This window comes from Flavobacterium hydatis, assembly GCF_000737695.1.
Classification (GTDB): domain Bacteria; phylum Bacteroidota; class Bacteroidia; order Flavobacteriales; family Flavobacteriaceae; genus Flavobacterium; species Flavobacterium hydatis.
The window spans coordinates 57,672-114,664 of the sequence record NZ_JPRM01000007.1; the positions used below are offsets into that span (position 1 = coordinate 57,672).

Below are 56,993 nucleotides of genomic sequence, written 5' to 3' on the forward strand. Positions count from 1 at the left end.
TCTTATTGGGGATTACAATAGATTATTCTATTCATATCCTAACGCATTACAAGCATAATAGCGATGTAAAAACATTGTACAAAGACATCACAATGCCAGTAATCATGAGCAGTTCTACAACTGCCGTTGCTTTTTTATGTTTACTTTTTGTAAAATCAGATGCCTTAAACGACTTAGGAATTTTTGCTGCAGTAATCGTAATGGCTTCTGCATTTTTCTCACTTCTTATTGTTCCTCATTTGTATAAACCGAAAGAGAACAATTTTGAACACAAGAAAAATGTGATTGATAAATTGGCTCATTTTTCATTTCATAACAATAAATTATTAATTGGTTTTTGCGTTCTTATTACAATCGTTTGCTGTTTTACTTATAACAATGTTGGATTCAACAACGATTTATCACAACTCAATTTTGTGCCAAAAGAAATCAAAGCTGCCGAAAAAGATTTAGAAGAAAGTACGACAAGTCTAACTTCTAAAACTATTTATCTGGCATCCTACGGAAATAGTATGGAAGAAGTTTTGCAAAAAAATAGCCAACTTTTTGATACACTCTCAAAAGAAAAACAAGAAAACAAAATACTAAATTATAGTTCTGTAGGAGGAATTATGCTTTCGCAAAAAGAGCAAAAGCAAAAAATAGACAAATGGAATTCGTTTTGGGATGCCAATAAAAAACAATTTTTAAAATCTCAATTAATCAACGAAGGTGCCAAACTTGGATTTAAACCCACAACATACACTGCATTTTTTGACCATCTTGATGCTAGCTTCAATCCTATAACCTATCAGGATTATTTAAAGATAAGTGCCTTACAATTACAAGAATTTATTAGTGAAAAAAATGGCTTTTTTACCATCTCGACATTAGTAAAAGTCGCGCCAGAGCAACGTGATGCCTTTGTAAAATCGGCTTCGGCCAAAGATGGTTTACTGGCAATTGACCGTCAGCAAATGAATGAAACTTTCTTTAGTACATTAAATACCGATTTTAATTCTCTGGTAAATTATTCGTTTGTTGCCGTAATTCTTATACTGTTCTTCTTTTTCCGAAGAGTCGAATTGGTAATCATAAGTTGTATCCCGATTGCCTTAACCGGAATTGTAACCGCTGGTATCATGGGTATTTTTAACATCCAACTGAATATTTTCAGCATGATTGTATGTACTTTGATATTTGGACATGGTGTCGACTTTAGTATTTTCATGACAAGTGCCTTACAGAAAGAATATACAACCGGAAAGAATGAAATTGCGATATACAGAACATCAATTATACTTGCCGTAATAACAACAATTCTAGGAATTGGCGCATTGATATTTGCCAAACATCCCGCATTACAATCTATTTCGTCGATTTCATTAATTGGAGTTTTTGCAGCGCTAATCATTACGTTTATCTTCTACCCGATTTTATTCAAGCTATTCTTGTCCAATCGTCCTAAAAACGGAAAAGCACCATTCCAGCTACGTTCCTTTATACATGGTGTATTATCATTTTTATACTATGGTCTTGGTGGAGTTTTAATGTCCGTTTTTTGCTTGACATTTATGAAAATTCTTCCGCTAAAAGAAGAGACAAAAATAAAAGGATTCCGATATCTGATTTCTAAATTCATGAAATCTGTTTTATATACAAATCCATTTGTAAGCAAAAAAGTAATTAATGTTCATAACGAGAACTTCAAGAAACCAGCTGTAATTATTGCCAATCATTCTTCGTTTCTAGATATTCTTGCAGTTGGAATGCTAAGCCCAAAAATCATTTATCTGGTAAGCGACTGGGTATATAACTCTCCTATTTTTGGTGCTACGGTAAGAAAAGCAGGTTTTTATCCTGTATCAGAAGGTCTTGAAGGAGGACTTGAACATTTACGCCAAAAAATAGACGAAGGATATTCCTTAATGGTTTTTCCAGAAGGAACAAGATCAGAGAGCAATCAAGTAAAACGATTCCATAAAGGAGCATTTTATCTTGCAGAACATTTTAATCTGGATATTATTCCTATCCTAATTCATGGTACTTCAGAGGCATTACCAAAAGGAGATTTCATTATATATGATAGTGCAATAACTGTTTCTATTCTTGACCGAATTACTCCAGAGAATCTTTCATTCGGGAAAAATTACACCGAAAGAACAAAGAAAATAAGTGCCTTCTTTAAAGCTGAATTCCATAAAACCCGAGAGCAACTTGAAGGCCCAGATTATTTCAAAAAAATGATTATCAATAGTTTTGATTATAAAGAATCAGAAATAATAAATAGCGTAAAAAAGAATCTAAACACCAATCTAGAAACCTATTATCTATTAAATAAATACATTAAGGCTAAAGCCAAAATCTTGCATTTAAACAATGATTATGGTCAACTCGATTTGTTATTAACGCTACAAGAACCACAACGAAAAGTTGATTCTTATACTACCGATGAAGAAAAGCATGAGGTTGCACAAACCAATTATATAGTTAAGAAAAGAAACATACAGTATCTGGAAAATCTGGACATAGCATTGCAAAAACAATATGATGTTGTTTTGGTTTCCGACGAAAATTACAACTCAATTATTGAAGAGATTATTCCGGCAACATCTTGCTTTATTTTAATAAATAGCGCTAGTTTAAAGGGCACATTGCTTAATTTTGGTTATACTTGTACAAATGAAGAAGACAAAATTATAGTCTTAAAGAAAGAATAGCATGAAAGAACGTTATGATGTTGTTATCGTAGGAAGCGGTTTAGGCGGTCTTGTTTCGGCTATTATTCTTGCCAAAGAAGGATACAGCGTTTGTGTGCTTGAAAAAAACAATCAGTTTGGCGGAAACCTTCAAACTTTTGTAAGAGATAAAACTATTTTTGACACAGGAATTCACTACATCGGAGGACTGAGCGAAGGACAAAATTTGTATAAATATTTCAAATATCTGGGCATCATGGATAATTTGAAATTAAAAAAATTGGATGAAGATGCTTTCGATATTATCTCTTTTGAGGATGAAAACAAAGAATATCCACATGCACAAGGATATGAAAACTTCGTTGCCCAGTTATTAAAACACTTTCCAGAAGAAAAAGAAGCAATAGAGAATTATTGTAAAAAAATAAAAGATACCTGCGATTCATTTCCATTATACAACTTACGTTGGGAAGGAAAATATGATAGCGAAATCTTGACCTTAAATGCCAAACAAACCATCGATGAGATAACCGAAAATAAACAATTAAGAGCCGTACTTGCTGGTTCTAATTTTTTATATGCTGGTATCGAAGACAAATCGCCTTTTTATGTACATGCATTATCTGTAAACTCATACATTCAGAGTTCTTGGCGATGTATAAATGGTGGAAGTCAGATTACAAAACAACTCATCAAACAGTTAAAAAAATACGGAGGAGAAGTTTATAAATACAAAGAAGTTATTCGCTTTAATGTTGAAGACAACAATGTTACCAACGTTAAAATAAAAGATGGAACCGAAGTTTCGGCAACATACTTTATCTCTAACATAGAACCAAAAACCACTTTAAAAATGGTTGGCGAAGAAAATTTTAGAAAATCATTTTATAGCCGAATCCAAAGTCTCGAAGGTGTAATCTCTGCATTTAGTTTATACTTGGTTTTTAAACCAAATACATTTAAATACATTAATCATAACTACTATCATTTTAAAAATAGTAATGATGTTTGGACAGCACATGAATATGACGAAAACTCTTGGCCAAAAGCATATATGGCATCTATGAATGCATCTAAGAAAGAGGAAGAATGGGCCGATGGTATGACTTTTATTACCTACATGAAATTCGACGATTTATTGCCTTGGGCAGATACCTTTAATACCACTGCCGAAAAAAATGATCGTGGCGAAAGTTATGATGAATTTAAATCCCGAAAAGCAACTCGATTTTTAAACGAGATCGAGATAAAATTTCCCGGAATAAAAGATTGTATTCAATCAATGCACACTTCTACTCCACTTTCTTATCGAGATTACATAGGTGGTCATAATGGTAATATGTATGGTTACATTAAAGATTCTAATAATCCTATGAAGTCATTTATTGCTTCTAAAACCAAACTAAATAACTTATATCTAACAGGACAAAGTATTAATATGCATGGCGTTTTGGGCGTAACTATTGGCGCCGTTGTTACTTGCTCAGAAATAGTTGGGAAAGAATATCTAGTAACCAAAATCAATCAAGCCTCTGAATAATTTTGATTATGAAAAAGCGAATTCTGATTGTATTCTTAATCGGTTTTTTGTTGGTGTTTCTATCCTGTGGCACTTCAAAATCAATGCATCATCAGCCCAATATCGCAGATTATGATACTATTTTACCTATCGTAAAAAAACAATCCGACTCAGTCTTTTCATCAAAAAACAACTTCTTCCTAAAAAACAAACAAGGTCTTTGGGAACTTTATGTAGAAGGCGATGCATATCAAATTGGTATTAACTCTGGCGCATTAACCGACTCCCTTTTAAAGAAACAAGAAAACATATTTTTCTCTAAAATTAAAGATCTAATACCTTCTAAGTTTAAGCAAAATATGCTTAGAAACTTCTTAAAATGGTACAACAGAAAATTATACCTCAATGTTCCCGAAGAGTATCAAACCGAAATTTACGGTGTTTCTCAATACACATCACATGATTATGATGCCATTGCATCACAATATTTACGCAATTTATATTTGCATGCAGCACATGATATTGGTCACGCTTTACAAGATTTAGCATTGGTAGGCTGCTCCTCCTTTGCCGCTTGGGGAGAAAAGTCTGAAGATGGTAATTTAATTCTTGGTCGCAATTTTGATTTTTATGTAAATGACGCTTTCGCGAAAGACAAAATAGTAGCCTTTATAAAACCAAAAACAGGCCATCCGTTTATGATGGTAACCTGGCCAGGAATGATTGGAGCCGTTTCAGGAATGAATCAGGAAGGACTTACAGTTACAATCAATGCTGGGAAATCAAAAATTCCATTAATTGCCAAAACGCCAATTTCTATTCTTACCCGTCAAATATTACAATACGCAACCAATATTGATGAAGCGATTTCGATTGCAAAAAAGACAACCGTTTTTGTTTCTGAGTCAATAATGGTAGGAAGTGCCAACGACAACAAAGCCGTTTTAATAGAAGTTTCTCCACACAAATTTGGAGTTTACGAAGTTCCAAACAATAATCAGCTTATTTGTTCCAATCATTTCCAGAGCGACGCTTTAAAGAATGACAAACGAAATGAAAACCAAATCCTAAACAGTCATTCAAAATATCGGTACGACAGAATGTTAGAACTGTTTGAAGAAACACCAAAAGTAAACCCAAAAAAAGCATCTGAGATACTTAGAAACAAAGATGGTCTAGAAAATATTAAACTAGGTTACGGCAACGAAAAGTCGTTAAATCAATTAATGGCGCATCATGGCATAATTTTTAAACCCGAAGAAAGACTGGTTTGGGTTTCTGCCAATCCTTATCAACTGGGAGAATTTGTTTGCTATGACTTGAATAAAATATTTAAAAACCGAGAGCAAACAGATACAATTGTATCTTTGTCTGAAAGTGAATTGAATATTGCCAAGGATTCTTTTTTGGCTACAGCCGAATTTAAAAATTACCAAAAATTCAGAATTGAAGATCATAAAATAGATTCTTATTTAAAAAACAAGAATATAATTTCATCTGAATTTATTCAGGAATATCAATCCTTAAATCCTGATTACTGGATAGTTTTTTATAAAGTGGGATTGTATTTTTATCAGAATAAAGAATATGCTTTAGCACAAGATTACTTTGAAAAAGCATTGACAAAAGAAATTACAACTCTTCCTGAAAAACAGAAAGTTGAAAAATATATTACGAAAATCAAAAGAAAGTTAAGATGATTCCAGAAATAGAAAAAGGTTCTTTAGAAGAGATTAAAATTTTTCAAGAGCAAAAATTAGTTGAACTCTTGTCTTACATAAGTCAGAATTCACCTTATTACAAAGACCTTTTCGAGAAAAAAAACATTGATATTTCTACTATCAAAACACTGGAAGATCTTCAGCTTTTACCTGTTACCTCCAAAGAAGATCTTCAGAACAATAATGATGATTTCCTTTGTGTACCCGTTACTAAAATCATAGATTTCGCAACCACTTCGGGAACTTTAGGCGACCCAGTCACTTTTGGTTTAACCGATGCCGATTTAGATAGATTGGCATATAACGAAGCTATTTCTTTTGATTGTGCCGGAATTAAAGAAGGTGATATTGTACAACTTATGACTACAATTGATCGCAAATTTATGGCTGGATTGGCTTACTTTTTGGGATTGCGAAAATTAAAAGTCGGCGTAATTCGTGTTGGAGCAGGAATACCCGAATTGCAATGGGATTCTATCTTAAAATACAATCCTTCCTATCTAATTACCGTTCCTTCCTTTTTGCTAAAACTAATAGAATATGCCGAAAGTCATAATATCGATTATAATAATTCGAGCATAAAAGGCGCAATTTGTATTGGAGAATCGCTGAGAAATCAAGATTTTTCAATGAATATTTTATCTAAAAAAATAACTGACAAATGGAATATCAAGCTGTTCTCGACTTATGCCTCAACCGAAATGAGCACCGCTTTTACCGAATGTGAACATGGAAATGGAGGACATCATCATCCTGAATTAATCATTGTAGAAGTTCTAGATGAAGATAATAATCGGGTAAAAAATGGCGAAGCTGGCGAACTTACTTTTACCACTTTAGGAATTGAAGCCATGCCGTTACTACGTTTTAAAACTGGCGATATTGTTCAGTTACACGATACTCCTTGTGCCTGCGGAAGAAATACCTTGCGTGTTGGTCCCGTTATTGGGCGAAAAAAGCAAATGATAAAATATAAAGGTACAACACTTTATCCGCCAGCGATGAACGATGTTTTAAGTGATTTTGATGCTATCGAAAATCACATCATCGAGATATTTACCAATGATCTTGGAACAGATGAAATCCTGATTAAGATTGCTGCAAAGAATCAATCGGATGAATTATTACAGGCAATTAAAGACCACTTTAGAGCCAAATTAAGAGTAACTCCAAAAATAGAATTTACTTCAAAAGAAATATTAAATCCTTTGGTTTTTAATCCAATGAGTCGCAAGCCGATTCGTTTCTTTGATAATAGAGTTTCTTAGGTTAAGGCACTAAGGTTCTGAGGGACAAAGGTTCAAAGGTTTCCCTGTAGAGGCGCACCGCAGTGCGTCTAAAAGTTACAAAAGTTCAACGGTTTTCCTGTAGAGGCACACCTTAGTGCATCTAAAGTTGCAAAAGTTCAATGGTTTCACTGTAGAGACGCACCGTAGTGCGTCTAAAAGTTACAAAAGTTCAACAGTTTCCCTGTAGAGGCGCACCGCAGTGCGTCTAAAAGTTACAAAAGTTCAACGGTTTAAAAAAATAGGGTAACATACTTTACAATTTAGGCTTCTTTTTAAACCATATAAGTTATGTAAGTTCATTTAAGCGTATAGTTCTATGAACTTACATAACTTAAATGGTTTGCTTTTTTATACTGCACTTTTAAACTTTCCCTAAGACACACTGCGGTGCGTCTGTACATAAAACCTTTGTCCCTCTGAACCTTCTTTAAACCTTTGAACCTTCCCTTCTTTGAGCCTTTGCACCTTAATTACTGTCAATTAAACTAAAAGTTGTAATTTTGCAAAAAATAATGAAGATGGTCAAGATTGGCAACATAGAATTACCTGAATTTCCTTTACTACTCGCACCTATGGAAGATGTGAGTGATCCACCGTTCCGTAGATTGTGTAAAGCACATGGAGCCGATTTAATGTATTCGGAATTTATTTCTTCAGAAGGATTAATTCGTGACGCAATTAAAAGCAGAATGAAGTTGGATATTTTTGATTACGAACGTCCTGTTGGAATTCAGATTTTTGGTGGTGATGAAGAAGCGATGGCAATGTCATCAAAAATTGTTACGACCGTAAATCCTGATTTAATTGATATTAATTTTGGTTGTCCTGTAAAAAAAGTAGTTTGCAAAGGTGCTGGTGCAGGAGTTCTTAAAGATGTTGATTTAATGGTACGTTTAACCAAAGCTGTTATTGATAGTACTAATTTGCCTGTTACAGTAAAAACTCGTTTGGGTTGGGATGATAACTCGATAAACATCGATGAAGTTGCAGAACGCTTACAAGATATTGGTGTACAAGCATTAACGATTCATGCAAGAACCCGTGCTCAAATGTACAAAGGCCATTCAGACTGGTCGCATATTGCACGTGTAAAAAACAATCCAAGAATTACGATGCCTATCTTCGGAAATGGCGATATCGATAGTCCTGAAAAAGCATTGAAATTTAAAAATGAATACGGTATCGACGGTATTATGATTGGTCGTGCTGCTATTGGTTATCCTTGGATTTTTAACGAAATAAAGCACTTTTTTGAAACTGGCGAGCATTTACCTGCTCCAACTGTTGGTGATCGTGTAGAAGCCGCAAGAAATCATCTTACGTGGTCGATGGAATGGAAAGGGGAACGCTTAGGAATTGTAGAAATGCGTCGCCATTATACCAATTACTTCAAAGGAATCCACTCGTTTAAAGAATACAAACAAAAACTAGTTACAATCGATGATCCACAAGGATTATTTAATGTAATGAACGAAATCCAGGAAGTATATGCTGGATATGAATTTGTTTAAATTATAGCTTAATCTTTGTCAAAGTTTTGAACTTCGACAAAGATGTTTCTTCTTAAAAAATAAAAGACGGTCTTTTGTTATTAGTAATGTTTCCAATCTTTGTCGAGCTACTAGCTGAGATTCTTCGTGGCTATTGGACATAATCTTGTCTCTTCTTCTACGAAAAAATCACACAAAATTCTAAACAAAAAAGACCTTCAAATTTGAAGGCCTTTCTATTATAATAAAATCTCTTTAACTTTTTTTAGTTCTTGGTTATAGACTAAGATAGGTATTCTTGTTGCTCCAAAATAATGAGCAACATTTATTCTATGTTTACCATCTGTTGGAAATAACGGTCTTTCGCTATTTATTTCGTTAATCGTTATTGTTGGTGGAATTAATTTTTCATTATTTTCCCAGTGATTTATAATTTCACTAATCTTCTCTCCTAAAAGAGATGTATTATATAATTCTTTTTCAATGAACATTTCACTATTACCAACATCGATTTTAGTAAAAAGCATTTCTATATCAATGTTTTGCAATATCGTAAAACCAACTCCACAAAAAATTTCAGGCACGTCATTAGATTGTTTTTTTAAATCTATATCTTTATTTTCTGTATGCCAAAGAGGAATTACCGCTTTATGCGTTGATAATTCAAATGCTTGAAAAATTTCTTCATGTTTCTTATCTTTTTCGGTTTTTTTTCCAATTCTATTAAATCTATCTTCTATTTCTTCTAATGATAATTCCATTATTTAATTCTTCTAGTGATTATAAAAAAACAAGATCATATTATTTATGTTAATCATTAATATATCTTAAAATAAATTAATCTTTAAAAGATTATAACGAGCTCCATTCGCAATATTTTATTAGCAATTTATACCTGAGTACGTTTCCATTTTCCTTTTTTGTAAAGTACTATACTTGCCAACGTTATCGCCGTTTCAGCAACCGGAATTGCGATAAAAACTCCTGTTGGTCCCATTTTAAAATGTTTGGCTAATACATACGCTAACGGAATCTGGAACAACCAAAACCCAAAGAAATTTACCAATGTAGGTGTCCAAGTATCTCCCGCACCATTAAAGGTATTTATTAATACCATCCCTATTCCATAGAAGATATATCCAGAACTCATAATCTGTAATGCTTCTACCGCTATACTTTGTATAAGGGTATCATTTGTAAAGAATGAAACTATATATTTTGCAAAAAAGAATGTGATAAGCATAATTGTAGCCATAAAAATGACATTGTATTTTGCTGTCGTGAAAACTGATTTTTCTGCACGTTCTATTTGTTTCGCACCTAAATTTTGTCCAACCAAAGTTGCTGCAGCATTACTCAATCCCCAAGCCGGAAGAATAAAAAACATCATAATACGCAATGCCGTTTGGTATCCTGCAGAACCATGATCCCCGCCAGTTGTGGCAACAAGTTGAGCAAGAAAAATCCAACTACAAGATGCAATAACAAATTGTAATACTCCTGGCGCTGCAATTTTTACTAATGCTTTGATTTGTTCAAAATCTGGAATAAAATAAGACGATATAATCTTTAAAACTCCTCTTCCGTTAAACAAATGATACAATTGATATAATACACCAATGCTTCGCCCAGAAGTTGTTGCTATTGCAGCTCCAACTAATCCAAAAGCAGGAATTGGCCCAAGTCCATTAATTAAAATAGGACATAAAATGATATTACAAATATTAGCAATCCAAAGGCTTTTCATGGCAATAGCAGCATTTCCTGCTCCACGAAAAATTCCGTTGATAAGAAATAAAAGCATCACACATAAACTTCCGCCTATCATGATTTGAGTAAATTTATAACCGTATTCTGCCGCTTCTGCCGATGCACCCATAAGCAAGAGGATATCTTTGGCATAAATAAAACCAAAAATACTAATCACACTATTAATTGCAAAAGCAATAATAATGGCTTGCATTCCTGCTTTTGCAGCAGCAACAGGATCTTTTTCGCCTATACGACGAGCAACAACTGCTGTTGCAGCCATACTAATCCCGATTGCAATTGAATAAACAATCGTAATTACCGACTCTGTAAGTCCAACAGCTTGTATTGCAAAACTACTATGCTCTAAGTGGCCTACGAAATATAAATCGACCAATGCAAAAATCGATTCCATAAGCATTTCCAATACCATTGGAATAGCAAGAAGTATTACGGCTTTTTTTATACTGCCTGAAGTGTAATCAAAAGATTCGTCTCCTTTGATAGCTTGTTTTATTGTTGAGAAAATTCGAGAAAATAAACTTTTCTGTATTGTTGTTTCTGTCATGATAATTAAGGATAAATGATGATATTGTCCTGAACCATTTGTTTATTGGCTGGACTTAAAAATTTTGAAGGAATCCTAATTATTCTTAAAAATAAAATAGGATTAGGCAGAAACTATCATAGCGTAAAGTTTTTTGAGACGATAAATATAAGTAATATTTTTAATTTTAGAATAAAAATTCTAATCTAGCAATTTTTCGCTAACACGCTTACTTGCTATAAATGAAGCTATAAATCCAAGAGAGAAAATAGTTCCTAAAACAATAAATACATTTTCGAGAGTAAAAACAACAGGAAATGCGAGCGTTGAAGTAATCATGATAAGTTCAAATCGTTGTTGTAATAGGACTAAAATAATTCCTAAAACAAGACCGATTAATCCTCCAAACACACTAAGTAAAGTTCCTTGTAGCAAAAATATTTTTCGTAAATCTTTGATTTCTGTTCCTAGATTAAAAAGTGTTTTCAGGTTTCCTTTTTTATCCAGAATCATCATAATCAATGCTCCGATTAAATTAAAAAGAGCAACTATAATCACCAAAGTAAAAATTAAATATACCGCAATATTTTCGGTATTAAGCATTTTGTACAAAGACGCATTAAGTTGAGCTCTGTTTTTTGTAGTGACTTTATTGTTGAAAATCTTTTGCAATTGCGAATCGATATTAGATTCGTTTGCATTCGGTTTTAACTTAAACTCAATTCCAGAAATCTGATTCGGTTTATACTCTAATAACTCCTGAACCAAACCTAAATCAGCAAAGACATATTTAGAATCTAAATCCTCGCTTATCGAATATATTCCAACAGGTAAAACATCTGTTTTACTAAAAGCTTCTTCTGGGTTTTCGATAGCTCCTTTTCCTGGTTTTGGAGCAAATACTTGTAGTGGATTTTCAAAATCCAATATTCCCATCGAAAAGTTTTTGGAGATTCCATACCCCACAACAACCTGATACGTATCGGGTTTTAGCCATTGCCCGTTAAAGAGTTTTTTTCGGATATCGTTTACAACAGGATAATTACGATCAACACCTTTTAAGTAAGTTACTTGTTGTTTTCCGTTAAAAATAAACAAAACCCGTTCTTCGATTATTTTGGTGTACGAAGCAATTCCTTCAATTTTTTTTATCTGAGATTCCTGATTTGGAGTAACCAAAAATGATTTCCCATAGGTACTTTCAATTTTTAAATCAGGATCTATCTCATTTGTAAAAGAAAGACTAAATACTTTTAATCCGCTAAAAACGGATAAAACCACAAACAAAGCCATTGTACCAACAATAATTCCAAGGCTGGCAATACGATTTATGATATTGATAGCATTGTTTTTACTTTTGCTAAAAATATACCGTTTGGCTATGTAAAGGGGAAAGTTCAAACTATGATTTTCTTCTTTTTTCTAAAAGATCACGATTTTCTATTGGGTTATCTCTATTTGCTAATGCATTATCTATTTTCTCAATATAATCTAATGAGTCATCTATAAAGAAAACTAAGTTTGGCACTTTGCGTAATTGTAAACGTACACGTTGTGATAAGTCATGCTTAATCAAAGTTGAATTTGACTTAATTGCTTCCAATGTTTCTTTGGCTTTATCCTGAGGAAAAATACTTAAATATACTGTTGCCACAGATAAATCTGTAGTTACGCTAACTTTGGATACTGAAATTATCAAATTGTTAATTCCGTTTTTTCTCACTTCACCTTGCAAAATATCAACCAAATCCTTTTGGATGACACCGCCTATTTTTTTCTGTCTATTTGTTTCCATGGTGCAAAAATACTATTTTTAAATTTCAATCGATACAATTTCAAATGAACAATAAGAGGATTTTTGCATTCTTATCTTCATTAGTGCAAATTTCGATACTCTTTTTTAATAAAATCCTTAAATCGGAATAATTATTCCTCTTTGATTTCATTTCTCTAATGTGATAAAAATCATGTTTTTTATCAGAAATATTCTACACCTTTAATAGAAATATAACAACACATCTATTATGAAAAAGAGAGAACCAATCAGTCATATAATGACTAAAACTGTAGTAACTGCAAATGAAAATGATGGCTTAAGAAAGGTGGTCGAAAAACTAAAACAAAACACAATTCGACACATCCCAATCGTTCGGGGTAAAGAAGTGATTGGTATTATAAGTCGTTCGGATATAAACCGTTTAACATTTGGAGCTTTATTTGAAGGACAAGGAGGTGCCGATGAAGCGATTCTGGATATGCTTACCATCCCTCAAGTTATGACATCAAAACCTATGACAGTATCATCAGATACAATTATAAGAGATTTGGCAGAGATTTTTGTAAAAGAAGAATTCCATGCTTTACCTGTAGTCGATAATGGCGAACTTAAAGGTATTGTTACAACGACTGATGTTGTAAGATATTTTTTAGAACAATACGATTAAATAAAAATACAACCATAAAAAAACGGGACATAAGTCCCGTTTTTTATTACATATTATACAACCAACTTTGCGGATTGTTATATGTTGTGTTTTGTAGTATTAAGAACTTAATGGTTGTTTTACCAGTTTCTCCACTTGTTCTAATCTTACCTATGCTTTGTTTAATACTTACTTTATCTCCTTTACTTACAGATACTGAACTTAAGTTTTGATATACTGTAAAGTAATCTCCGTGCTGAATCATTACCGCCTTGTTTATTGGTGATAATACCATAACGCTAGATACAACTCCTTCAAAAACTGCTCTTGCGTTTGAGCCTGCTTCTGTCGTGATTTCGACACCACTATTATGAATTACCAATGTATTATAAATTGGATGTGGCTGATCGCCATAACCCAATGATACAAATCCTTTTTCAACTGGCCAAGGTAGTTTACCTCTGTTAGCTTTAAAGTCGGCAGCAAGTAATTTGGCTTCGGCTGTTAATGCAATTTTTGTGTCAGATACAGCGGCAACAGATTTTGTTCCTGTTTCTTTTTCTTTTTCTGCAGCAGCTTTACGGTTAGCAGCAGCAATAGCTTCACGAATTAAACGATCAATTTGTCTGTCAATTCTTTTCGATTCTTGTTGTTTACTTTTTGTATCAGCAATAATCTTATTTTTATCTTTCTTAATCGAGTTAACCAGTTTTTGTTGTTCTTTCTTCTCTTGTTCTAATGCAACTTTTTCCTTTTCATTTTCAGCAATGATTTTTTTCTTTACCTGTCTTTGTCCGTCTAATTTTGAATTATAATCAGCTAACTGAAGTGATTTTGACTGAATTTCTTCTCCCTGATTTTTTCTAAAATTAGTATATTGTTTCATATACTGTGCACGTTTATATGCTTGTAAGAAACTCTCTGAAGATAATAAGAACATCGCTCTACTTTGTTCTGAGCGGCTTTTATACGATTTAAGAATCATCTTAGCATAATCTGCTTTCAGAATCTCTAACTCTTTCTTAAGCTTATTAATTTTTGTTTGATTAATATACATATCATTACTCAAAAGCTTGGTTTGCTTTTCGGTAGTATTGATTAGTTTTTCTTTAAGTTTTATTTTATTAGACTGAACAATAAAAACATTCACCGCAGATTTTTCTTTCTTCTTTACAGACTGCAACATTTTTTCGTTGTCTCTAATTTCTTGTTGAATTTGAGCTTTACGTTGTTCCAGTTTTTCTTGTTGCGAGTCTTGCGCCCACATAAACGAAGTGGTGCAAATAAGAATTAGGCTTAGGAGAAATTTTGGCATCTTTAAAATATATTTTTGCAAACTTACTTAATTATAATTTTTTTATATCCATTTGGGACACTATAAGGAAAAGAAAGTTCTTCATTAAATGTAATTGTATTGTAATTTAAATTGATTTCTGTTTTCCCTTTTGGCTGAATTGCTTCTATAGCAACACTTGTTGGAAGTATTCCTTGGTCAAAAGTTCTATTATCTGCGTATGCAATTTGCATCATGATATTTTTTGACGTTTGCGAAATTTGCTCTTTTTCTAACAAAAATTTATCTGCTTCAAAAAAGAATGATTTTTTAATATCCGCTTCTTTAGCTTCATCCAATCGGTACAATCTATCAATTAACGTTTCGGTGTATTTTCCTTTTTTCAAATCGTCGATAGCTTCACCTATCAAAAGGTTTTGAACTTTATTAAAATCTAAATCTGTCCCCAACCATTTACTCAAACTACTAAAATCTCCATCGTAATAAGTACTACTTATTTTTTCGTAATAGCTTACAGAGTTTGGTGTAATCAAAGCTTTTGCCATTGTAATTCCAAGAAAACGAATACTAACCAAAATCTGTTCGTCCTTTTTTATCTTTATCTCAGCAGTAACATTCTGACTTTGTTTATCATCCGAATATTTTGCACTTGCTTTAATATATAAAGTCGAAAACTGTAATTTATTATTATAATGCCCGTCGATAATTTTATTAGCAGAAATAGGATTTACTTCTTCTTTGTTGGTATTATTTCCTTGTACTGCACCCGATTTCGATTTGCACGAAACGATAAAAACGAGTAACAATAACATTAGATATTTCTTCATCAGAATTTATTTGTTTTGAACTTTTATCTAATAAAATAAAGGTTCTTATTTTTTTTGTCTTAATAATTGATTTGCCTTCGCAAAATACGCTTCTTTTTTCTTCAAATCCCCTAAACCATTATAAGCTTCTCCTAACTGAATGTTAAAATTTGCTTCTAAAGTTAGATCATCTACAACATAATCAAGACCCATTTCTAAAACGTCTTTTGCTTTCTTAAATTGTTGTAACTGATTATTAGCCAGTCCTGAATAAAAATAAAACTGCGGTTGTGTTGGAAATGTTTCTATCATTACTTGCGAACGTTTTCCCATTGGCTCGTATTGTTTCGTTTCTGTATATGCTTGAAGCAAAAGTAAATTTGTTTCTATATCTACTTGCGAAGCCGAAATTACCGACAACTCATAATATTTAGCTGCTTGACTAAATTGGTTTTTGCTATGGTAAAACTTCCCTATTTCTTTTGCAACATCTACATCGGGATCATTCTTAAAATACGCAATTGCTTTATCTAAATCTGGCGTAAATTGCGGATTCTTACTTACAAAAAGCAAAAACTCATTTAGAATTCGATGTTTAATTTTAGAGTCTATTTTAGAATTTCCTAAAACTACATTCATCGCCTGAATTGCTTTTTCAGGTTGGTTCTGATCCAAATATGTTTTAAAAGAACTTACCTGCGCCCATTCCGATGTTGGAATTGCTTTTTCTAATTGTTGCGTAATTTCCAATACTTTATCAGCATCATTGTTTTTTGCATACAAAGAAATCAAAGCTATATAATTAGACTCTTCTTTTGGGTTTTTCTTAATCAGATCAACAAGACTTTCTATTTCGGCATTTTGATATTTTCCTTGTGACAAAATCTGTGCCTTATATAATTCTCTTTCGCTAGACTTTCCAAACTTGTCATTCATTTCATTAATCAATGCAAGCGCTTTGTCCCACTGATTTGTAATCATGTACAAAGAAATCAGATCATCTTTGTATTCCTCATCAAAAGGAATAATCTTCTGAATCGTTTCTATCGCCAAAGGATAATTTTTGGTTTGATAAGAAACATCATAAATCCCCAACCAAAACCATTTATTTTTCGGATTTAGTTCTGTCGCTTTTTCAAATGAGCTTTGAGCATTTCTATAATCTTTTAAAGACAAATAGTTTTTACCTAATTCAAAATAAACAGTCGCATCATTAGGTTGCAATTTCTCACATTTTTGTAAAGCTGTTATTGCTTTATCATAATTCTCGATTCCTTTTTGCAACAACGATTCATAAAAAGAGTCCTGAAATTCATTAGTAGCCATAGCGATATCTTCTGGCTCGGTTTGAGCCATTAATGAAGCCTGATTGCCAAGCAAAGCCATAAATACAAGTACTAAAACTCTTTTTTTCATTTTTATATTATTGATGTTTAAAGTAAAAACGAACCCTAATAAACTTCTTGTTTATTCTAAAACCGAATAGTCACCAATACTAATATTAGTAAACTTACCATCATAAACAACGTGATTTCCTATCATTGCATTGTCTAAATTAGCGTTTTTTATTTGAGTATAGGTTTGTACCAAACTGTTTTTTATAGAACTATCAATAACCTGACATCCTTTTCCTAAAGATACATTAGGTCCTACTGTAGCATTTTTCAATATTACATTTTCTCCAATATAACATGGCGGGATAATAGTCGAGTTTTCTAATTTTACATCATAATCTACTAGATGCTCTCCATCATTATGCAAGAATCCTAACATTCTAGAATTCGTTTCAACAGTAACATCTTTGTTACCACAGTCCATCCATTCATCAACGCTACCAGTTTTAAAAACTTTCCCGTTAGCCATCATTGCTTTAATTCCGTCATTAATCTGATACTCTCCACCGTTCTGAATATTGTTATCCAAAACTATTTGAAGTTCATTTTTAAGAACTTCAACTTCTTTAAAATAATATATTCCGATAACAGCTAGGTCGCTAACAAATTCTTTTGGTTTTTCGACCAACTCAATTATCTCATTATTAGCATTTAACTTAACTACTCCAAATGCTTCTGGTTGCTCAACTTGTTTTACCCAAATCACAGCATCTGCTTCTGGATCTAATTCAAAATCGGCTCTGATCAAAGTATCTGCATAAGCAATTACCGCTGGTCCCGATAAAGATTCTTTAGCGCACATAATAGCGTGTCCTGTTCCTAAAGGTAAATCCTGACGATAGATTGATGCTTTTGCACCTAAACTTCCTGCCAATTCTTCTAAACTTGCAACTAAGTCATCTCCAAAAAAAGCTGGATCTCCTAATATAAATGCTACCTCTTCGATAGGCTCTTTTAATATTTTAGCAATATCTTCTACTAAACGATGTACGATTGATTTTCCTGCAACCGGAATTAATGGTTTAGGTATAGTTAATGTATGCGGTCTAAGTCTAGATCCTCGACCTGCCATTGGAACGATTATTTTCATGTTCTTGTTATTTCAAAATTGAATATTCCTAATTGAATATTCAAACTTATTATTTTATTTATTTTTACTTCTTGAGGTTTCCAAACTTTTAACAAATATGGAAATTAACTCATCATTTTCTTTTATTGCAACCGTCAAATCTAATTCTTCTTTCGAATACAACTCAGCCCTCAAAATAATTTTAAGGCATGAATGAGTTTCTCGAAGCTCTTTTAACACAACCGACATTTTATGAATAAAATCATTTCTAGATTCTGCACTTTGAGCTTCACTATAATTTAATGATGGCGAAGTTCCTGAACGCACAATCTGTCCCGATAAATGATTTCCAGCCTTTGTTGCTTTTAAATTATCTGTTATTTTTATAATTTGTACTGCAAAATCAATTAACCTTTCATGTAAATCAAATTTTTTCACAACTTTTAAGTTTTAAAGTTGAAATTTTGAATTTCCAACTTGGAATTTTGAATTTTGAAATTCTGGACAACTAAAAACTGCAACTGATAACTACTTCACCCCTGTACTACCAAATCCTCCTTCGCCTCTTGATGTTTCCGAAAGTTCGTTAACTTCTACCCATTCAGCTCTTTCATGTTTGGCAACAATAAGTTGTGCTATTCTTTCTCCGTTTTCGATTACAAAAGCTTCACTAGATAAATTTACTAAAATCACTCCAATCTCTCCTCTATAATCCGCATCTACAGTTCCTGGAGAATTTAAAACTGTTATTCCTTTTTTAGCAGCCAATCCACTTCTTGGTCGCACTTGTGCTTCGTAACCAATTGGTAATTCTATAAAAAGTCCCGTTTTAACTATTGTTCTTTCTAAAGGTTTTAATGTTATTGGTTCTGATAAATTAGCACGCAAATCCATTCCTGCCGAAGCTATTGTTTCGTAGTTAGGTAAATCGTGTTGTGATTTGTTGATAATATTAATCGTCATTTTTATATTTTTAAAACTAAATGTAAATTTTGAATATGTTATTATTTGCCAAGCATTCCTTTTATTGTATCCTTTTCGTTATGGTAAACGAAATAAATAAACAGAAGGAACAATGGAATTCCGACAAAGTAATTTTCTCTGAATCCATAAAAAGAAATAACTGAGAATACAATTGAAATTCCTAGATAGGCTCCAATTTTCTTCATGTCATAAGGTATAGGATAATACTTGTTTCCTAAAACATACGAAATAAGCATCATACTTCCGTATGCCGAAATTGTGGCAATTGCAGATCCGTAGTAACTATACTTTGGAATCAAAATATAATTCAGTACTAATGTTAGTATTGCTCCAACTATAGATATGTAAGCTCCAATTTTTGTTTTATCAGTTAGTTTATACCATACCGACAAATTATTATAGATTCCTAAGAAAAAATTCGCAAGGATAATTAACGGAACCACTTTCATGGCTTCCCAATATGATTTGTTTTCTAACAGAAGTAATTTTAAAATATCTGCAAAAACAATTACTCCTAACAAAATCAATGACCCAAGAATCACAAAATATTTTGTAATTACGGCATACGTTTGTGGTGCATTTGCATTTTTAGCATGGCTAAAAAAGAAAGGTTCAATTCCTAATCTAAATGCTGTAGCAAATAAAACCATAAATAAACCTAGTTTGTAACAAGCGGAATATGCCCCAACTTCTGACTTTGCAATGTTTTCTGGCAGTAAATAACCTAGTAAGATTTTGTCAAAATGCTCATTGACAGCAAACGCTAATCCGGCCACCAAAATTGGTAAACCATATTTCATCATCTTTCTCCAAAGTACAGGATCGAATTTTCGCCCAAGCGAAAGATAATTAGGAGATAACACTATAAAAGTAGCCAAACTTGCTAAAAGGTTAGCAATGAAAATATAAGCAATTTGGAAATTTTCTACATATAAATTATCCCAAACAGAATTTGGGTTGTCTGCTGCAAGTTTAGGTAAGTATATCAAAAAGAAGATATTCAGAACAAGATTTACTATTACATTTCCAATTTTTATTGCTGCATAAACCATTGGTCGCTGATTGGCACGAAGTTTAGAAAAAGGCACTAAAACCAATGCATCTAAAACTAAAATCCAAACGGAATAGGTAACAAACTGTACGTCGACTTCGGCAAGAGTTGCAAGTGTGTTTCTAAAAATTAATGCTGCGAAAAGAAAAATAATCGATGACCAAAAAATAGAAATTGTAGAAGTAGCAATTACGTTCTTCTTATCGGGTTCGGAATTATAAAACCTAAAAAAAGCAGTTTCCATCCCATAAGAAAGTACTACATTAAAGAAAACCATCCATGATAATACAATAGAAACCTCACCATACTCTGCTGTTGGTAAAATTCCGGTGTATAATCGTACTAATAAAAAACTCAGCATTCGTGGCAATACTGTCGCAAGCCCATAAATAGCTGTCTGTTTAAAAAGATTTTTATATAATCCCAAAATATTTGTGGTAATAAAATTTATAAAACAAAAATAACCAATTCTTTGGTTTAATATCGTTTTTGTTGATTCATTAAGGAAATGTTATGCTTTTTTATATTATGTCAACTTATTTTCATCTAGGATTTTCACAAAATGAAATCCTTTTGGGCCATATCCTTGATTGTAATAAAAACGATGCGCCGCAAAATTAGAAGTAAATGCATCCAAAACAATATTGGAACATCCTAAATCAAGCGCTTTTTTCTCAATATAATCAGTCAATATTTTTCCGATTCCTTTAGAACGTTGATCTGGATGCACTACAAAATTATCTATCTCAAGATATTTTCCTGACCATAGTTTTGTAGATGACCAACAACCTGTAATTCCTAAACAAACTTCGTTTTCAAAAACAGCAACTTGAGTATAATTATGAGGAACCATTTCGGATAGGTATAATTCATATTTCTCCAAACCTAAGTTGGGATATAAATACTGCATGGTAGCAATTTGAGCAACCATTTCTTCAATAGTAGTAAGTTCTTTGACTATAAATTGCATGATGATATAAAAATAGAAGTCAAAATTAATCAAAAAAACTGATTGTAACTGTAATGAAGCTAGATCTCACCCAAAAAATAAAATTGGTCATTCTATCTTTCACTTCCTGATTTGTAATTTTTTTTACAGTTTTTATTTACAAAATATTTTAAGATTATGATAAATAGCCCTATATTTAAACTTTTAGTATCTTAAAATATATAAATAATGAAAAACGAAAATAATCTAACAAACATCGATACTTATGCTAAAATAGTCTTATCAGCTGTTATATTATGGGCATTTGTATATTTTGCTGGTTATGTAGTAGGACAAACCTATCATAACATCACACCTTAACAACTCTTAAAACTACTAACTAATTAAACTATAAAACATGAAAAAGTACATAAATCAAATCGCTCTTTATGCTAAAGAAGAAACCAACAATTTCATAGTATGGCTTTTATGGATATCATTTATCTTAACTTATTTGGGTTTTGAATTCGGTAGATTTACGTATGCATTTATGAATAGGTAATTTATATTATTCATGAAATCATCTAAATAACTGCAACTTGATTACAGAAAGAACAAATAGCTTATGCTGTACAACTAAAAAATTAATATCATGAAATCAATTACTCACTATGCTTTTATATTAATTGTAATGCTGTTCAATCTTATTACTATAAAATATGCTGATTCAGAATTACTTAATACTATATTGCTTTTAAGTATATTCAATACTATGACTTTTCCTATATTGTATTTATTTATTGCAATCGAAACTATTGTATCGAAACCAAGTGAAAAATATAATGCTTTTTATGTTAGTAATTCAAGAACCAATAAAAAAACGACGCAAGTAATAAATGAACTTTTCTACATATTAAAACAGCCAACTACAATTATATTATTTTCTTTTCCTTTTCTATTTTTATTAAGTCCTGGAGTTAACATATCTATTGCTGTTTGTATCAATATCGTTTTTATTTTTTTTGCTCTTTTAAATTTATTGATAATCTCAATTTTAACAAAATCCTTTTATGAAAAGAACTTTTACGTCCTTATTTGCATACTAGACATTTTACTTACAACTACTACAGCAACGGTGGCTTTTACAAATAAGAATATATTCAACATTACATTATCACTAATTGGTTTATCTTTTTTAAGTATACTTTTAATGGTTTATTTCATAAAAAGAAACTTTACAAAGATTTCATCAAGAGTACAAACTAATTAATCATGATTCAGTATAAGGGAAATATCACATAATTACTATGAACAAAAATCACTTTTTTATCCTTATTACTATTCTAAGTATTATCCTTTTACTATATAATATATTTATAGTTAAAAATGTATATTATCTAATTACACCAATACTAGTTTTAATAGCAGTAGGTCTTATTTATTTCAATAATCGAAATAAAAAAAACAACTAATAATTCTTGAACATATTCTTATTTCTAGAACTTTTTAGTACAGGGGTAAACAAATAATACAATGATAAAAAAAAGAGTATTTACAAAAAAACATTAAGTAGATTCAATACTTAAGGCTATTTTATAAAAGCAAAAAAATGGACAACGCTCACAGATTTCTTATACTATTAATTATAATAATAGGTATTGCGCATCAATACCAGAAAAACAAAAAAATCAAAAAATAGTAGTTGCCATTCATAACAAAAATTTTACTGTCTTAAAAATCCATATCTAATATCCTATCCTAGCTTGTTTTATAGGCAAAGAAATCGAAGCCAATATAGCTAAGAGCTAAAAATTATAGCCCATCGTTATACTCATGCTTTATTATTATGGATTACAGCTATTATATTTTTTTAACTTAATTATTTTAAAATGTCTAAAACCAGAAAAATACTTCTTGTTACATCTTTTATTATGCTTATTGCGCATATCGTTAGATATTTCTTGTATAACGAAGATATTATTCAAGCTTCTTTCGGAATTATCACAATGATTTTTATTATCATGTCAGTTATTATGAATAAAAAAACAGAAAAAAGAAAAGCCTCCTAAAAGCATTTAAAAAATTTTACAACATAACTAAAAAGAAGGTTTTTCACCAATTCTATTCCATACTTTTATAAACTCACTTGCATATATGATGATTTCATTTTAGAACATGATAAAAATATTAAAGTATTTAATTGTAATACGATTTAGGAAGATCTTACCAAAGGATGATTATCTGGCCATTGGTTTGCTCTTACTATTTTATGCAGTCATCATTTACTTTTTAAATCAAGTGTTCCAAAAGTACAGTTACTACTTTTTAATAACAACTTTGGAACTGGCATTTTACCACCAAAACAGAAAAGACATAGAATTATTAAAAGTTAATAAAAACTATCGCCTTTTATTATTCTTAGAATATCTCATTTATAGCTCTCCTTTTATATTCATTTATATTATAAACTATCGATGGGACATCGTTATAATTCATTTTGTAATACTTTATTTCCTGATTCTATTAAGCAAAATAGGAGTCAAGATTATCAAATACCCTTTCAGGTTATTTGATCCTTTCTGGCATATTTGCTTTAGGAAAAACAAGCTCGTTCTTTTTATTCCTTTGGTTATCTTCCTAAACGTAATGGGGAACATGCATCATAACGACAATCTAAATCTAGCAAGCTTATTTATCGTCGCTTTTATTGGTTGTTTACCTTCCTTCAAAAGAGAAAATGTAATTCATATAAAAATGAGTTTCTTCGATTCCAGGAAATACCTTTTAAAACAAATACAAGTAGGCTTATACAATACCTTAATGTTGAGTACTGTTTTAATTTTATGTTTATTGATATTTAAGAAATGGGATTTATTACTATTTGTTCCACTGATTTTTTTACTTCCGATAATTAGTATCTTATTTAAATACTCCTTTTTCTCAAATGAATTATTACAACAGCTATTTTTGGCATTATTTATTATAAATATTCAGATTGGCTTACCATTTTTAATCTTACCTTATTTGTATTATAAATCTATAAAAACAATAAACAATTTGAAATATGTTACAGATTAATATCTTAAAGAAAGCATTTGGAGGTAAAACTGTTTTGCAAGATATAGATCTTTCTATTTCAGCAAATGGAATTTATGGAGTCGTTGGCAAAAATGGAGAAGGAAAAACAACATTTTTTAAAATCATTACATCACTTATAGATTATCAGGGCACAATATCCTTTCATGATTCACCCATAAAACATAACGAAATAGCATTTTTACCTACAGAAGTACCTGTTTATGATGAGCTTACTGCAACCGAGTTTTCAGATTTTTATAAAGAATTACTAAATCTAAAAACGATAAATAATACTAAACTGTTTGATGTTCCTCAAGACAAACTCATCAAGACCTTTTCGACAGGAATGAAGAAAAAAGCATATATGAATGCCGTATTCCAAAAAGAATATCCAATTTATATTTTTGATGAACCTTTTAATGGTCTTGATTTAGAATCTAATTATTTGTTGATGAATTACATTAGAGAATTATCAAAAGATAGTATTGTTTTTATCTCTTCACATATCCTGGAAATTTTATACAAAGATTGTGACAAAATTTTTCTGGTGAAGAATACTGCAATTCGAGAATTTGAAAAGCAACAGTTCATAAAAATCGAAGAAGAGCTTTTCTTGAAATAGAATAAGTTTGTTTCTCTAAAATATCAAAATTAGCAACAAAAAAAGAGCCGACAATTACTTGTCGGCTCTTCTTATATATTATAAATTTTTCTTATCCTTTCTATGCTCTTTGCATTTTGAAGATCTGAAAAATTAAAATTTTTTCTTATCCTTTTAAAGCTTCCGCTCCACCAACGATCTCTAAGATTTCGTTTGTAATAGCAGCTTGACGTGCTTTATTGTAAGTTAATTTCAATTGATTTCTTAACTCAGTTGCGTTATCAGTTGCTTTGTGCATTGCAGTCATACGCGCACCATGCTCAGAAGCAAATGAATCACGAATACCTTTGTATAATTGTGTTTTTAATGATTTTGGAATCAAAGTTAACACGATTTCTTCTTTTGAAGGTTCAAAGATATAATCTCCTGTCGAAACTGGTACGTCTGATTTAATTGGAGCTAGAGGCAAAAACTGTTCTGTTTGAACAATTTGAGTCGCAGCATTTTTAAATTGATTATAAATCAATTCAATTTTATCATACTTTCCAGTTAAGAATTGTTGAGTTAAAATTTCAGCAATTTCAGCTACATTATCAAAAGTTAAGTCATCAAAAACTGAACTTTTATTGTCTATTACTGAATGTGTTTTGCTTAAAACATCATTTCCTTTTTTACCTATAGCAAAAATGTCAACTTGTTTTCCGGCATAAAATTCAGAACGTACTTTTGCTTCCTTTATTACATTGGTATTAAATGCACCACATAAACCTCTATTAGAAGTTATTGCAACAAGTAATACTTTTTTTACTTCACGTTGTGTAGTAAAATCTCCTCCTACATCACCATCAAGTGTTGCAGAAAGGTTTTGTAATAATTCCGTTAATTTCTCGGCATAAGGACGCATCGCTGTGATTGCATCTTGTGCTTTCTTAAGCTTTGCAGCAGAAACCATTTTCATCGCCGATGTAATCTGCATCGTAGATGAAACGGAAGTAATTCTATTACGGATTTCCTTTAAATTTGCCATCTTTTCTAATTAGAAAATTTGAAAATCAGTTAATTAGATAATTAAAAAAATACATAGACTCTTTTAATTATCTAATTGTCCAATTATCTTATTAGTTATATTTTGCTGAAATTTCTTTTGCTACTTTTTCAATAACATCTGTAATGTTATCGTCTAGTTTACCTGCTTTAAGTGCATTAAGAGTATCTTTATGCTTGCTGTTAAGGTATGCTAAGAAATCTGCTTCAAATTCTTTTACTTTATTTACAGGAACGTTTCTTAATAAGTTTTTAGAACCTGCGTAGATAATAGCTACTTGGTTTTCAACTGTATAAGGATCATTTAAACCTTGTTTCAAGATTTCAACGTTTCTTTTTCCTTTTTCAATTACGTTTAAAGTAACAGCATCTAAGTCAGAACCAAATTTAGCAAACGCTTCCAATTCACGGAATTGAGCTTGGTCTAATTTTAAAGTACCTGATACTTTTTTCATTGATTTAATTTGTGCATTACCTCCAACACGAGATACAGAGATACCTACGTTAATCGCAGGACGAACTCCAGAGTTGAACAAATCTCCATCAAGGAAAATCTGACCATCTGTAATCGAAATTACGTTTGTTGGGATATATGCAGAAACGTCACCAGCCTGAGTCTCGATAATTGGTAAAGCAGTTAATGAACCACCACCTTTTACGATAGACTTAATAGAATCTGGTAAATCGTTCATGTTTTTAGCAATTCCATTATCTGCAATTACTTTACAAGCACGCTCTAATAAACGAGAGTGTAAGTAGAAAACGTCCCCAGGGTAAGCCTCACGTCCCGGTGGTCTTCTTAATAAAAGAGAAACCTCACGGTAAGCAACAGCTTGTTTAGATAAATCATCATACACAATAAGTGCTGGACGACCTGAATCTCTAAAATATTCTCCAATTGCTGCACCTGCGAAAGGAGCATAAACTTGCATTGGAGCTGGATCAGAAGCATTTGCAGCAACAATAACTGTATAAGCCATTGCACCTTTTTCTTCTAACATTTTAGCAATTCCTGCTACAGTTGAAGCTTTTTGCCCAATTGCAACATATATACAGAATACAGGTTTTCCTGCATCGTAAAATTCTTTTTGATTTAAGATTGTATCGATACAAACAGTAGATTTACCTGTTTGACGGTCACCAATAACAAGCTCACGTTGTCCACGACCTACTGGGATCATAGCATCAACAGCTTTAATACCTGTTTGCAATGGCTCAGTTACTGGCTGACGGAAGATAACTCCAGGAGCTTTTCTTTCTAAAGGCATTTCATATAATGTTCCACCGATTGGTCCTTTTCCATCAATTGGAAAACCAAGTGTGTTCACTACACGTCCTACCATTTGCTCACCTACTTTAAGAGAAGCAATACGTTGTGTTCTTTTTGCTGTTGATCCTTCTTTGATTCCTGTAGATGGTCCTAAAAGTACCACACCAACATTATCTTCTTCAAGGTTCAATACAATAGCTTCAAGTCCGTTTTCAAATTCAACTAACTCACCATATTGTACATTAGATAGCCCGTAAATACGAGCAATACCATCTCCAACTTGAAGTACCGTTCCTACTTCCTCTAGCGTAGCACCAGATTCAAAACCTTCTACTTGCTTTCTTAATATTGCTGAAATTTCAGCAGGTTTGATTTCCGCCATCTTAAATTTATAATTTAGACACTTTTATGTGTAATAAAACTAATTACTTAACTCTCTTTTTAATACTTGTAATCTGTTTGCAACAGATGCATTATATTGCTTATCGCCTATTCTTAAAATAAATCCTCCAATAATTGAAGCATCTACATTATTTTCTATTGTAATTTTTTTATCTGATAATGTTGCAATTTTAGCTAATACTTTAGCTTCTAAAGCAGCATCCATAGGAATAGCTGTTGTTACTTGCGCAATTTCAACACCATTACTTTCATCAAATAATTTATTATATTCTAGAGCAATTGCTTCTAGAATTTCGAATCTTTTGTTTTCAAACAATAAATGAAATAACCCTTTAGTTACACCATTTATACTTGCAAAAACTTCTAAAAGGGCACTCTCCTTAACTTCAACTTTTATAGTTGGGCTTTCGATAAAGGTACTCAATTCTGCATTTGTGTCAATTGTTGAAGCAATTGATTTCATGTCGTTATTGACAGCTTCGGCAACACCTTTAGAATTTGCTAAGTCTAGAATTGCTTTTGCATAACGAATTGCTGCTCTTGTACTTGCCATAATATTAGTTTAGCTTTACGTCATCTAACATTTTCTCAACTAATTTAGTTTGAGATTCTTTGCTAGATAATTCCTCTTTCAATAATTTTTCAGCAATGCTTAATGATAAAGTTGAAACTTGTGATTTCAATTCAGCCATAGCTGCATTTTTTTCATTTTCGATAGCTGCTTTAGCTTGAGCGATCAATTTTTGACCTTGCTCTTGAGCTTCATTTTTAGATTCAGCTATGATTTGCTCTTTCATTTCACGAGCTTCTTTTAACATTGCATCACGTTCTGCACGAGCTTCTTTTAAGATACGCTCATTATCTGCAGTTAAATTTTGCATTTCTCTACGAGCTGCTTCAGCTGATGCTAAAGCCTCATTGATAGATTCTTCACGGCTTTTTACAGCTCCTAAAATAGGTTTCCAAGCATATTTTGCCATTAGAACGAAGAAAACAATAAAGATAATTGTTGTCCAAAAAATTAAACTTTCTGGTGAAGTTAATTGCATAACAGTATATATTTAAAAATTGTTTGTCTTTTTTAAAAAAACTTCCTGGAGCCAACCGCTACAGGAAGTTTTAGATTTTAATTATTTTGCGATTAACGCAACAACAACTGCGAAAAGTGCAACACCTTCAATAAGTGCAGCAGCAATAATCATAGCAGTCTGAATTTTTCCAGCAGCTTCTGGTTGACGAGCGATAGCGTCCATTGCAGATCCACCAATTTTTCCAATACCAAGACCTGCACCAATTACAGCTAATCCAGCTCCGATTCCAGCTAATACCATAATAATAAATTTATATAGTTAATAATTAATAAAACTCTAATTAATGATGATCGTGCTCTTCAACAGCCTGACCAATAAATAATGCTGAAAGCAATGTAAATACATACGCTTGCAAAGCAGCAACCAACATTTCTAATACGCTCATGAACAATACGAATGCTCCAGCAACTGGCCCGATAGCAATACTTTTGAAAATGAAGATCAAAGAAACTAAACTCAAGATAATAATGTGTCCAGCAGTGATGTTTGCGAATAAACGAATCATCAATGCAAATGGCTTAGTAAGCATTCCTATAATTTCTACAGGAATCATAATTGGAGCCAACCACACAGGAACTCCTGGTGTATTAAAAATATGTCCCCAGTAATTTTTGTTTCCGCTTAAAGTTGTAACTACGAAAGTAATAAATGCCATTACAAATGTAAAATAGATATTACCTGTTAAGTTTGAACTAAATGGGAAGAAAGGAATTAATCCGATTAAGTTGTTAATCCAGATAAAGAAGAAAATTGTTAAAAGGTATGGCATATATTTTCCAGCCTTTTTTGCACCAATATTTGGAACAGCAATCTCATCTCTAACGTACGTAACTAGTGGCTCTAAAAATCCAGCTAATCCTTTTGGCGCATTTGGGTTTTTCTTATAAGATCTTGCTACTGCAAAAAATAAGAAAAACAAAACAATTGCAGACATTAACATAGAGAAAACATTCTTAGTGATAGAAAAATCTAAAGGTCTTGCATCAAAAGCAAAAGCACCATTATCTCTTTCTTCATTTGTCATTTGTTCAAATTTGTCTGCATAAAAAACAACTTCTTTATAACGAACTAATTTTTGTCCATTGATATCTACAACATGTTCTCCTGTATTATCATGATGAAATTCTTTTGAAGAAAAAATTTCCAATCCATTATTTGTCCATAAAATAACTGGAAGACTCAAAGAAATAGGATGACCATCCCAATCAGCGATATGAAAATCATGCGAATCTCCAATGTGTGAATTAATTAATTCACTTGCATTGAATTCTTTTTCTATTTCGTGACCAACACTTTCTTTGTGACCGCTTGCTTCTACTGTCTCAACAACGTTTTCGTGTTTAACGGAAGCGCTATCAACAGAAGTAGATGCGTAATTTATCGACGAAGAAAAGGCTAATAAAGTAACTAATAAGTACTGAACTGGTTTATTTGAAAATATCATTATTAAATCTTTATCTAATTTTAGGTTCCAAAAATTTTTTGCAAAGGTACATTTTAAATTGAAAATTGAAAATTTATAGATGTAATTTTTAAAATTACATTTTTATTTATCAATTCATCTAATAATGAAGTGGTTAACTTTTATTTATTAGGCGAACTGTAGAATATGTTTCAAAAATCAAAAATAAAAAATAAGGTATAAAAAACGCACCCAAGTCAATTATTGGGTCTTTAACATGTGCTTTTATTAGCGGGATTAAGAAAATGATGGCTAACATCATTCTAAAAAAACTTGCTCCAAGAAAAGCAAAACCTGTATAAGTTGAGAAATTTTTATTGACAAAAATTAAAAACAGGTAGACTAAAAATGTAGCTAAAATATTAAAAATATAAATACTCCACACGGAGTAAAAAAAAACTAATTTTTCTGAAAGTGATTGCATGACAAAATATTGCGTGACAAACAATACAATCGTAAAGGGAATAAAATACTTAAGAAAATCAACAATTCTATTCATTATTTATTTAAATTTTTAACTTGTCGTATGACGTTATAAAGTGCTAAGAAAACCGAAAACAAAGATAAAACGATTGTCCATAAAGAACCACCGTTTGAATATTTTTCATCTAACCAAATACCCAGATAAGAAAATAAAAATATAATTACTCCCATCTGTATAGGAATGTTAATAAGTCCTATCCATTTATTATTTGGTTGGTTATCATTTTTTGGTTCCTTGTCCGTCATTTATTTCAGTTTTAAAATCTGTTGCCATTATACATGTCGCACTAAAATCAGCACCAGGTTCTACCGATAATTTTCCTATAGTTACTTCACCTGTAATTTTGGCTGTTGCTTTTACGTTTAAAAGTTCAGCAACTTTAATTTTTCCTGTAAATTCTCCCTCGATATCAGCATTTTGACAAATGATATCTCCTTTAACTTTGCTTGCTGGTCCTATTACAATTTTTCCTTTTGATGTAAAATTCCCTATTAATTCACCATCTAATCTAAAATCGGCTAGCGATGTAATATCTCCTGTTATTATAGTTCCTTCGACTATTCTATTTGTTTTTCCTAAGTGCTCTGTGCTAAATTTTGGTGCTTTATTAAACATGATTACGGGGTTTTAGGCGCTAAATAAGCTTCTAAATTTTTATTAATTTGTACTATACTATAATTATCACTTGATATTATTACTGCAGGATATTCTATCAAGTTATATTTTTTATTTTCTTTTAAAACTTTGGCAACATCATTTGCATAAACTTCCGATTTTATACCGTGAATGGTAACAAATCCTGAATCTAAATCGTATTTATCGAAAGAAAAAGTTAGTTTCTGGAAGTTTTCATCTACTAAGAATTTTTTAATAACTTCCTCTATTTTTTTCCTTGCTTTCTCATCCTGAATACCAATTTTATACAAAATTTTCCAATTTTTTGTATCTGTTGTGGTAAATACACGCTTCTCTAAAAACGGAATTTGATTTGTTAAAATATCCTGTGCTTTTTTTCCTTCTTCGCTATTTGGATAATTATCGACTACGTTTTCTATCGCTTTTTTATAAGCAACCAATCCTTTTGCTTTTCCTAAAGTATTTGCTTTTAATAACTCATATTTCGATACAATTTCATCACCTGAATATTGATTAATCAAATTATCAATGTTACTTAGGACTTCTCCATATTTCTCTTCCTGAAATAATTTATACCATTTCTGGTATTCTTTATCAGGCGCTTTACTTGCTGACTCTTCATCTAAGCCGTTGTTATTTATGATTTGTGCATAGCGTGAATTTGGATAACGTGCAGAAATATCATTTTTAACCGCCGCAGCTTTTGCTGGATTTGTTATCTCATAAATTTTGTACAGATTATACATCGATGGTAAAATCAATTTTTCTTCAGGATTATTCTGTAACAATTGCTCTAACTTATTGCTAGCCAATTCATACTCTTTAAATTTCTCTTTATAGATAATCCCTAATTGATAGTATGAAAAATCGCGTTCCTTAACAATACTATCTATTGCAGGTTTGTTTTTTAGAAGTTGTTTTTCGTAAAAATCTGTAGTATACTTTTCGACTATCGCTTCAGTTTTAATAGAATCATTTGCAACTACATCTGTTGATTTATCATCATCTGTAGTCATATTTGGTTTGTTAGATGGTAATCTCCAATTACTATTTAAAACTCTGTTTCCCCATAATTTTTTAAACTGTAATTTTCCGTAAGCTACTGTAGATGGGTTGTAGAAATAAAAATTACTAGCAACTTCATTTCCTGTTGGTGGTGTAGGAACTCCACTTTTTTCAGGGGTTCCTGGTACAGCGCCTGTTGGAGTTACTGTTTCCAGACCTCCTCCTCCCGTGTTTAGCGCAATATTAGCCAATTTCTGTTTTTGTTTTTCTGCAAGAATTCGTTTAGCTTCGTCTTCCTTTTTTATTTTGGCAATATAATCTCTAAAATATTTTACTCTGGCTGAATCCGAAAGTCCAACTACTGTTATAATACTATCATTACGTTTTGCAATACCTTCGTATTTTATTACGTCATCCAAATTTTTTCGTGTTTTTTGGATATAAACAAACTCTCTTGTTTTAGGATCCATTTTTACCAAAGTACTATCATAATACTTCGCCGCCATTGTATAACTGGCTTTCTTAAAGAACATATTCCCAATGTTTCGATAAGTTGATGCTACTAAATAAGGATCTTGAGATTTTCTTTTTAATGAAGAATTATAAAATTCTAATGCCGATTTTTCATTTTTTCGTTTATCATAGAAAACTCCCATTTCATAATAAATCACATCCAGAAATGGTCTATTTTCTCTATCGGCGATTAATTTATTATATGTTTTGATAAAAACAGTACTATCTCCGGTTTGATAATCGAACAACTGAGCTTTTTTTGCGTAAGCATGTATTACATACTTTCGCTCTGCTCTTCTGTTCATATCAATTACCGATTGATAAAAATAAAGCGCACTATCTCTCTTTTTTGTTTCCTGATATAATTGCCCTAAAATAAAACGGTATCTAGATCTTTCAGGATTTCTTTTTGTAAATTCTTCGGCAATTTTAAGTTTTGTAATTGCGCTGTCTTTTTCTTCTAAATTAATAAAAGCTTCTGCTAATAAAGCATTTGCATCGGCATATACTTGTTTTTTTAATTTAACTCCTTTTATTAATTTATAAATGTTTTTTATAACCAACTCATCATTACCTAAGCGCATATTGGTTTTCTCTCGCCAGATTCTCGCTGTATTAATATTGCTACTTGTTGGGTATTTGTATAAAATATAATTAAAAGCATCTAAGGCTGGTAAAAATCTCTGATCATAATAACGAGCCTGACCAAGCATTAGGTATGCTTCATCTATCTGGCTATTTTTTTCCCGACCTCCAATATTCATCGAATGTTTTTGAATAGCCTTGGTAGCTTTTGTCTCAGCAAGTTCAAAATCAGCATTTTTAGCTTTTGCTTCATCTGAATTCCCTTCATCGATTTGCATTCTTTCTATAGGCAATAATTTCCAGAAATTATCTTTATAATTGGCCTCTATAGCTTTCATGCCTTTATCAAAACCTACTTGTCCGTTGTATAATATATTATACTTTGTACTCAAAGCATGAGAATTTCTTGCTAAAAATGTATCTCTTTTGGTAGAACAAGCTATCAAAAGAGAAAAAAATAAGAGCAGAAATATGTATTTAAGTCGATTGTTTTTCAATGGGAAACATTTTTAACATTTAACATCTAAAAAAGTTTTTTAGTATAATAACTGGTAAAAATACGCTTCTTTTTGAGATATTTATATTTAAATGGCAAAAAACGATTCCAGTTCTTGAAGTGTTTCTCTAGAAGTTTGAATATCTTTCACAATTTCACCTTTATTTAAGGCAACAATTCGGTCGCAAACTTCAACAGTATGCTGTAAATCGTGACTCGAAACTAAAATTGTAACATTCGGATTATCAGCTAGTTCTTTTATTGTTTTTTTTAATCTACTTACAGTTGTTGGGTCTAAATTAGCAAATGGTTCGTCTAAAATAATCACTTCTGGATTGCCAATAAGTGTAGATATAATTCCTACTTTTTTTTGATTTCCTTTGGACAAATCTCGCAGATATTTTTTGTTTTTAAGAATTTCTCCATTAAAAAATTCCTCATGCTTGAGTAATAATGCATCAATGTCTGCTTTATTTTGTCCTCGTAAATCTCCTACAAAATAAAAATACTCTTCGGGAGTTAAATATCCTATCAAAAAGCTTTCATCTAAAAAAGATCCTGTAAAAGTTTTCCAGGTTTCTTCATTATTTACCTGGATAGAATTTGTTGTAATATTTCCTGTAGATGGATGAATTAAATCTAGTAGCAAACTAAAAAAAGTAGTTTTGCCTGCTCCATTATTTCCTACCAATCCGAAACTTTGCCCTTTTGGGATTTCAAGATTATCTATTTTTAAAACTGTTGTTCCGTTATATATTTTTGAAAGTTTATTTACTTGTATCATAGTGTAATTTTAGATTGTTGATTTTAGATTACATCAATTGAAGTTAATTATCTAATTGACACATTTTCCTAATTAATGAATTAATTCTTTTGTTTATAAGCACTTATAGTAGAATATTTTTCGATTTTATATCTTTTTTCGATTAGTAAAAAGACTTTATCCTTAAAAGCAAAACCTATTATTCCTGCTAAAGCAACTAATGCTAACCCAATATTTGGGTTTCCAAACCAAAGACCAATCCAATATAATCCTAATGGCAACAGCATTTTAGGTAATGTAAGAAGCATTGTGTTTACATTGAAAGCTTTTTTATCTCCAAATGCTCCACTTGTAGTTGTTAAATCGATTGGTGTTTTTGTAAATGCTCCTCCCAGAAGTACTAAATGTGAATTAACACCAATATTATAAATAGCTCCAACAACAATTGTGAGATACACTTTCCATCCAAAATAAAGGTAAAATGAAGCAATAATCGTCGATATAATAGTTGCAATAACTATTAACCACCATTTAGAAGTGATATAGCCTTTATAAGGTATGTTTTGGGTCATCATAAGTTGATAATACGAACTGTCCCAACTTGGTACGAATTGTCCGAAAGTAAAAAGGAATCCTCCTGATACAAAAATACCTGCTAAAATTTGCATTACTGGCGGCTGGTGCGTACTTGCATTAAAAAAAAGTAATCCATAAAGCAAAAAGATAAAGCTCATAATAATTGTCATTCTAGACCTTTTATTTCTCCTTATAAGTTTAATATCGTTTTTAAGAAATGTACCTAAAGTCCCAAATTGATTAAGCCAAGTTAGATTTTCGGTGGTAGCAATATCATGTTTAGTCGAAAGTCCTGCATCGAGATATAAATTTTCTTTAAAATAATTAAAGGTCATGTAATAAAGCCCTGCCAAAATTAAAATCGGGATAAGAAAAAGCCCTTTTATACTATAAAAACCATCAAAAAGAAAAACTGTATAATTTGTAATATCAAAAAAACCATAATATTGTAATCCTCCTAAAACAACAATTACGCCTAGGAAAATAGCAAACAATTTATCAATGTTACTTAATAAAATATTCAAGAAGTTATTAATATAAATTAATGCTATTATGGTTAAATGCCAAAATATTACGCCCAAAATATCATATCCTTCTATTAATAATACTATCGTAAAAGGGATAAAAAAGAAGGCATGAATAATGTTGAAAAACGATAAAGCTGTTTTACCAAGTGAAAAATGAACAATAGTTTTCTTTTGGATTGCCAATGTTAATAACGGTTTGATATTAAGAACTGGAATGGCTTGCATTAAAAGTCGAATCACTAAATCGAATAAAAAGTAATAAATCAAGAACTTATTTATGGTTAATAACGGATCAAGATTCATCTCTTTAAGAACATAAAAAATACCTGTTCCCGCACCAATTAAAACAAGCGAAAAATAAATTGCCAAAAAACCTATTACGATTTTTAATGCGATATTAGCACCAAATGATGCCGACCTTGAAAAGGATTTCCATTCGAGATAAATAAACTTTTTAATCATTTTTTTTGGTTTAGTTTGATACGTAAGTATGTAAATGTAGGAAAACGTTACAAACAAAGTAAAATATTACTCTTTAATACCAATCATTTACTAGCTGTTTGCTATTTTTGCAAAAAAATAATATCATGCCTTCATTCCTAAAACTAATAATAAAAGAAGTAAAACGTGAAACTGCAACTGCTGTTTCGATACTTTTTAATGTTCCTGAAGAACTAAAATCTAACTATACTTTTATTGCAGGACAATATATCAACTTACGATTAACACTAGATAATAAAGAGCTACGTCGTGCTTATTCTATTTGTTCATCTCCAGAAAGTGGTGAGTTACGCATTGCTGTAAAAGCTGTAAAAAACGGTGTTTTTTCGCAATTTGCAACTACAAGACTTAAAGCTGGTGATGTACTAGAAGTGGGTAAACCCGAAGGTAAATTTACATTTGAGCCTGAACCAGAAAGACAAAAAAACTATGCAGCATTTGTTGCTGGAAGCGGAATAACTCCTGTACTTTCTATCTTAAAATCGGTTTTAAAAAGTGAACCAAAAAGCTCATTTGTATTGGTTTACGGAAACAAAACTGTTGAAGACACTATCTTTCATCAAGAATTACACGATTTACAATTACAATATGTAGGGCGTTTATTTGTACATTATGTATTTAGTCAAGCTAAAGTTGAAAATGCTTTGTTCGGTAGAATTGATAAATCGGCAGTAAATTTTGTGTTAAACAACAAACATAAAGAATTACAATTTGATAAATTCTATTTATGTGGTCCTGAAGAAATGATTAATACTGTTTCGGGAATCTTAAAAGAGAAAAACGTAAAAGAATCTGCTATAAAATTTGAGCTATTTACTTCATCTACTCAAGAAAATAAAATTGATACTTCATTAGAAGGTCATTCAAAAATCACGGTTCTTGTTGATGATGAAGAAGTTTCTTTTGAAATGTCTCAAAAACAAACAATTCTTGATGCAGCTTTAAAACAAGGAATTGATGCACCTTATTCTTGCCAAGGCGGAATTTGCAGCAGCTGTCTTGCTCGTGTAACTTCGGGTACAGCAGAGATGAAAAAGAACTCTATCCTAACAGATAAAGAAATCGCAGACGGGTTAATTCTTACTTGCCAGGCACATCCTACATCTGAGTCTATTTATGTAGATTACGATGACGTATAAAAAGATTAAATTCTAAATAAAAAAAATTCCAAACTCCAACTTTATAATTGGGATTTGGATTTTTTTTTTGTTTTACAATTATGTTTACACTCGTTGTTTTGATAAGAATGTTTATTTATATCTGAAATAACAATAAAAACAAATTCTTATCAAAATATTGCCGAATTTTCATTAATTTAGTGGTGTTATTAAAGTAATCGCAATTTCATGTTTTATATGATTTGTAGAGCTAAATCAAATTTGTCAACACGTTTAAACATTAAATATCATGACAATACATCACTACCTCCGTTTATCATTTATAGTAATTTTTGTAATAACAGCTCTTTTTTGTATCTACTTTATAATTAAAAAACATCAAAATAAAAAAGGTCCAAAATTACTTACTGAAGAAAAATATAACTCCACAATGCTTGGGAAAATGACTGAAGTAACAGTTTCTGACCAAAGTATTTTTAATATCTGGCCATATATCAGTAAATTAAAAACTGCTAAAGTACTGTCGCACAAAATTAAAGAATCTCAATTGGTGCATAAAATCTACAGAAACTCAACTGAAGATTTTGAACACATTTTGCTGTCTACAGAAAAAGAAAATCATTTTGTTGTAATTGTTGCCAATAGAAACAAAAAGAAAACCATTGGCTATTTTCTTCAGGATGATCAAAATGGATTATATGCTTAACTGAATCTTCTCTACTATCTCTTTTGGAGAAATTGACCTCATGGCATCTTCATACCCTTCAACGATTTTGTTTCCGTAAACAGATGTTGGTAATAAAGGGTATTTAGTTCTGTCAGCTGTCAGAGCATCTTCTAGTTTTTGATTAAATGGTAAGAATCCTGCATACGGATGCGTTGCGCCCCAAAGCGTGATTACTTTTACACCTAGCATTGCTGCTATATGTCCATTTCCGGAGTCCATAGAAAGCATTACATCAAGATTACTAATAAGTTGTAATTCTTGCTGAAACTTAATTTTTCCAGCCATATTAACAACATTTTCAAACGGTTTAGAAAGTGAATCCAGAATTTCGATTTCTTTTTTTCCTCCTCCAAAAAGTAAAATTGTATGATTTTTATTTTCTGCTAGTTTTGCTATTACTTCTTGCATTAAATCCAGAGGATATACCTTAGAATCGTATTGTGCAAAAGGTGCAATCCCTATTAGTTTTTCATGTTTATTACCAATTAAATCAACTATTTCCTGACTTAAAATTGGTTTTGAAGGGAAAACGGGTTTCGATAAATCTAATGAAAATCCTAGTTCTTCAAACACTTTTTTGTGTCTTTCAAACATAGTAGGCAATGGCTTAAAGATTTTATTCTCTGCGCGCATTAATGCCTTTTTCTCTTCTCTGGCTTTATCAACAAAAGCAGTTTTTTTTCCGCTTAAAGCGAAAAAAGTTCGAACAATTTTAGAGCGTAAAACGTTGTGTAAGTCTGCAAAAGCATCAATATGCAGCTTTTTTAAATCTTTGTATAAACGTACTAATCCCAGAAATCCTTTATGACGTTCTTTATCATCAAAAACAAAGAAAGTTAGGTTAGGAATTCCATCAAAAAATGGTTTAAAGAAAGGTCGGGAAATTACAGTTAACTTTACCTCTGGATACTGTTTTACAAAAGCGCGTAAAACAGGAACCGTCATGGCAACATCTCCCATTGCGGAGAGTCTCATGACGGCTATATGCTTAATTGTATTGGACAATTCTGCCAATTATTTTTTGTTTTGGTATAAAACAGGATTCAAATCATCGTCGTTGTACATTTTCATTTGTTTGTACACTTTCATGAATTTATCTCCGTTTTCGATGTCTGTTAACAAATCATCTATTGCTGTAGATAAATCGCTTCTTTGCTCTAAAAGGATATTTAATTTTTCCTGACATTTATCTCTATGTTCCTGAGTCGCTTCTGCACGAGTAGCTTCCTCATTCATATGATAAATTTTTAAAGCCAAAATAGATAATCTATCAAATGCCCATGCTGGACTTTCAGAATTGATTTTGGCACCGTCTTTTACTTTTACATTGCTAAATTTTTGTAAAAAATAGCTATCGATATATTCCACCATATCAGTACGTTCCTGATTAGATGCATCTATCCTTCTTTTTAATGTAAGTGCAGCAACTGGGTCAATATTCGGGTCACGAATAATATCTTCAAAATGCCATTGTACAGTATCAATCCAGTTTTTTAAATACAATAAATGTTCAAATTTATCTTTAGGATATGGATTGTTTATTGGCTGATCAACATTATCAAATTTATGATAATCTTTGATACTTTGTTCGAATACAGAATATGCTAATTTTGAAAACATGTCTTTAAATTTTATAGATACAAAGATACTTTTTATACTTTTATAAAAAAATATCAAACCATAAATCTATTTATCACAAATTAGGTTTTAAAATAAATTTAAAAATACCATCATGCAGATTCATTATTTATCCGAAAATAACAGCGTATTAAACCATTTTTTAGGCCAGATACGAAATATAAAAGTTCAAAACGACAGCATGCGTTTTCGAAGAAATATTGAGCGGATTGGTGAAATTATGGCGTATGAGATAAGTAAAGACTTATCATATAAAAACGTAGAAATCGAAACGCCTCTTGGTACCAAAAGTACTACCGAAATAGATGATAAACTTATTTTATGTTCTATTTTACGTGCTGGTTTACCGCTACATATTGGTTTTTTGAACTACTTTGATGAAGCCGAAAATGGTTTTGTTTCAGCATGCAGACATCATCCTAATAATGATGATGAATTTGTTATTTTGGTTGAATATCAGGCTTTATCTAGCATCAATAATAAAACTCTTTTATTAATCGATCCAATGCTTGCAACTGGTCAATCGATTGTTGCTGTATATGAGAAACTAATACAAAATGGTGCGCCAAAAGAAATGCATCTTGCTGTTGTAATTGCTGCTCCAGAAGGTGTTGCTTATCTAGAAAAACACTTGCCAGATTCTTGTCATTTATGGATTGCTGCCTTGGATAGTAACTTAAATGAGAAAAATTATATCGTTCCTGGATTGGGCGATGCCGGTGACTTAGCTTATGGTAATAAACTATAATTGAGAGAAAAAGGTAAATAGACTACACAAAATCAAGACTCCATAGACAATCTCGTTATTTAGTTTGTTTTGTGAAAACTCTATATGACTTGATCCCATAATAGCCAAAGGTGCTACTGTAAACAATAATAAATCGTTGCTTTTATTAGGAGATATTAAAAATACAATTATCCCTATAAAGAAATAGGCAACGATTTTTTTGTATGAAGAATGCAGTAATAATGGTCTGTTTGATAGTGTTAACAACAACGAAACCACAAAAAATAACGCAACTGCTACATAAATTGATAAAGCCCCATTTTGGTAATTATTGGTAAAATAATTAATTCTAAAATCAACTGCTGCACGGTTTTGAAAGAATGTAATTACATCAATATTAAACATTAATGATACTAATAGAAATAGTGTAGCTATAGCAAAAAGAGCTATAAATGGTAAAATCCAGTTTCTATAATCGCCTGCAACGTGAAAAATTATTGATATAAATACCAATATCAGAAATAAAATACACCAAAACTGAAACAATGATGCCAATAGTATCCATAATGATGCATCAAATATTTTTTCTTTAGATGATTTTAGAGATTGTAATGATAACAATCGACGAAGCGCTAATAGCACAAAAAAATTGGCAAGCAAAACATTAGGATTATTTAGTGCCGACGGAAAAAATAACGATAATAACAAATAAAAGAATATCGTATAACCATTGTCTTTACTAAGTCCGTTTTTCTTAACAACAAAGTTTGTTATCAACATTGATCCTAATACAACTATCAATAAACTTATTTTTTCTGAAATTGAAATAAGTGATTTTACCCAAGAAATTTCTTGAAATTGATAGATGAAAAAGAAAACCAGCATTAAAATTACGACCAATGAATAATTTAATGGTGTAGATTTTTTAAAAACACTTGTTATCATAAGGATATTTTATACTTTTGTGACTGTAAATATAATACTTGTTTAAAAAGGAAACCAACAAGTTGAAATAAAGATTCTGATTATCGGGATTTATAACTTCAATGTGTTACAAAACAATAAATAACAAAATAATTTTATAAATTATGACAACTTTTTTTGAAGGAATACAGTACTTATTCGTAAACATTTTATTTGCTCCACTTGATTTTTTACGTTCATTAGAACTTGTATCATGGTTTGGTGCTAATACAATTAACTGGATTTTCATGATTATCTGTGCAGCTGCAATGGTATATTGGATTAAACAATTACGCATTTTTGATGCAGCCGGAACAGAAAACCAAGATACTACGGCTCACTCTTTTTTAAAGTAAGTCGAAGCCAATATCTTTTCTAAAATACATCTTATCAAAATTTAGCTTGTCTATGTTTTGATAAGATTTTTTTATGGCCTCTTGGAAGTTGTCTCCATACGAAGTCACTGCCAAAACTCTTCCGCCATTACTTACCACATTGTTGTTATCCAACTTTGTTCCGGCATGGAAAACAATAGAATCTGAAATATTTTCTAATCCAGAAATTACTTTTCCTTTTTCAAAATCCTCTGGATATCCACCTGAAACTACCATAATTGTTGTAGCACTTCTTGGATCAACTTCTAAAGAAATTGTATCTAGTTTTTCATTGGCTACAGCCAAGAACAATTCTACCAAATCCGTTTTTAATCTCGGAACTACAACTTCAGTTTCCGGATCACCCATTCTTACATTGTATTCTATTACGATTGGTTCGTTCTTAACATTTATCAAACCGATAAAAACAAAACCTTTGTACTCGATTCCGTCTTTTTGAAAACCTTCGATTGTTGGTTTTACGATGCGTGTTTCTATTTTTTCCATTAAAACTGCATCAACATAAGGAACTGGAGAAACTGCTCCCATTCCGCCTGTATTTAATCCTGTATCGCCTTCGCCAATACGCTTGTAATCTTTGGCAGTTGGTAGGATTTTATAACTTTTACCATCTGTTAATACAAAACAGCTTAGTTCGATTCCGTCAAGGAACTCTTCGATAACAACTTTAGAGCTCGCTACACCAAATTTTTCATGTACAAGCATGTTTCTTAATTCAGTTTTAGCTTCTTCAAGGTCCTGAATAATCAAAACTCCCTTTCCTGCTGCTAAACCATCTGCTTTTAAAACATAAGGAGGTTGCAATGTTTCTAGAAACTTACATCCATTTTCTACCGTTTCTGCAGTAAAACTATCGTAAGCTGCTGTTGGGATATTGTGTTTCATCAAGAATTCTTTGGCAAACTCTTTACTTCCTTCAAGTTGAGCGCCTAATTTTGATGGTCCGATAACCGGAATATGTTTTAAACTTTCGTCATTTTTAAAATAATCGTAAATCCCTTTTACCAATGGATCTTCGGGTCCTACGACAACCATACCTATATTTTCCTGAATTACTAAGGTTTTTATCGCTTCAAAATCTGTTGGACTAATGTTTACATTATGGGCAATACCAGCTGTTCCGGCATTTCCTGGTGCAACAAATAGTTTTTCGCATAGCGGACTTTGAATCATTTTCCATGCAAATGCATGCTCTCTTCCTCCTGAACCCAATAGTAAAATTGTCATTGTATAGTTGTATTTAGTTGTGGTGCAAAAATAATTGCTTTTAACCTTAAAACAGAATTAATTTTTAAAAAGTTGTTGGTTGTTGATCTTTAGTTGTTGGTAAATATTATTTTTGGTGAAATTTATGCTCCAAATGCTTCGACTTTTTGATCTTTCTCTTCTTATAAATGGATTTCCAATTAAGGAAGCCAAAGCCGAATTGGATACCATTATTCAGTTTTCTGAAGAGGAACATACGCTGTTTATTAAACATAAAAAAGAAGAAATTGTTGCTTATCATTTGCAGAACAACCCTTTTTATGCATCATTAGTTGGTTCTGTAAATACCAAAAATTGGAACGATTTACCTGTTTTAAACAAACAGAATTTGCAAAAACCTCTTTCTGAGAGGTTGTCTAAAGGTTATACTATCAAAAACGTTTACCTCAACAAAACTTCAGGATCTAGTGGAACTCCTTTTGTTTTTGCAAAAGATAAGTATTGTCATGCTTTAACCTGGGCTTCGAATATTATGCGCTTTGGTTGGCACGGAATCAATTTTAATACTTCGTATCAGGCTCGTTTTTATGGGATTCCGATGGATTTTATTGGAAACAGAAAAGAACGTTTTAAAGATTTTTTAAGCAACCGTTATCGGTTTCCGATTTTTAATTTATCGGATAAAATATTGGAAGGCTTTTTAAAAAAATTCCAAACCAAAAAATTTGACTACCTCAACGGTTATACAAGTTCTATCGTTTTATTTGCAAAGTTTTTAGAAAAGAGAAATATCATATTAAAAGATATTTGTCCTAGTCTAAAAGTATGTATTGTAACATCTGAAATGCTTTTTGAAAGTGATAAAATTCTTTTGAAAAAGCAATTTGGGTTTCCTATTGTTAATGAATATGGCGCATCTGAACTTGATTTAATTGCTTTTGAAAATCCGAAAGGAGAATGGCAAATAAATGCAGAAACTCTTTTTGTCGAGATTCTGGATGAAAATAATCAACCAGTTCCCAATGGAACTGAAGGCAAGATTGTAATTACATCATTGTACAACAAAGCGCATCCTTTTATAAGATATGAAATTGGCGACTTGGGGTTTCTGGATGAAAAAAGCACATTACAAAAGCCTATTTTAAAACAGTTAACAGGAAGAACAAATGATATTGCGGTATTACCAAGTGGGAAGAAATCGCCTGGATTAACCTTTTATTATGTTACCAAAAGCATCATAGAAGACGATGGAAATGTAAAAGAATTTATCATCAAACAAACTCAAATAGATTCTTTTGAAATAGAATATGTTAGTGATAATGAACTTAATAAAAACCAAATTGAGAAAATTAAAACTGCAATTATTCTTTACTTGGAACCTAATTTAAACTTCTCATTTACCCGAAAAACAGTTTTAGAAAGAACCAATCGCGGAAAGCTAAAACAGTTTAAATCTTATTTATAATATAAATAAAATCTTACATTTGTTTTTTTAATTAAAAACTCATGGACGATCAATCTCTGCTTTCTGAAGAAACTGTTTCTAACAAAATTTACTTTATCCGTAATCAAAAAGTAATGTTGGATAGCGACCTAGCTTTACTTTATGGAATAGAAACTAAAGTTTTAAAACAAGCCGTTAAAAGAAATATATCTAGGTTTCCCGAAGATTTTATGTTTGAACTTATTAAAACAGAATATGATTCTCTAAGGTCACAAATTGTGACCTTAGAGAAAGGAAGAGGTAAATATCAAAAATATCTTCCTTTTGCATTCACAGAACATGATGTTTTAATGTTATCTAGTGTACTAAAAAGTGATAAAGCTATCCAAACCAATATTCAAATTATGCGGATATTTACAAAGGTTAGAGAAATGCTTTTGGACACAACAGAAATGAAAATAGATATTCTTCAGATTCAAAAGAAGTTAGAGAATCATGATAAAAATATTGAACTGGTCTTTTCTTATCTAGACGAATTAACAGAGAAAAAAGAAGACGAAAGTGAAAGAGTAAAAATTGGATATAAAAAATAATAAATTCTTCAAGATTGCAAGTTATGACCTTGAAAACTTGAAGTCACAAATTGTGACCTCAAGTTTTTCTTAAAAATTTTATATTTAGACTTACTAAATAGAATTTGAAGATTGGAGGCCGCAAATTGCGACCTCCAATTCTGACAAAGATTCTTTAAGGTCACAATTTGTGACCTTAAAGAATTATAAGAAATATGCTTTTATATATCTTGGTTTAATAACTAATTGTGTGAACAAAAATCGAGTCATATAGATACAGGATATCACAAAATTAAACCCATGGAATCGTCTGTAAACACCGAAATTATGTTTTATCAATTTGAACTTTGAAGATGAAATGGAATCTTTTCTAATTCTATAATAGGCTAATGATTCAGGGACAGGTTTTGCTTCTTTAATTTGTTTTAAAATCGTAAGCCACAAGCGCCAATCTTGTCTTTTTTGAGTAGCTTCTATTCTGATTTTTCCAAAAAATTCAACATCATAAATAGCAGTTAAGTTCCCCACATAATTACAGAAGAACAATTCTTCGTAAGTTAAATTTATTGGAGCTTCTATCTTTTTGTTTAGAACATTCCCCTCTTCATCAATCCACTCATAAAAACTAAACGTAAACGGCAGATCCTTATCTTTTAAGAACTGTATTTGTTTTTCTAATTTTAGGGGAAACCACAAATCATCAGCATCAAGAAATGCTATATACCTTCCATTTGCTTTATCCAAAGCTATATTTCTGGCAAATCCGTTTCCTGAATTTTTTTCTAATTCAGTGATTTTTATTCGATTATCGGCTTGAGCAAATTCTTTTATAATTGCTACTGTATTATCTGTCGAGGCATCATCTACTACAATAATTTCCCAATGAGAATAACTTTGGTTAAGTACTGATTGTAATGTGGAGCGGATGAATTTTTCGCAATTATACGTTGGGATTAAAATAGAAACTAAATCCATTAATATGCTTTTTCATCGCCTTTTAGCGTATTATAAACGGTATCAAAAATGATTTTTATATCTAATAAAATAGACCAGTTTTCCATATAAAAAATATCGTATTTTACTCGATTGATAATGTCTTTATCAGTTTCGACTTCACCACGAAATCCGCTTGTTTGGGCTAATCCTGTAATTCCTGGCTTAACAAAATGGCGTACCATGAATTTATTAACCTGTACGGCATATCTTTCGGTATAACTAACCATATGCGGTCTTGGCCCAACTACTGACATATCATTTTTTAGAACATTAAAAAACTGAGGTAATTCGTCAATACTGGTTTTACGCATAAATCTTCCGAGTTTGGTAACACGAACGTCGTTTTTAGTAATCTGATTCAAATGGGCTACATCATTCAATTTCATTGATCTAAACTTATAACAATCAAACTCTTTGTTATTAAGTCCATTTCGTCTTTGCTTAAAAAATATAGGCCCCTTGGTTTCTAATTTTATCAGAATAGCTAAAATTGGGGTTAACCAAGAAAGTAAACCAACTAAAATTGTTATAGAGAAAATAATATCAAAAGCACGCTTGATAACTTTATTAAATTTATCGTCTAATCGAATATCTCTTAGTTTAATGACTGGTATATAGTCATAATATTCGAACATGAAGTTTCTGAAAAATATTTGTTTTTCGTCAGGAATAAATTTTAATGTCTTCAGGTTATTATCAGCAAAATGAATAATATCTCTCATTTGTTGTTGAGATAAATCTGTCATCGAACAATACATTTCATCTATTTTATGTACTAAAACAAAATCGAGCATTTTACTAATCTGATCTTCCTCTTCATTTTCAATATCAAAGATATGTATCAGTCTATAACCGTAATCAAGATTTTCTGTGAAGAAATTTTGTAGCGGACTAACGCTTTTACTGTTTCCCATTAAAACAACTCGCCTGGAATTACCTCCATAAAGAACTCTATATCTTTTCAGAAAAAAATAAACAGAAAACTTAATGGTTAATATCACCAAGAAAGATGCGCTAATAAAGACAATCACTGCAGGTAAGCTTATTTTTTGAGAATAAAAATAAGCTATTGCAAATGTTATTAAGCTAAACAAAACATACTGGCTAAGTGCGCAATTTAAAATAGCAATTACTTTGGTATATCGATATACCTCATAAAAGCCTAAATGAATTGCAATACACAGCCAAGCGACGCTTAAAGCTATAGGAAATGCTATTTGGTTAACAGGAAAATCTATTATATAAACCGCAAATACATTGATGATAATTAAATCTATCAAATATGAAAAGGGTCGGATATAACCTGAATATCTTCCTGTTTTTGTCCGCATTTATCTTATATAGTTTGAAAAATCTTTATGTTCTTCTTTAGAAAGTTCTTCTTTAGAAAGTGATTTAAAATAATCATACGTAATTTTCATACCATCGGCACGATTTACTTTTGCTTCCCAGCCAAGTAATTCTTTTGCCTTTGTAGTATCTGGCTGGCGCTGTAATGGATCGTTTATTGGTAAAGGATGGTACACTACTTTTTGATTTGTTCCTGTAAGTTTTATAATTTCTTCAGCAAAATCTTTAATAGTAATTTCATCTGGGTTTCCAATATTAACTGGATATACATAATCTGAGTGTAGTAATCTGAAAATTCCCTCTACCTGATCATCTACATAACAAAATGAACGAGTCTGCATACCATCTCCAAAAATCGTTAAATCTTCACCACGAAGTGCCTGACCGATAAAAGCTGGAATTACTCGACCATCATTAAGTCGCATTCTTGGCCCGTAGGTATTAAAAATACGTACTATTCTGGTTTCAACCCCATGAAAAGTATGATACGCCATAGTAATCGATTCCTGAAAACGTTTAGCTTCATCATAAACTCCACGTGGTCCTATTGTATTTACGTTACCGTAATATTCTTCTGTTTGTGGGTGTACCAAAGGATCTCCATAAACTTCGGATGTTGAAGCTATCAAAATTCTTGCTTGTTTTACACGAGCCAATCCTAATAAATTATGAGTTCCTAATGAACCTACTTTTAAGGTTTGAATAGGAATTTTTAAATAATCTATCGGACTTGCTGGTGAAGCAAAATGTAGTATATAATCTAAATCTCCAGGAACATGTACAAATTTTGTGATATCATGATGATAAAATTCGAAACTTTCAAGTTTAAATAAATGCTCGATGTTTTTTAAATCACCAGTAATTAAATTATCCATTCCGATAACATAATACCCTTCTTTTATAAAACGGTCGCAAAGATGTGAACCTAAAAATCCTGCTGCTCCTGTAATAAGTATTCTTTTCATTGTATTTTTTGTATGTGGCAAATGTAATTGAATTTATAAATTACATTCTTTAAAATATTGTAATCTAATCTTTGCGATAACATCAATCGCAAATCTATATTTGTTTTATCAAGGGCACAAAAGTACCCTTGTATTTTAGGGCTATTATTTAACGTTAAAAATCTGCTCTAGAATTTTTATCGTAATCAAATATGTTGGTTTTACACCAGTTGTTCCTAATCCTCCAGAAGCCAAAGTACTTCCTGTTTCTAATGGATTATCTGATGCATAATAAGCGTATCTAACTTTTATATCATGAGGAACACTTTTTCTGATTTTAGAAGCCGATTGAATTGCTTTTTGGTAATATGATCCTTCCATTTCCAGACCAATAACACTCCAAGTCGATTCGTGAAAGAATTTTAATAAATCACGGTTTTGTAATGACGTTCCTAACACGGTAACCATTGCTCCTTCAAAAACAGCAATATCATTTCCTTCAAACATTGCTCCTTTTAATTCATTTTCAAAAAAGTAATTATCAGCAGTTCCTTCGTTTATATGTGCTGTAGGAATCATGATATCTCCTTTTCCTCCTTCTAGAATACCTGCTTTACCCATAATCGAAACCGATTTTACGTTAAGTAGTGTATCTTTTTTATATGGTTTTAATAACTCATCGATTGTTTCATAAGCTTGTTCTCCAAACGCATAATCCATAACAATGATTACTGGTTTTTTGTCTCCTAAATCGGCTTTAGGAAATGCTGTTTTAGACCAATCAATCTTAGCTGTATCAAATATTTGCACATCGATATTAGTTCCTGAAGTATCCAATAACGAAATCATTCCGTTTTTTAAGGCAATTGTTTCAACATCTTTACGTATCGCATTTGCTCCCGATTTACTTAATTCTTCATAAATAAAGAAATCAGACTTGTCCTTGAACTTAGTTTTTAGAACCGGTGTTGCAAAGATAGAATTCATTACACTGTGCATATTAGCGCTTATAACATGTATAGGACGGTCAAGAAGCGCATTTGCCTTTAAAACCTCCTTGATGTTTGTTGCCCAGATTTCTCCGTGTATATGGTGCCCTAAACGCTCACGTAAGATAGGACTGAATGTTATTGTACGTTTGTTATTTTCTACAACTTCTTCGATAGCTAGTTTTCCTAACCAGTAAATGATATGTAAAAAACGGTCTGGTTCAGCTTCTGATCCAAAAGCATCATAAATGTTAAGAACATCCTCAAATGTCCTTCCTAAAATATTTGCAACGTGCGATATTGCTTTTTCTTTCTCTACAAGTGGTAATTTTTTAGTTTGCATTACTGCAAGTTCTAGTTTTAACCAATCGCGTGAAACTTCGCCTCCATCATCTAATAAAACTCTGTTTCTTATTTTATGAGATTCGATGAAGATAAAAGTCAAATGCGTTAAAATATCGTAGATATCAGAACGTCCGCGGGTAATTTCCACGTTCATTTGCTCCTCATCGATTCTATAGCAATTTCTTCTTCTTTTTGGAGGAACAATTGCTTGAAAATGCGATTTAGAATATCCTTCGTCTGATGTTAAATTAATAAAACGACATTGTTCAATTCCTACTGGAAGTCGTTCTATAACATATAAAAGCCCGTTAAGTTCTACTTTCTCTTCGGCAATATTACCGTAAATTTCTGGTCGTAAAGCTAATAATGCTTCACGTAATGTATCGCCCGATATTCCCATTGGTTTATAAAAACCTCTGTTAAACAAATGACGCATTGTAATGTACATTTTTTCGATAGCAGCTGATGATTCTTGTGCTCTTGATCTCGAAATATTTTTTGATTCTTTCATTCTAAATGTAATTTTTTGAAACTTTTTTAAGTCTTATTCATTTTTTAATGCGTCTGCTATATCTCTATTATTAGCCAGTCGCGGGATTTTATTTTGTCCTCCTAATTTACCTTGAGATTTCATATATTCCTGAAAACCATTTTTGGCAACTTTGGTTATAACCACCTTTTGCAAAATATTTCCAGTAATTAAATCGTCGTAATAAATGTTTTGCTTTCGCATAGCATTATCGATTGCTTCGGCGAAAGTTAACATATTTTCTGGTTCATTTTCAAATTCTACAAACCATTCATGATATGGTAATCCTTCTGTTGGATTTATTTGTGGCGCAACAGTAAATTCATTTATACGAATATTTGTATTTTCCATAGCCTCTTTCATAGCATTTTCGACCTCATTACCAATAACATGCTCTCCAAATGCCGAGATATAATGCTTAATCCTTCCCGAAACAATAACTCGATGCGGATATAAGGACGTAAACTGAACGGTGTCTCCAATATTATACCCCCAAAGCCCTGCATTTGTAGATATAATCAAGACATAATTTACACCTAACTCTACCTCTCCTATTGTTAATCGTTTAGGGTTTTCGCTAAAGAACTCATCTGCTTTTATAAACTCATAAAAAATTCCTGAGTTTAATAACAAAAGCATTCCTTTAGATTTTTGAGAATCCTGATAAGCAAAGAATCCTTCTGAAGCAGGAAATAACTCAATACTATCTACTTTTCTTCCAATCAGGTTTTCAAACTTCGCGCGATATGGTTCGTAATTAACTCCGCCATAAATAAAGAGATTAAAGTTTTTAAACAAATCCCCTACTTTCTTCCCGCTTTTTTCCTCTAATCGCTCAAAATACATTTGTACCCAAGACGGAATTCCCGAAATAATAGTCATATCCTTATCAATGGTTTCATCGACAATGGCATTAATTTTAGTTTCCCAATCTTCTATACAATTGGTTTCCCATGAGGGCAAACGATTTTTTTGAAGATATTTTGGTACAAAATGAGCTGCAATACCTGATAATCTTCCTAGTTTGATTCCGTTTTTTTCTATCAATTCAGGACTTCCTTGTAAGAAAATCATTTTACCATCTACAAAATCAGCATTTCCTGTTTCATGTATATAATGCAAAATCGCATTTCTTGAAGCCTCAATATGATATGGCATTGACTCTTTGGTAAGCGGAATATATTTTGCTCCCGAAGTTGTACCAGATGTTTTAGCAAAATAAAGTGGTTGCCCTTTCCAGAGAATGTCTTTATGGCCTAATCTTACTTTATCTATATACGGTCTTAAATCTTCGTAATCCCTTACTGGTACATGATTTTTAAAATCCTCAATGGTCTTTATTTTATCAAAGTGATGATTTTTTCCAAACTCAGTATCTATTGCACCTTTTATCAAGCTTTTAAAGACTTTCATTTGAGTCTCAACGGGTTTTTTTGCCCAAGCCTGTGTATTGTTATAAATTTTGCTGGCAAATAATTTTGCTGCGACTGATTTTATAGACATTCTTTACTTTTGTTTTTTATCACTTTTATTCTTTTTAACAGAACTAGTGTTTTCCTTTTTTTCTTCGTTTGCCACTTCCTCACGCAATTTTAATTCCTCTTTGGATGGGGTTAAATTTACATCTTCCTCTTTTACGTCAACACTCGATAAAATTGAATCTTTGTTAAATTTAGCGTATTCTAATTGGCCTGTTAATACCTTTTGAATAGATTTAATGTAAGCTTCATTTTTCTTTAACGCCACCGTTAATGAATCAGATTTTAAAGCTAATTCAGTTGCGTTTTTCTTTAATTCTGTTGACGAATATCCTGGTATAAATTCTCTTAACGGAGTAAAAGCTATAATAAAAGTTGTAATTAATATTAAAAAAATTGCTCCAAGAGTGGCTACCACAAAAACATTCATTAGATTTAGTTTGAAAGAAAAAATTTCTTCAAAAGTATCTTCGTTCAAAATAACCAAACGGTTTTTGACAAACAATTTCTTTCTAAACTTGATTCGTTTTAATTTTTTCTCAGACATCGTGGTACTTTAATTGACAAATATAATAATTAATACTGTTGATAAAACGGACAAAATGTAATAGGATGGCCTTTAAAATAGGTTTTTATTAAATATTTAACTTAACTAGAAATAAATTTTTTATAATAAAACCAATTCATATTAACTAATTCTGTATACCTTTGCTTTTATTATATACAAATTTGCTCCGGCAATTAATTATTCAATCATGGGAAGATTAGGTGTTACAGAAATCCTTGTTATATTAGCAGTTGTTTTATTACTTTTTGGAGGTAAAAAAATTCCAGAATTAATGAAAGGTTTAGGTAGTGGAATTAAAGAATTTAAAAACGCTGCTAAAGACGATAACAAAGAACCAGCTGATAAAAAAGAAGAAGAAGAAAAAAAATAGACTTTTTAGTTCTCAAGTCTTAAAATTCGAAATCCCAATATATTATTAGGATTTCGAATTTTTTTGTTTATAATATCATCGTCAACTGAATACGCTTCCTGTCTTCATCAACCTCAGTTACTTTAACGTCTACATGTTGATGTAGTTTTACCACTTCGTTTACATCGCTTACAAAACCAGCTTTTAGTTGTGAAATGTGAACCAATCCGCTTTCTTTAACACCAATGTCAACAAAACAACCAAAATTGGTGATGTTATTAACAATTCCAGGTAATATCATACCTGTTTTTACATCTTTTATGGTTTTTACATTCGGATCAAATTCAAAAACCTTAGCCGATTTTCTCGGATCTAAGCCTGGTTTCTCTAATTCTTTAATGATATCCTTTAGTGTTAATAAACCTATTTCAGGCGTGATATAATTCTCAGGTTTAATTAAAGCAGTTCGCTCTTTATTGGCAATAAGATCATTAACGGTCAGTTTTAAATCTTTAGCCATTTTCTCTACAATTCCGTATGCTTCAGGATGTACCGCCGAATTATCCAACGGATTTTTTGCATTGGTGATTCTAATAAAAGCAGCTCCTTGTTGATACGCTTTATCACCCAAACGAGGAACTTTTTTTAATTGTTTACGATCTTCAAATGGACCGTTTTCTGAGCGATATTGTACAATGTTTTCGGCAAGCTTCTCTCCTATTCCACTCACGTAACTTAGTAAATGTTTACTCGCTGTGTTTATATTTATTCCAACCGAATTCACGCAGCGAATTACGGTATTGTCAAGTTCTTCTTTTAATTTTGATTGGTCAACATCATGTTGGTACTGTCCTACTCCAATTGCTTTTGGGTCAATTTTTACTAACTCTGCCAATGGATCCGAAAGTCGTCTTCCTATAGAAACCGATCCACGAACGGTAACATCATAATCAGGAAACTCTTCTCGAGCAATTTTAGAAGCTGAATATACCGACGCTCCAGCCTCAGAAACTATAAATACCTGAACTGGTTTATCGAACGCGATTTTTTTGATAAAGAACTCTGTTTCACGCGAAGCTGTTCCGTTACCAATAGAAATTGCATCTATTTTATAAGAGTTTACCATCGAGCGAATTTTTTTCATCGCCATAGCATCTTCATGTTGTGGTGCGTGCGGATAAATAGTTTCGTTGTATAACAAATCTCCTTTTTCGTCCAGACAAACCACTTTACAACCACTTCTAAACCCTGGATCAATAGCCAAAATTCTCTTTTCTCCCAATGGTGGAGCCAATAATAACTGCCCTAGATTATTAGCAAAAACCTGAATAGAATTCGCATCAGCTTTAGCTTTAGCTTCTTGCAACGTTTCATTTCCTATAGCAGGATTCAACAACCGTTTATAACTGTCCTCAATCGCTAATTGTATATGTGGTGTTGTATTATTTTGTCCTTTTATAACCAATTCATCAATAACATCATAAGCTTCATCAATATCAACTTCGACTTTCATTTTTACAAATCCTTCGTTTTCAGCACGAAGCATTGCTAATAATCGGTGTGATGGCGCTTTAGTTAACGGTTCTGACCAATCGAAATACTGATTGAATTTTTGCGCATTCTCATCATCTTTCTTTGTCTTTACAACCTTAGTTGCAATTGTCGATTTGCGTTGGTATAATCTACGTAATTGTTTACGAACGTATATGTTTTCGTTAATCCATTCGGCAATGATATCACGTGCGCCTTGCAAAGCAGCTTCTTCGTTAATAACTTTGTCATTAATATATTGTGTCGACAGAAAATCAACATCATCATTGCCTTGCGACATGATAATCTTAGCCAACGGCTCAAGACCATTTTCACGCGCCACATCAGCTTTTGTTTTTTTCTTCTTTTTGTACGGAAGATAAAAATCTTCTATCTCTTGTAAATCAAAACTCTGATCTATCTTTTGTTTTAATTCTGGTGTAAGTAACTTTTGTTCTTCTATCGACTTTAAAACTGCTTCTTTACGTTTTACAATAACTTCATAATCTTTTTGGAGTTTTGCAATTTGCTCAATTACAACTTCATCAAGATTTCCCGTTGTATCTTTTCGATATCTTGAAATAAACGGAATCGTACAATCTTCCTCTAATAATTTAACTGTGTTTTGAATGTTTATTGCAGCTGTTTGAACAGATTTGGCAATGAATTGAATATTAGTCATTCTTATTTAATTTTAACCGCAAAGATGCAAAGTGTTTTACAAAGTTTGCAATGGTTTTTGTTATTTACTTTTTTAACGTTGTCAAAATTGAATTCAACTTTACTTTAGCCCTTTTTTATCTGGAGCCAAAAAGTTTTCTCCTGTTACTACACTTTTCCCCGTTTTATCTTCTAAAGCTATACGTGCATTTTTTGCAATGGCTCCCCCCTTTTTACTTGCTTTCGCATTCTCTACAAGTCCTACTGCTTCATCACTTTCAGCAATTTGTCGGGTAGAAAGTTCGGCTAAAGCGGTAAAAATTAATTCCGCTTCAGACATATGATCTCTCAAATTTTGAGATTTTAATCCTTTTACTTCCTTATGTTTCTTTACAGATAGTCCAGTCCATTCTTGGTGAATAATATTTGTAAGCATTGCAAACTCGTCTTTCTTTTCTACTCCAGATTCTTTCCAATAATCAGTTAATTTATTACGAGTCTCCTGCCCTGTCATTCGCTGTTGAATCCATTTCTCACTACGACCTAAATTTTGCCAATTTTCACGGGCGCGATCTAAACTTTGAGCTGGATCAGCCAATTCTTGAATTCTTTCATAACCTACTTTTGCCAACCATTGCTTAAAAGGTTCAGCTTTTGGAGAAGGAATAGATTGAATTAAACGTAATAAAGTTTCAGTATCTGCTGTGTCTGTCAACCTGTTTTTTCCGTCTTCAGCAAGCATTTTCAACTGTACGATTTTATCGTACGCTTCACTTCCTTCTGCTTTTAACTTCTTTTTTAAGTCAGTCCAATACCTTTTAGGAATCGTACTTCCAGTTAAAATCTGAATTACATCAATTACCGAGAAATACCAAATCTCCTTTTCAGCATCATAATGGCTTCTAACTTTTTTTTGCTCAAATAATTGTACTGGACCCATTGATTATGAATTACATTATTTATATTCTTCACTTAAATTTTGATTCGCCTAAAATAATATCTTTGTTTTTAATTTTAAGCCAATGAAAGTTTTATTAGTGTATTTTTTTATCGTAAATAGTATTGCCTTTATCTTAGCTGGATACGATAAATATTTAGCTGTTAAGCATAAACGCAGAATTTCCGAAAATATGCTGTTTTCAATAACTGCTATTGGAGGTTGTGTCGGTTTATTATTAGCAATGCTATTGTTTAGACATAAAACGAGTAAACCATCGTTTATGATAAAATATGCAGGTATTATCCTCCTTCAAGTCGTAATCGCTTTCCTTATATTTTTTTATTACTGCGATGCAGAAAATCTTGCTTGGTTTATGGTAAGTGACAATAAATAGTGTTGTTTTTATGTTGTTAATAACTACATAATATACTATTTATCAATAAATTAAATATAACATTTTCAAAAAATTACTGATACTATTTACGTTATTAACATTGTTATTATAAAGGCATAAAATCAGTAAATCATCTTTTGTAACAACATGCAAGAACTATCCTTGATTTTCACAATCTAAAAAGCATGGTTTTCTATATAGAATCGATTAATAAATTGAGTAGTTCTTATGTTGTTGATAACTCCACAATATACTATTTGTCAAATAATTAAATCTTACCTTTTTAAAGATTTACTTATACTATTTCTTTTATATTCATTATTAACATTGTTATTGTATGGACATAAAATGAGTAAACCTCCTTTTATAACATCATCCTAGAACTGTCCTTGAAAATTGCAATCTAAAAAGGGGTGCTTTACATATAGAATCGATTAATAAATCGAGTTGTTCTTATGTTGTTAATAACTACACAAAATACTATTTGTCAATTATTTAAATACAAATAATCTCAACGTTCTACTGATACTAATTCAGATAAATTCCTTTATTAACAATGTTATTATAAAGGTATAAAACCAATAAATCTCCTTTTGTAACAACATTCTAGAACTGTCCATGATAATCGCAATCTAAAAACGTTGTTTTACATATAGAATCGATTAATAAATAGAGTTGTTCTTATGTTGTTGATAACTACACAACATACTATTTATCAAATAATTAAATATAACCTTTTTAAAGATTTACTGATACTATTTCTGTTATATCCATTATTAACAATGTTAATCTAAAGACATAAAAAAGTAAATCTCCTTTTGTAACAACATTCAAGAACTTTCCTTGATAATCGCAATCTAAAAAGTGTTGTTTTACTTATAGAATCGATTGATAAATAGTATTGTTTTTATGTTGTTAACAACTCTATAAGTACCTTTTTATCAATAAATTAAATATAACATTTTCAAAACTTATTGATACTATTTCCGTTATTAACATTGTTATTATAAAGGCATAAAATCAGTAAATCTCCTTTTACAACAACATTCTAGAACTGTCCTTGATAATCACAATATAAAAGCTGCTGTTTTACATATAGAATTCATTAATAAATAGAGTTGTTTTCATATTGTTAATAACTACATAATATACTAT

At 31.4% G+C, this 56,993-nt stretch carries 54 protein-coding genes (1 of these 54 only partly in view); 18 read left to right on the plus strand and 36 right to left on the minus strand.

The genetic code is table 11. The features are described from left to right. The 5 genes from IW20_RS06580 to dusB all read left to right on the plus strand — a co-directional run. On the plus strand, positions 1–2,699 hold the 3' portion of the coding sequence (locus IW20_RS06580) for a 1-acyl-sn-glycerol-3-phosphate acyltransferase (RefSeq protein ID WP_035620117.1). 985 nt of this gene lie to the left of the window's left edge; the window shows 2,699 of its 3,684 coding nt (coding positions 986–3,684); its start codon lies off the left edge, out of view; the stop codon is at positions 2,697–2,699. Between the two features lies 1 nt (position 2,700). Next, complete coding sequence (locus IW20_RS06585; protein ID WP_035620118.1) at positions 2,701–4,218, plus strand: phytoene desaturase family protein; 1,518 nt, start codon at positions 2,701–2,703, stop codon at positions 4,216–4,218. Between the two features lie 8 nt (positions 4,219–4,226). Beyond that, positions 4,227–5,897, plus strand: coding sequence for an acyl-CoA--6-aminopenicillanic acid acyl-transferase (locus IW20_RS06590; protein WP_035620119.1), 1,671 nt, complete (start codon positions 4,227–4,229; stop codon positions 5,895–5,897). After that, positions 5,894–7,186, plus strand: coding sequence for an AMP-binding protein (locus tag IW20_RS06595; RefSeq protein ID WP_035620121.1), 1,293 nt, complete (start codon positions 5,894–5,896; stop codon positions 7,184–7,186). The genes IW20_RS06590 and IW20_RS06595 overlap by 4 nt, the downstream gene beginning before the upstream one ends. Positions 7,187–7,725: 539 nt before the next feature. Then, on the plus strand, positions 7,726–8,718 hold the full coding sequence (gene dusB, locus IW20_RS06600) for a tRNA dihydrouridine synthase DusB (protein WP_035620123.1): 993 nt from the start codon (positions 7,726–7,728) through the stop codon (positions 8,716–8,718). A 218-nt stretch (positions 8,719–8,936) separates the two neighbouring features. Here the strand turns inward: dusB and IW20_RS06605 are convergent, their stop codons facing one another. The 4 genes from IW20_RS06605 to rbfA all read right to left on the minus strand — a co-directional run bounded on the left by IW20_RS06605 (position 8,937) and on the right by rbfA (position 12,788). Beyond that, positions 8,937–9,458 (minus strand): hypothetical protein, encoded by a 522-nt coding sequence (locus tag IW20_RS06605; protein ID WP_035620125.1) that lies wholly within the window; start codon positions 9,456–9,458, stop codon positions 8,937–8,939. 128 nt (positions 9,459–9,586) lie between these two features. Further along, positions 9,587–11,014: an MATE family efflux transporter gene (locus IW20_RS06610; protein WP_035620127.1), complete on the minus strand. Its 1,428-nt coding sequence runs from the start codon at positions 11,012–11,014 to the stop codon at positions 9,587–9,589. A 180-nt stretch (positions 11,015–11,194) separates the two neighbouring features. After that, positions 11,195–12,394 (minus strand): ABC transporter permease, encoded by a 1,200-nt coding sequence (locus IW20_RS06615; protein ID WP_035620129.1) that lies wholly within the window; start codon positions 12,392–12,394, stop codon positions 11,195–11,197. 1 nt (position 12,395) lies between these two features. Continuing rightward, a complete protein-coding gene (gene rbfA / locus IW20_RS06620; RefSeq protein WP_035620131.1) occupies positions 12,396–12,788 on the minus strand; it encodes a 30S ribosome-binding factor RbfA in 393 nt (130 codons plus the stop codon). A 229-nt stretch (positions 12,789–13,017) separates the two neighbouring features. Between rbfA and IW20_RS06625 the strand changes: the two genes are divergently transcribed. Continuing rightward, a complete protein-coding gene (locus IW20_RS06625; protein ID WP_035620133.1) occupies positions 13,018–13,437 on the plus strand; it encodes a CBS domain-containing protein in 420 nt (139 codons plus the stop codon). A gap of 46 nt (positions 13,438–13,483) precedes the next feature. Here the strand turns inward: IW20_RS06625 and IW20_RS06630 are convergent, their stop codons facing one another. The 8 genes from IW20_RS06630 to IW20_RS06665 all read right to left on the minus strand — a co-directional run bounded on the left by IW20_RS06630 (position 13,484) and on the right by IW20_RS06665 (position 20,984). Beyond that, entirely contained in the window at positions 13,484–14,731 is a 1,248-nt protein-coding gene (locus tag IW20_RS06630; protein ID WP_035620134.1) for a murein hydrolase activator EnvC family protein, read from the minus strand. A gap of 23 nt (positions 14,732–14,754) precedes the next feature. Continuing rightward, on the minus strand, positions 14,755–15,537 hold the full coding sequence (locus IW20_RS06635) for a DUF4292 domain-containing protein (RefSeq protein WP_035620135.1): 783 nt from the start codon (positions 15,535–15,537) through the stop codon (positions 14,755–14,757). 45 nt (positions 15,538–15,582) lie between these two features. After that, a complete protein-coding gene (locus IW20_RS06640) occupies positions 15,583–16,932 on the minus strand; it encodes a tetratricopeptide repeat protein (RefSeq protein WP_035620136.1) in 1,350 nt (449 codons plus the stop codon). Positions 16,933–16,983: 51 nt separating this feature from the next. Beyond that, entirely contained in the window at positions 16,984–18,000 is a 1,017-nt protein-coding gene (locus tag IW20_RS06645) for a sugar phosphate nucleotidyltransferase (protein ID WP_035620138.1), read from the minus strand. A 54-nt stretch (positions 18,001–18,054) separates the two neighbouring features. After that, positions 18,055–18,417, minus strand: a complete 363-nt coding sequence (locus tag IW20_RS06650) for a four helix bundle protein (RefSeq protein ID WP_035620140.1) — start codon at positions 18,415–18,417, stop codon at positions 18,055–18,057. A gap of 90 nt (positions 18,418–18,507) precedes the next feature. Further along, positions 18,508–18,942 carry a dUTP diphosphatase gene (gene dut, locus IW20_RS06655; RefSeq protein WP_035620141.1) on the minus strand — a complete coding sequence of 145 codons (435 nt, stop codon included), beginning with the start codon at positions 18,940–18,942 and terminating at the stop codon, positions 18,508–18,510. Between the two features lie 41 nt (positions 18,943–18,983). Then, on the minus strand, positions 18,984–20,441 hold the full coding sequence (locus IW20_RS06660; RefSeq protein ID WP_035620144.1) for a lipopolysaccharide biosynthesis protein: 1,458 nt from the start codon (positions 20,439–20,441) through the stop codon (positions 18,984–18,986). 99 nt (positions 20,442–20,540) lie between these two features. Continuing rightward, a complete protein-coding gene (locus tag IW20_RS06665; protein ID WP_035620145.1) occupies positions 20,541–20,984 on the minus strand; it encodes a GNAT family N-acetyltransferase in 444 nt (147 codons plus the stop codon). Positions 20,985–21,191: 207 nt separating this feature from the next. Between IW20_RS06665 and IW20_RS26860 the strand changes: the two genes are divergently transcribed. From IW20_RS26860 to IW20_RS06685, 4 genes are all read left to right on the plus strand, one after another. Next, on the plus strand, positions 21,192–21,323 hold the full coding sequence (locus tag IW20_RS26860) for a hypothetical protein (protein WP_262488105.1): 132 nt from the start codon (positions 21,192–21,194) through the stop codon (positions 21,321–21,323). Between the two features lie 271 nt (positions 21,324–21,594). Then, on the plus strand, positions 21,595–22,212 hold the full coding sequence (locus tag IW20_RS06670; RefSeq protein WP_035620147.1) for a hypothetical protein: 618 nt from the start codon (positions 21,595–21,597) through the stop codon (positions 22,210–22,212). Positions 22,213–22,831: 619 nt separating this feature from the next. After that, positions 22,832–23,011 carry a hypothetical protein gene (locus IW20_RS06675; RefSeq protein ID WP_035620148.1) on the plus strand — a complete coding sequence of 60 codons (180 nt, stop codon included), beginning with the start codon at positions 22,832–22,834 and terminating at the stop codon, positions 23,009–23,011. Between the two features lie 995 nt (positions 23,012–24,006). Continuing rightward, a complete protein-coding gene (locus IW20_RS06685; protein WP_035620155.1) occupies positions 24,007–24,642 on the plus strand; it encodes an ATP-binding cassette domain-containing protein in 636 nt (211 codons plus the stop codon). A 145-nt stretch (positions 24,643–24,787) separates the two neighbouring features. Here the strand turns inward: IW20_RS06685 and atpG are convergent, their stop codons facing one another. The 12 genes from atpG to IW20_RS06745 form a co-directional block, all read right to left on the minus strand. Next, a complete protein-coding gene (atpG, locus tag IW20_RS06690) occupies positions 24,788–25,648 on the minus strand; it encodes an ATP synthase F1 subunit gamma (RefSeq protein ID WP_035620158.1) in 861 nt (286 codons plus the stop codon). 91 nt (positions 25,649–25,739) lie between these two features. After that, positions 25,740–27,317, minus strand: a complete 1,578-nt coding sequence (gene atpA / locus IW20_RS06695; RefSeq protein WP_035620159.1) for a F0F1 ATP synthase subunit alpha — start codon at positions 27,315–27,317, stop codon at positions 25,740–25,742. Positions 27,318–27,356: 39 nt separating this feature from the next. Then, entirely contained in the window at positions 27,357–27,890 is a 534-nt protein-coding gene (gene atpH / locus IW20_RS06700) for an ATP synthase F1 subunit delta (protein WP_035620161.1), read from the minus strand. A 4-nt stretch (positions 27,891–27,894) separates the two neighbouring features. Further along, the gene (locus IW20_RS06705) at positions 27,895–28,386 is read right to left on the minus strand and encodes a F0F1 ATP synthase subunit B (protein WP_035620162.1); all 492 of its coding nucleotides are present in this window, start codon (positions 28,384–28,386) and stop codon (positions 27,895–27,897) included. 81 nt (positions 28,387–28,467) lie between these two features. After that, complete coding sequence (atpE, locus tag IW20_RS06710; protein WP_031453874.1) at positions 28,468–28,668, minus strand: ATP synthase F0 subunit C; 201 nt, start codon at positions 28,666–28,668, stop codon at positions 28,468–28,470. A 40-nt stretch (positions 28,669–28,708) separates the two neighbouring features. Next, entirely contained in the window at positions 28,709–29,872 is a 1,164-nt protein-coding gene (gene atpB / locus IW20_RS06715; protein ID WP_081912442.1) for a F0F1 ATP synthase subunit A, read from the minus strand. Positions 29,873–30,005: 133 nt separating this feature from the next. Further along, positions 30,006–30,389 carry a hypothetical protein gene (locus IW20_RS06720; RefSeq protein WP_035620164.1) on the minus strand — a complete coding sequence of 128 codons (384 nt, stop codon included), beginning with the start codon at positions 30,387–30,389 and terminating at the stop codon, positions 30,006–30,008. Continuing rightward, the gene (locus IW20_RS06725) at positions 30,389–30,619 is read right to left on the minus strand and encodes an AtpZ/AtpI family protein (protein ID WP_051885607.1); all 231 of its coding nucleotides are present in this window, start codon (positions 30,617–30,619) and stop codon (positions 30,389–30,391) included. Before IW20_RS06725 ends, IW20_RS06720 begins: the two co-directional genes overlap by 1 nt. After that, entirely contained in the window at positions 30,594–30,989 is a 396-nt protein-coding gene (locus tag IW20_RS06730) for a bactofilin family protein (RefSeq protein WP_035620166.1), read from the minus strand. The genes IW20_RS06725 and IW20_RS06730 overlap by 26 nt, the downstream gene beginning before the upstream one ends. Positions 30,990–30,991: 2 nt before the next feature. Next, a complete protein-coding gene (porW, locus tag IW20_RS06735; RefSeq protein ID WP_035620167.1) occupies positions 30,992–33,610 on the minus strand; it encodes a type IX secretion system periplasmic lipoprotein PorW/SprE in 2,619 nt (872 codons plus the stop codon). An 87-nt stretch (positions 33,611–33,697) separates the two neighbouring features. Beyond that, positions 33,698–34,393, minus strand: a complete 696-nt coding sequence (locus IW20_RS06740; protein WP_035620170.1) for an ABC transporter ATP-binding protein — start codon at positions 34,391–34,393, stop codon at positions 33,698–33,700. Positions 34,394–34,473: 80 nt separating this feature from the next. Next, positions 34,474–35,937: a DUF5687 family protein gene (locus IW20_RS06745; RefSeq protein ID WP_035620171.1), complete on the minus strand. Its 1,464-nt coding sequence runs from the start codon at positions 35,935–35,937 to the stop codon at positions 34,474–34,476. A gap of 125 nt (positions 35,938–36,062) precedes the next feature. On the opposite strand from IW20_RS06745, the gene IW20_RS06750 reads away from it, so the two are divergent. Beyond that, positions 36,063–37,115, plus strand: coding sequence for a ferredoxin--NADP reductase (locus IW20_RS06750; RefSeq protein ID WP_035620173.1), 1,053 nt, complete (start codon positions 36,063–36,065; stop codon positions 37,113–37,115). 268 nt (positions 37,116–37,383) lie between these two features. Further along, positions 37,384–37,800: a hypothetical protein gene (locus tag IW20_RS06755; protein ID WP_035620174.1), complete on the plus strand. Its 417-nt coding sequence runs from the start codon at positions 37,384–37,386 to the stop codon at positions 37,798–37,800. On the opposite strand, the gene IW20_RS06760 is transcribed toward IW20_RS06755, so the two are convergent. Together IW20_RS06760 and IW20_RS06765 are read right to left on the minus strand one after the other, a co-directional pair. After that, the gene (locus tag IW20_RS06760; RefSeq protein ID WP_035620225.1) at positions 37,789–38,796 is read right to left on the minus strand and encodes a glycosyltransferase family 9 protein; all 1,008 of its coding nucleotides are present in this window, start codon (positions 38,794–38,796) and stop codon (positions 37,789–37,791) included. The two genes, IW20_RS06755 and IW20_RS06760, sit on opposite strands and share 12 nt — an antisense overlap. 39 nt (positions 38,797–38,835) lie before the next feature. Next, positions 38,836–39,441 (minus strand): DUF4254 domain-containing protein, encoded by a 606-nt coding sequence (locus IW20_RS06765; protein ID WP_035620176.1) that lies wholly within the window; start codon positions 39,439–39,441, stop codon positions 38,836–38,838. Between the two features lie 112 nt (positions 39,442–39,553). Between IW20_RS06765 and upp the strand changes: the two genes are divergently transcribed. Next, the gene (gene upp, locus IW20_RS06770; protein ID WP_035620179.1) at positions 39,554–40,207 is read left to right on the plus strand and encodes a uracil phosphoribosyltransferase; all 654 of its coding nucleotides are present in this window, start codon (positions 39,554–39,556) and stop codon (positions 40,205–40,207) included. Here upp and IW20_RS06775 read toward each other — a convergent pair. Further along, the gene (locus tag IW20_RS06775; protein ID WP_035620181.1) at positions 40,202–41,131 is read right to left on the minus strand and encodes a DUF6427 family protein; all 930 of its coding nucleotides are present in this window, start codon (positions 41,129–41,131) and stop codon (positions 40,202–40,204) included. The genes upp and IW20_RS06775 overlap by 6 nt on opposite strands. Before the next feature lie 143 nt (positions 41,132–41,274). Here IW20_RS06775 and IW20_RS06780 point away from each other — a divergent pair, with 143 nt between their 5' ends. Beyond that, positions 41,275–41,505, plus strand: a complete 231-nt coding sequence (locus tag IW20_RS06780; RefSeq protein WP_035620182.1) for a DUF6341 family protein — start codon at positions 41,275–41,277, stop codon at positions 41,503–41,505. On the opposite strand, the gene purD is transcribed toward IW20_RS06780, so the two are convergent. Then, positions 41,497–42,771: a phosphoribosylamine--glycine ligase gene (gene purD, locus IW20_RS06785; protein WP_035620183.1), complete on the minus strand. Its 1,275-nt coding sequence runs from the start codon at positions 42,769–42,771 to the stop codon at positions 41,497–41,499. The genes IW20_RS06780 and purD overlap by 9 nt on opposite strands. Before the next feature lie 133 nt (positions 42,772–42,904). On the opposite strand from purD, the gene IW20_RS06790 reads away from it, so the two are divergent. Together IW20_RS06790 and IW20_RS06795 are read left to right on the plus strand one after the other, a co-directional pair. Next, the gene (locus IW20_RS06790; protein WP_035620184.1) at positions 42,905–44,215 is read left to right on the plus strand and encodes a phenylacetate--CoA ligase family protein; all 1,311 of its coding nucleotides are present in this window, start codon (positions 42,905–42,907) and stop codon (positions 44,213–44,215) included. 41 nt (positions 44,216–44,256) lie between these two features. Further along, the gene (locus IW20_RS06795; RefSeq protein WP_035620186.1) at positions 44,257–44,787 is read left to right on the plus strand and encodes an ORF6N domain-containing protein; all 531 of its coding nucleotides are present in this window, start codon (positions 44,257–44,259) and stop codon (positions 44,785–44,787) included. Between the two features lie 183 nt (positions 44,788–44,970). Here IW20_RS06795 and IW20_RS06800 read toward each other — a convergent pair whose 3' ends face one another. From IW20_RS06800 to IW20_RS06825, 6 genes are all read right to left on the minus strand, one after another. Then, on the minus strand, positions 44,971–45,741 hold the full coding sequence (locus IW20_RS06800; protein WP_035620188.1) for a glycosyltransferase family 2 protein: 771 nt from the start codon (positions 45,739–45,741) through the stop codon (positions 44,971–44,973). Then, positions 45,741–47,093, minus strand: coding sequence for an exopolysaccharide biosynthesis polyprenyl glycosylphosphotransferase (locus tag IW20_RS06805; protein WP_035620189.1), 1,353 nt, complete (start codon positions 47,091–47,093; stop codon positions 45,741–45,743). The genes IW20_RS06800 and IW20_RS06805 overlap by 1 nt, the downstream gene beginning before the upstream one ends. After that, entirely contained in the window at positions 47,094–48,077 is a 984-nt protein-coding gene (locus IW20_RS06810) for a UDP-glucuronic acid decarboxylase family protein (protein WP_035620191.1), read from the minus strand. 144 nt (positions 48,078–48,221) lie between these two features. After that, a complete protein-coding gene (locus IW20_RS06815; protein WP_035620192.1) occupies positions 48,222–49,901 on the minus strand; it encodes a DUF6909 family protein in 1,680 nt (559 codons plus the stop codon). Between the two features lie 33 nt (positions 49,902–49,934). Beyond that, positions 49,935–51,422, minus strand: coding sequence for a GH3 auxin-responsive promoter family protein (locus IW20_RS06820; RefSeq protein WP_035620195.1), 1,488 nt, complete (start codon positions 51,420–51,422; stop codon positions 49,935–49,937). 3 nt (positions 51,423–51,425) lie between these two features. Next, entirely contained in the window at positions 51,426–51,944 is a 519-nt protein-coding gene (locus tag IW20_RS06825; protein WP_035620199.1) for a hypothetical protein, read from the minus strand. 208 nt (positions 51,945–52,152) lie between these two features. On the opposite strand from IW20_RS06825, the gene tatA reads away from it, so the two are divergent. Continuing rightward, positions 52,153–52,335 (plus strand): twin-arginine translocase TatA/TatE family subunit, encoded by a 183-nt coding sequence (tatA, locus tag IW20_RS06830; RefSeq protein ID WP_035620201.1) that lies wholly within the window; start codon positions 52,153–52,155, stop codon positions 52,333–52,335. 67 nt (positions 52,336–52,402) lie between these two features. Here tatA and IW20_RS06835 read toward each other — a convergent pair whose 3' ends face one another. Next, entirely contained in the window at positions 52,403–54,526 is a 2,124-nt protein-coding gene (locus IW20_RS06835) for a Tex family protein (RefSeq protein WP_035620203.1), read from the minus strand. A gap of 99 nt (positions 54,527–54,625) precedes the next feature. Continuing rightward, entirely contained in the window at positions 54,626–55,444 is an 819-nt protein-coding gene (locus IW20_RS06840; RefSeq protein WP_035620205.1) for a BRO family protein, read from the minus strand. An 82-nt stretch (positions 55,445–55,526) separates the two neighbouring features. On the opposite strand from IW20_RS06840, the gene IW20_RS06845 reads away from it, so the two are divergent. After that, entirely contained in the window at positions 55,527–55,838 is a 312-nt protein-coding gene (locus IW20_RS06845; protein WP_051885608.1) for a DUF1294 domain-containing protein, read from the plus strand. Positions 55,839–56,993: the final 1,155 nt, after the last annotated feature.

Coding starts and splice junctions, on each gene's coding strand:
- IW20_RS06585 (WP_035620118.1), top strand. CDS start 2,701: ATGAAAGAACGTTATGATGTTGTTATCGTAGGAAGCGGTTTAGGCGGT.
- IW20_RS06590 (WP_035620119.1), top strand. CDS start 4,227: ATGAAAAAGCGAATTCTGATTGTATTCTTAATCGGTTTTTTGTTGGTG.
- IW20_RS06595 (WP_035620121.1), top strand. CDS start 5,894: ATGATTCCAGAAATAGAAAAAGGTTCTTTAGAAGAGATTAAAATTTTT.
- dusB (WP_035620123.1), top strand. CDS start 7,726: ATGGTCAAGATTGGCAACATAGAATTACCTGAATTTCCTTTACTACTC.
- IW20_RS06605 (WP_035620125.1), bottom strand. CDS start 9,458: ATGGAATTATCATTAGAAGAAATAGAAGATAGATTTAATAGAATTGGA.
- IW20_RS06610 (WP_035620127.1), bottom strand. CDS start 11,014: ATGACAGAAACAACAATACAGAAAAGTTTATTTTCTCGAATTTTCTCA.
- rbfA (WP_035620131.1), bottom strand. CDS start 12,788: ATGGAAACAAATAGACAGAAAAAAATAGGCGGTGTCATCCAAAAGGAT.
- IW20_RS06625 (WP_035620133.1), top strand. CDS start 13,018: ATGAAAAAGAGAGAACCAATCAGTCATATAATGACTAAAACTGTAGTA.
- IW20_RS06630 (WP_035620134.1), bottom strand. CDS start 14,731: ATGCCAAAATTTCTCCTAAGCCTAATTCTTATTTGCACCACTTCGTTT.
- IW20_RS06635 (WP_035620135.1), bottom strand. CDS start 15,537: ATGAAGAAATATCTAATGTTATTGTTACTCGTTTTTATCGTTTCGTGC.
- IW20_RS06640 (WP_035620136.1), bottom strand. CDS start 16,932: ATGAAAAAAAGAGTTTTAGTACTTGTATTTATGGCTTTGCTTGGCAAT.
- IW20_RS06645 (WP_035620138.1), bottom strand. CDS start 18,000: ATGAAAATAATCGTTCCAATGGCAGGTCGAGGATCTAGACTTAGACCG.
- dut (WP_035620141.1), bottom strand. CDS start 18,942: ATGACGATTAATATTATCAACAAATCACAACACGATTTACCTAACTAC.
- IW20_RS06665 (WP_035620145.1), bottom strand. CDS start 20,984: ATGCAATTTATAGTCAAAGAACTTACTACTATTGAAGAAATGGTTGCT.
- IW20_RS26860 (WP_262488105.1), top strand. CDS start 21,192: ATGAAAAACGAAAATAATCTAACAAACATCGATACTTATGCTAAAATA.
- IW20_RS06670 (WP_035620147.1), top strand. CDS start 21,595: ATGAAATCAATTACTCACTATGCTTTTATATTAATTGTAATGCTGTTC.
- IW20_RS06675 (WP_035620148.1), top strand. CDS start 22,832: ATGTCTAAAACCAGAAAAATACTTCTTGTTACATCTTTTATTATGCTT.
- IW20_RS06685 (WP_035620155.1), top strand. CDS start 24,007: ATGTTACAGATTAATATCTTAAAGAAAGCATTTGGAGGTAAAACTGTT.
- atpG (WP_035620158.1), bottom strand. CDS start 25,648: ATGGCAAATTTAAAGGAAATCCGTAATAGAATTACTTCCGTTTCATCT.
- atpA (WP_035620159.1), bottom strand. CDS start 27,317: ATGGCGGAAATCAAACCTGCTGAAATTTCAGCAATATTAAGAAAGCAA.
- atpH (WP_035620161.1), bottom strand. CDS start 27,890: ATGGCAAGTACAAGAGCAGCAATTCGTTATGCAAAAGCAATTCTAGAC.
- IW20_RS06705 (WP_035620162.1), bottom strand. CDS start 28,386: ATGCAATTAACTTCACCAGAAAGTTTAATTTTTTGGACAACAATTATC.
- atpE (WP_031453874.1), bottom strand. CDS start 28,668: ATGGTATTAGCTGGAATCGGAGCTGGATTAGCTGTAATTGGTGCAGGT.
- atpB (WP_081912442.1), bottom strand. CDS start 29,872: ATGATATTTTCAAATAAACCAGTTCAGTACTTATTAGTTACTTTATTA.
- IW20_RS06720 (WP_035620164.1), bottom strand. CDS start 30,389: ATGAATAGAATTGTTGATTTTCTTAAGTATTTTATTCCCTTTACGATT.
- IW20_RS06725 (WP_051885607.1), bottom strand. CDS start 30,619: ATGACGGACAAGGAACCAAAAAATGATAACCAACCAAATAATAAATGG.
- IW20_RS06730 (WP_035620166.1), bottom strand. CDS start 30,989: ATGTTTAATAAAGCACCAAAATTTAGCACAGAGCACTTAGGAAAAACA.
- IW20_RS06740 (WP_035620170.1), bottom strand. CDS start 34,393: ATGATACAAGTAAATAAACTTTCAAAAATATATAACGGAACAACAGTT.
- IW20_RS06745 (WP_035620171.1), bottom strand. CDS start 35,937: ATGATTAAAAAGTTTATTTATCTCGAATGGAAATCCTTTTCAAGGTCG.
- IW20_RS06750 (WP_035620173.1), top strand. CDS start 36,063: ATGCCTTCATTCCTAAAACTAATAATAAAAGAAGTAAAACGTGAAACT.
- IW20_RS06755 (WP_035620174.1), top strand. CDS start 37,384: ATGACAATACATCACTACCTCCGTTTATCATTTATAGTAATTTTTGTA.
- IW20_RS06760 (WP_035620225.1), bottom strand. CDS start 38,796: ATGAGACTCTCCGCAATGGGAGATGTTGCCATGACGGTTCCTGTTTTA.
- IW20_RS06765 (WP_035620176.1), bottom strand. CDS start 39,441: ATGTTTTCAAAATTAGCATATTCTGTATTCGAACAAAGTATCAAAGAT.
- upp (WP_035620179.1), top strand. CDS start 39,554: ATGCAGATTCATTATTTATCCGAAAATAACAGCGTATTAAACCATTTT.
- IW20_RS06775 (WP_035620181.1), bottom strand. CDS start 41,131: ATGATAACAAGTGTTTTTAAAAAATCTACACCATTAAATTATTCATTG.
- IW20_RS06780 (WP_035620182.1), top strand. CDS start 41,275: ATGACAACTTTTTTTGAAGGAATACAGTACTTATTCGTAAACATTTTA.
- purD (WP_035620183.1), bottom strand. CDS start 42,771: ATGACAATTTTACTATTGGGTTCAGGAGGAAGAGAGCATGCATTTGCA.
- IW20_RS06790 (WP_035620184.1), top strand. CDS start 42,905: ATGCTTCGACTTTTTGATCTTTCTCTTCTTATAAATGGATTTCCAATT.
- IW20_RS06795 (WP_035620186.1), top strand. CDS start 44,257: ATGGACGATCAATCTCTGCTTTCTGAAGAAACTGTTTCTAACAAAATT.
- IW20_RS06800 (WP_035620188.1), bottom strand. CDS start 45,741: ATGGATTTAGTTTCTATTTTAATCCCAACGTATAATTGCGAAAAATTC.
- IW20_RS06805 (WP_035620189.1), bottom strand. CDS start 47,093: ATGCGGACAAAAACAGGAAGATATTCAGGTTATATCCGACCCTTTTCA.
- IW20_RS06810 (WP_035620191.1), bottom strand. CDS start 48,077: ATGAAAAGAATACTTATTACAGGAGCAGCAGGATTTTTAGGTTCACAT.
- IW20_RS06815 (WP_035620192.1), bottom strand. CDS start 49,901: ATGAAAGAATCAAAAAATATTTCGAGATCAAGAGCACAAGAATCATCA.
- IW20_RS06820 (WP_035620195.1), bottom strand. CDS start 51,422: ATGTCTATAAAATCAGTCGCAGCAAAATTATTTGCCAGCAAAATTTAT.
- IW20_RS06825 (WP_035620199.1), bottom strand. CDS start 51,944: ATGTCTGAGAAAAAATTAAAACGAATCAAGTTTAGAAAGAAATTGTTT.
- tatA (WP_035620201.1), top strand. CDS start 52,153: ATGGGAAGATTAGGTGTTACAGAAATCCTTGTTATATTAGCAGTTGTT.
- IW20_RS06835 (WP_035620203.1), bottom strand. CDS start 54,526: ATGACTAATATTCAATTCATTGCCAAATCTGTTCAAACAGCTGCAATA.
- IW20_RS06840 (WP_035620205.1), bottom strand. CDS start 55,444: ATGGGTCCAGTACAATTATTTGAGCAAAAAAAAGTTAGAAGCCATTAT.
- IW20_RS06845 (WP_051885608.1), top strand. CDS start 55,527: ATGAAAGTTTTATTAGTGTATTTTTTTATCGTAAATAGTATTGCCTTT.